Origin of the sequence: Glutamicibacter sp. NPDC087831, assembly GCF_044742845.1 — a bacterium.
Classification (GTDB): domain Bacteria; phylum Actinomycetota; class Actinomycetes; order Actinomycetales; family Micrococcaceae; genus Glutamicibacter.
In genome coordinates this window covers 1-42,492 of sequence record NZ_JBIUVH010000009.1, presented here as the reverse complement: position 1 = coordinate 42,492, position 42,492 = coordinate 1, and the positions used below count along the sequence as shown (strand labels likewise).

General features: G+C 61.4%; 38 protein-coding genes, 1 pseudogene and 1 riboswitch. Of the genes and pseudogenes, 15 read left to right on the top strand and 24 right to left on the bottom strand.

The annotated features are described in order from the left end of the window. The 6 genes and pseudogenes from ACIOJF_RS17790 to ACIOJF_RS17765 form a co-directional block, all read right to left on the bottom strand. Positions 1-458: pseudogene (locus tag ACIOJF_RS17790) on the bottom strand (serine hydroxymethyltransferase); the annotation flags it as partial. Next, positions 458-838 carry a glycine cleavage system protein GcvH gene (gene gcvH, locus ACIOJF_RS17785; protein WP_105659073.1) on the bottom strand — a complete coding sequence of 127 codons (381 nt, stop codon included), beginning with the start codon at positions 836-838 and terminating at the stop codon, positions 458-460. The gene gcvH and the pseudogene ACIOJF_RS17790, both read right to left, overlap by 1 nt. Positions 839-898: 60 nt before the next feature. Continuing rightward, positions 899-2,026, bottom strand: a complete 1,128-nt coding sequence (gene gcvT, locus ACIOJF_RS17780; RefSeq protein ID WP_105659074.1) for a glycine cleavage system aminomethyltransferase GcvT — start codon at positions 2,024-2,026, stop codon at positions 899-901. 13 nt (positions 2,027-2,039) lie between these two features. Further along, the gene (gene gcvP / locus ACIOJF_RS17775; protein ID WP_105659075.1) at positions 2,040-4,886 is read right to left on the bottom strand and encodes an aminomethyl-transferring glycine dehydrogenase; all 2,847 of its coding nucleotides are present in this window, start codon (positions 4,884-4,886) and stop codon (positions 2,040-2,042) included. 164 nt (positions 4,887-5,050) lie between these two features. After that, a riboswitch (glycine riboswitch) is annotated at positions 5,051-5,148 on the bottom strand. A 102-nt stretch (positions 5,149-5,250) separates the two neighbouring features. Further along, positions 5,251-6,039, bottom strand: coding sequence for an SGNH/GDSL hydrolase family protein (locus ACIOJF_RS17770; protein WP_402734675.1), 789 nt, complete (start codon positions 6,037-6,039; stop codon positions 5,251-5,253). A 35-nt stretch (positions 6,040-6,074) separates the two neighbouring features. Continuing rightward, complete coding sequence (locus tag ACIOJF_RS17765) at positions 6,075-7,247, bottom strand: serine hydrolase domain-containing protein (protein WP_105659076.1); 1,173 nt, start codon at positions 7,245-7,247, stop codon at positions 6,075-6,077. 265 nt (positions 7,248-7,512) lie between these two features. Between ACIOJF_RS17765 and ACIOJF_RS17760 the strand changes: the two genes are divergently transcribed. Then, positions 7,513-8,961, top strand: a complete 1,449-nt coding sequence (locus tag ACIOJF_RS17760; protein WP_105659077.1) for an APC family permease — start codon at positions 7,513-7,515, stop codon at positions 8,959-8,961. A gap of 63 nt (positions 8,962-9,024) precedes the next feature. Here the strand turns inward: ACIOJF_RS17760 and ACIOJF_RS17755 are convergent, their stop codons facing one another. After that, a complete protein-coding gene (locus tag ACIOJF_RS17755) occupies positions 9,025-9,954 on the bottom strand; it encodes an RNase H family protein (protein ID WP_105659078.1) in 930 nt (309 codons plus the stop codon). 117 nt (positions 9,955-10,071) lie between these two features. On the opposite strand from ACIOJF_RS17755, the gene ACIOJF_RS17750 reads away from it, so the two are divergent. Further along, positions 10,072-10,380 (top strand): hypothetical protein, encoded by a 309-nt coding sequence (locus ACIOJF_RS17750; RefSeq protein ID WP_105659079.1) that lies wholly within the window; start codon positions 10,072-10,074, stop codon positions 10,378-10,380. Between the two features lie 69 nt (positions 10,381-10,449). On the opposite strand, the gene ACIOJF_RS17745 is transcribed toward ACIOJF_RS17750, so the two are convergent. Together ACIOJF_RS17745 and ACIOJF_RS17740 are read right to left on the bottom strand one after the other, a co-directional pair. After that, the gene (locus ACIOJF_RS17745; protein WP_402741991.1) at positions 10,450-11,559 is read right to left on the bottom strand and encodes a glutathione S-transferase C-terminal domain-containing protein; all 1,110 of its coding nucleotides are present in this window, start codon (positions 11,557-11,559) and stop codon (positions 10,450-10,452) included. 123 nt (positions 11,560-11,682) lie between these two features. Further along, complete coding sequence (locus tag ACIOJF_RS17740; protein ID WP_105659081.1) at positions 11,683-12,258, bottom strand: NADPH-dependent FMN reductase; 576 nt, start codon at positions 12,256-12,258, stop codon at positions 11,683-11,685. A 142-nt stretch (positions 12,259-12,400) separates the two neighbouring features. Here ACIOJF_RS17740 and ACIOJF_RS17735 point away from each other — a divergent pair, with 142 nt between their 5' ends. Further along, on the top strand, positions 12,401-12,886 hold the full coding sequence (locus ACIOJF_RS17735) for a MarR family winged helix-turn-helix transcriptional regulator (protein WP_105659082.1): 486 nt from the start codon (positions 12,401-12,403) through the stop codon (positions 12,884-12,886). Here the strand turns inward: ACIOJF_RS17735 and ACIOJF_RS17730 are convergent. After that, positions 12,883-14,727: an ABC transporter ATP-binding protein gene (locus ACIOJF_RS17730; RefSeq protein ID WP_105659083.1), complete on the bottom strand. Its 1,845-nt coding sequence runs from the start codon at positions 14,725-14,727 to the stop codon at positions 12,883-12,885. The genes ACIOJF_RS17735 and ACIOJF_RS17730 overlap by 4 nt on opposite strands. A 191-nt stretch (positions 14,728-14,918) precedes the next feature. Between ACIOJF_RS17730 and ACIOJF_RS17725 the strand changes: the two genes are divergently transcribed. Further along, positions 14,919-15,311, top strand: a complete 393-nt coding sequence (locus tag ACIOJF_RS17725) for a MarR family winged helix-turn-helix transcriptional regulator (protein WP_181148955.1) — start codon at positions 14,919-14,921, stop codon at positions 15,309-15,311. A gap of 75 nt (positions 15,312-15,386) precedes the next feature. Here the strand turns inward: ACIOJF_RS17725 and ACIOJF_RS17720 are convergent, their stop codons facing one another. From ACIOJF_RS17720 to ACIOJF_RS17710, 3 genes are read right to left on the bottom strand one after another with little or no spacing between them, the layout of a single operon-like run. Beyond that, complete coding sequence (locus ACIOJF_RS17720; protein ID WP_105659085.1) at positions 15,387-17,294, bottom strand: SIP domain-containing protein; 1,908 nt, start codon at positions 17,292-17,294, stop codon at positions 15,387-15,389. 3 nt (positions 17,295-17,297) lie between these two features. After that, positions 17,298-18,404 (bottom strand): iron chelate uptake ABC transporter family permease subunit, encoded by a 1,107-nt coding sequence (locus ACIOJF_RS17715; RefSeq protein ID WP_286134415.1) that lies wholly within the window; start codon positions 18,402-18,404, stop codon positions 17,298-17,300. Further along, positions 18,401-19,450 carry an iron ABC transporter permease gene (locus ACIOJF_RS17710; RefSeq protein WP_105659086.1) on the bottom strand — a complete coding sequence of 350 codons (1,050 nt, stop codon included), beginning with the start codon at positions 19,448-19,450 and terminating at the stop codon, positions 18,401-18,403. Before ACIOJF_RS17710 ends, ACIOJF_RS17715 begins: the two co-directional genes overlap by 4 nt. Positions 19,451-19,470: 20 nt before the next feature. On the opposite strand from ACIOJF_RS17710, the gene ACIOJF_RS17705 reads away from it, so the two are divergent. Further along, the gene (locus tag ACIOJF_RS17705) at positions 19,471-20,271 is read left to right on the top strand and encodes an MBL fold metallo-hydrolase (protein ID WP_105659087.1); all 801 of its coding nucleotides are present in this window, start codon (positions 19,471-19,473) and stop codon (positions 20,269-20,271) included. 6 nt (positions 20,272-20,277) lie between these two features. Here ACIOJF_RS17705 and ACIOJF_RS17700 read toward each other — a convergent pair whose 3' ends face one another. From ACIOJF_RS17700 to ACIOJF_RS17690, 3 genes are all read right to left on the bottom strand, one after another. Continuing rightward, complete coding sequence (locus ACIOJF_RS17700) at positions 20,278-21,336, bottom strand: ABC transporter substrate-binding protein (RefSeq protein ID WP_105659088.1); 1,059 nt, start codon at positions 21,334-21,336, stop codon at positions 20,278-20,280. 190 nt (positions 21,337-21,526) lie between these two features. Continuing rightward, positions 21,527-22,852 (bottom strand): FtsX-like permease family protein, encoded by a 1,326-nt coding sequence (locus tag ACIOJF_RS17695; protein WP_105659089.1) that lies wholly within the window; start codon positions 22,850-22,852, stop codon positions 21,527-21,529. Beyond that, positions 22,849-23,592, bottom strand: a complete 744-nt coding sequence (locus tag ACIOJF_RS17690) for an ABC transporter ATP-binding protein (protein WP_105662723.1) — start codon at positions 23,590-23,592, stop codon at positions 22,849-22,851. Before ACIOJF_RS17690 ends, ACIOJF_RS17695 begins: the two co-directional genes overlap by 4 nt. A gap of 132 nt (positions 23,593-23,724) precedes the next feature. Between ACIOJF_RS17690 and ACIOJF_RS17685 the strand changes: the two genes are divergently transcribed. Together ACIOJF_RS17685 and ACIOJF_RS17680 are read left to right on the top strand one after the other, a co-directional pair. Then, positions 23,725-23,985: a thioredoxin gene (locus ACIOJF_RS17685; RefSeq protein ID WP_105659091.1), complete on the top strand. Its 261-nt coding sequence runs from the start codon at positions 23,725-23,727 to the stop codon at positions 23,983-23,985. Positions 23,986-24,049: 64 nt separating this feature from the next. Then, positions 24,050-24,694, top strand: coding sequence for a YqaJ viral recombinase family protein (locus tag ACIOJF_RS17680; protein ID WP_286134416.1), 645 nt, complete (start codon positions 24,050-24,052; stop codon positions 24,692-24,694). Positions 24,695-24,763: 69 nt separating this feature from the next. Here the strand turns inward: ACIOJF_RS17680 and ACIOJF_RS17675 are convergent, their stop codons facing one another. Continuing rightward, positions 24,764-25,858, bottom strand: coding sequence for a mechanosensitive ion channel family protein (locus ACIOJF_RS17675; RefSeq protein ID WP_105659092.1), 1,095 nt, complete (start codon positions 25,856-25,858; stop codon positions 24,764-24,766). A gap of 382 nt (positions 25,859-26,240) precedes the next feature. On the opposite strand from ACIOJF_RS17675, the gene ACIOJF_RS17670 reads away from it, so the two are divergent. The 3 genes from ACIOJF_RS17670 (at position 26,241) to ACIOJF_RS17660 (ending at position 29,225) form a co-directional block, all read left to right on the top strand. After that, a complete protein-coding gene (locus ACIOJF_RS17670; RefSeq protein WP_402741990.1) occupies positions 26,241-26,615 on the top strand; it encodes a hypothetical protein in 375 nt (124 codons plus the stop codon). 95 nt (positions 26,616-26,710) lie between these two features. Then, positions 26,711-27,709 carry a PhzF family phenazine biosynthesis protein gene (locus ACIOJF_RS17665; RefSeq protein ID WP_286134418.1) on the top strand — a complete coding sequence of 333 codons (999 nt, stop codon included), beginning with the start codon at positions 26,711-26,713 and terminating at the stop codon, positions 27,707-27,709. Between the two features lie 61 nt (positions 27,710-27,770). Further along, positions 27,771-29,225, top strand: coding sequence for a DHA2 family efflux MFS transporter permease subunit (locus tag ACIOJF_RS17660; RefSeq protein ID WP_105659094.1), 1,455 nt, complete (start codon positions 27,771-27,773; stop codon positions 29,223-29,225). Between the two features lie 78 nt (positions 29,226-29,303). Here ACIOJF_RS17660 and ACIOJF_RS17655 read toward each other — a convergent pair whose 3' ends face one another. Next, complete coding sequence (locus tag ACIOJF_RS17655; protein WP_105662724.1) at positions 29,304-29,486, bottom strand: hypothetical protein; 183 nt, start codon at positions 29,484-29,486, stop codon at positions 29,304-29,306. Between the two features lie 104 nt (positions 29,487-29,590). Beyond that, the gene (locus ACIOJF_RS17650; RefSeq protein ID WP_105659096.1) at positions 29,591-30,022 is read right to left on the bottom strand and encodes a DoxX family membrane protein; all 432 of its coding nucleotides are present in this window, start codon (positions 30,020-30,022) and stop codon (positions 29,591-29,593) included. 161 nt (positions 30,023-30,183) lie between these two features. Between ACIOJF_RS17650 and ACIOJF_RS17645 the strand changes: the two genes are divergently transcribed. Both ACIOJF_RS17645 and ACIOJF_RS17640 read left to right on the top strand, forming a co-directional pair. Beyond that, positions 30,184-30,873: a TetR/AcrR family transcriptional regulator gene (locus ACIOJF_RS17645; RefSeq protein ID WP_105659097.1), complete on the top strand. Its 690-nt coding sequence runs from the start codon at positions 30,184-30,186 to the stop codon at positions 30,871-30,873. A 103-nt stretch (positions 30,874-30,976) separates the two neighbouring features. Then, complete coding sequence (locus tag ACIOJF_RS17640; RefSeq protein ID WP_105659098.1) at positions 30,977-32,209, top strand: acyl-CoA dehydrogenase family protein; 1,233 nt, start codon at positions 30,977-30,979, stop codon at positions 32,207-32,209. Between the two features lie 70 nt (positions 32,210-32,279). Here ACIOJF_RS17640 and hrpB read toward each other — a convergent pair whose 3' ends face one another. Together hrpB and ACIOJF_RS17630 are read right to left on the bottom strand one after the other, a co-directional pair. Further along, positions 32,280-34,838 (bottom strand): ATP-dependent helicase HrpB, encoded by a 2,559-nt coding sequence (gene hrpB / locus ACIOJF_RS17635; protein ID WP_402741989.1) that lies wholly within the window; start codon positions 34,836-34,838, stop codon positions 32,280-32,282. After that, positions 34,835-35,626: an alpha/beta fold hydrolase gene (locus ACIOJF_RS17630; RefSeq protein ID WP_402741988.1), complete on the bottom strand. Its 792-nt coding sequence runs from the start codon at positions 35,624-35,626 to the stop codon at positions 34,835-34,837. Before ACIOJF_RS17630 ends, hrpB begins: the two co-directional genes overlap by 4 nt. A 144-nt stretch (positions 35,627-35,770) precedes the next feature. On the opposite strand from ACIOJF_RS17630, the gene ACIOJF_RS17625 reads away from it, so the two are divergent. From ACIOJF_RS17625 to ACIOJF_RS17615, 3 genes are all read left to right on the top strand, one after another. After that, positions 35,771-35,932, top strand: a complete 162-nt coding sequence (locus tag ACIOJF_RS17625; RefSeq protein WP_166650864.1) for a hypothetical protein — start codon at positions 35,771-35,773, stop codon at positions 35,930-35,932. A gap of 296 nt (positions 35,933-36,228) precedes the next feature. After that, on the top strand, positions 36,229-37,290 hold the full coding sequence (gene mgrA / locus ACIOJF_RS17620; RefSeq protein WP_402741987.1) for an L-glyceraldehyde 3-phosphate reductase: 1,062 nt from the start codon (positions 36,229-36,231) through the stop codon (positions 37,288-37,290). Positions 37,291-37,562: 272 nt separating this feature from the next. Next, positions 37,563-38,945, top strand: a complete 1,383-nt coding sequence (locus ACIOJF_RS17615; RefSeq protein WP_402741986.1) for an NAD-dependent succinate-semialdehyde dehydrogenase — start codon at positions 37,563-37,565, stop codon at positions 38,943-38,945. Between the two features lie 101 nt (positions 38,946-39,046). On the opposite strand, the gene ACIOJF_RS17610 is transcribed toward ACIOJF_RS17615, so the two are convergent. The 3 genes from ACIOJF_RS17610 to ACIOJF_RS17600 form a co-directional block, all read right to left on the bottom strand. Further along, positions 39,047-40,120 carry an HTTM domain-containing protein gene (locus tag ACIOJF_RS17610; RefSeq protein WP_105659102.1) on the bottom strand — a complete coding sequence of 358 codons (1,074 nt, stop codon included), beginning with the start codon at positions 40,118-40,120 and terminating at the stop codon, positions 39,047-39,049. Next, the gene (locus tag ACIOJF_RS17605) at positions 40,111-40,866 is read right to left on the bottom strand and encodes a DUF5819 family protein (RefSeq protein ID WP_146112342.1); all 756 of its coding nucleotides are present in this window, start codon (positions 40,864-40,866) and stop codon (positions 40,111-40,113) included. Before ACIOJF_RS17605 ends, ACIOJF_RS17610 begins: the two co-directional genes overlap by 10 nt. 116 nt (positions 40,867-40,982) lie before the next feature. Next, positions 40,983-42,492 (bottom strand): LPXTG cell wall anchor domain-containing protein (locus ACIOJF_RS17600; RefSeq protein WP_402741985.1); only part of this gene is annotated, 1,510 nt, incomplete at its 5' end.

Genomic DNA, 42,492 nt, shown 5'->3' with positions numbered 1-42,492 from the left:
ACGATGTTGAACAAGCGGCCCGAGAAGTTCAGCTTCATCCCGTGGGTCAGGTGGCCACCGTGGTTCAGGTTCAGCCCCAGCACGGTATCGCCCGGACGCACCAGCGCGTGGTACACCGACGCGTTAGCCTGCGCACCGGAATGCGGCTGCACATTAGCGAACTTCGCCCCGAACAACTCCTTGAGCCGCTCAATCGCCAACGTCTCGATGACATCAACTTCCTCGCAACCGCCATAGTAGCGGCGGCCCGGGTAGCCCTCGGCATACTTGTTGGTCAGTACCGAACCCTGCGCCTGCATGATTGCCTGCGCAGTGTGGTTCTCCGAAGCGATCATTTCCAGGCCGCGCTGCTGGCGAGCCAGCTCAGCGTCAATACGCTGCGCGATCTCCGGGTCCAGCGAAGCCAGCGACTGGGTCAACGTTGCAGCGGCAACGGATTCAAAAGTCTGGTTGCTCATTACTCGACGTTTCCACCGTTCGCGCTTGCGTAGTCAGCTGCCGAAAGCAGCGGACCCTCTTCGGCGACCTCAACGGTGAACAGCCAGCCGGCACCGTATGGGTCTTCGTTCAGGATGCCTGGGTTGTCCACTGCCTCGTCGTTGATGGCAACGATGGTGCCGGTCACTGGCGAGTACAGGTCGGAAACCGACTTGGTGGACTCGACTTCGCCACAGGTCTCGCCTGCGGTAACGGAGTCGCCGACCTCTGGCAGGTCGACGTAGACCACGTCGCCCAGGGCGTCGGCGGCAACCTGGGTGATGCCGATCTTTGCTGGGGACGATGCATCGATCCACTCGTGTTCGGCCGAGTAGCGCAATGACGAAAGAACTTTACTCACGGTATTTCCTCTCCCAAGGGAATTAGCGGGCGATTTGCTTAGCCCTACTGATGTTTAACGTTACTTGGCTCGGGTGTAGAACGGCAGTTCGACTACGACAAAAGGCAAAGTCTTACCACGCAGGTCTACCTCCAGCTCGGTTCCCACTGCACCGAATTCGGCGTCGACATAACCCAGTGCAACCGGGTAGCCCAGGGTTGGCGAAGGCTGGCCGGAGGTGATTTCACCGATGGTTGCGCCGTCCTTGACGATGGCGTAGCCGCCGCGGCCGGCGCGCTTGCCCAGGCCCTTGAGGCCGACGAGCTTGCGTGGCGGGGTCGCACCGCGCAACGCTTCCAGGGCTTCGCGGCCCACGAAGTCCTCTTCCTTCTTGAAGGAGACCACCGGGCCGAATCCGGCATCGAACGGGGTGCGTTCCAGGGACAGCTCGTTGCCGTACAGCGGCATGCCGGCTTCAAGGCGCAGCGAGTCGCGGGCGGCCAGGCCGCAAGGAACCAGCTCGTGGTCCTTGCCGGCGTCAACGCTCTTTTCCCAGAGGGCTGCCGCATCCTCGTTTTCGATGATCAGCTCGAAGCCGTCTTCGCCGGTGTAGCCGGTGCGGGCCAGCAGCACGTCGATGCCACCGAGCACCACCTTCACCGCAGCGTAGTACTTCAGTTCGGTGACCGCCTGGGCGGTTGCCTCGTCGGCGGCCAGCTTGCGCACAATTGCCTCGGCGTTCGGTCCCTGGACGGCGATCAGCGACTGGCGGCCCGAAGCGTCGTCCACGACGACGTCGAAGCCGGCGGCGCGGGCAGCCAGCTCGGCGGCAACCACCGGAGCGTTGCCGGCGTTGGGCACGACGAGGAACTTCTCCTCTTCCAGGCGGTAGACGATCAGGTCGTCGATGATCTTGCCCTCGGCGTCAAGGATCAGCGAGTACTTCGCCTTGCCGACCTTCATGATGCTCAGGTTCCCTGCCAGGGCGGTGTTCAGCGCCTTGCCGGCTTCCGGGCCGGAGAGGTAGACCTCGCCCATGTGGGACAGGTCGAACAGGCCAGCGGTGGAGCGCACGGCCTTGTGCTCTGCCAGTTCCGATCCGTACTTCAACGGCATGTCCCAGCCGCCGAAGTCGGTGAAGTTGGCGCCGAGAGCTTCGTGCTGCGCGTGCAGCGCGGTGTGCTTGAGTGCTTGGGTAGTCTCAGTCATCTCTAACTCTTCCTTAGTCTTCGAAGGCTTCGGGAGCCGGGCAGGAGCAGATCAGGTTGCGGTCGCCACCGGCGCCGTCGATGCGGCCCACGGTTGGGAAGTACTTGTCGAACTTCAGCGCCGGGACCGGGAAGGCCGCCTGCTCGACCGAGTACTTGCGGTCCCACTTGCTGTTGACCACAGCGGAGACCGTGTGCGGAGCGTTGCGCAATGGGGACTCCTCGATGCTGTAGGCACCGGAGAGGACCTCGTCCATTTCCTGGCGGATGGTGATCATCGCTTCAATGAAGCGCTCGATCTCGGCCAGGTCCTCGGATTCGGTGGGCTCCACCATCAGGGTGCCTGCCACAGGGAAGGACAGGGTCGGCGCGTGGAAACCGAAGTCGATCAGGCGCTTGGCCACGTCCTCGGCGGTGACCCCGGTCTTGGCGGTCAGTTCGCGCAGGTCCAGGATGCACTCGTGGGCAACCAGGTCCTTGTTGCCGGTGAACAGTACCGGGAAGTGCTCGTTCAGGCGCTTGGCAATGTAGTTCGCGTTCAGGATCGCGTGCTTGGTGGCTTCGGTCAAGCCGTCCCCGCCCATCATCGCGATGTAGGCCCAGGAGATCGGCAGGACGCCGGCCGAGCCGAAAGCGGTCGCCACCACCGGCACGCCATCACGCTCGGAGTAGGTGCCCGAAGCATCGCCTGGCAGGAATGGCAGCAGGTGCTCGCCAACGCCGATTGGGCCTACGCCTGGACCGCCACCGCCGTGCGGGATGCAGAAGGTCTTGTGCAGGTTCAGGTGCGACACGTCGCCGCCGAACTTGCCTGGCTGGGCCAAGCCAACCATGGCGTTCATGTTCGCGCCATCGATGTACACCTGGCCGCCGGCGGCGTGGACCTTGTCGCAGACCTCGCGCACGTCCGCGTCGTAGACGCCGTGGGTGGATGGGTAGGTGATCATGATGGCTGCAAGGACGTCCTTGTTGGCCTCGATCTTGGCATCCAGGTCGTTCGCGTCGATGGTGCCATCGGCTGCGGTCTTCACGACCACCACGCGCATCCCGGCCAGCACTGCCGACGCGGCGTTGGTGCCGTGGGCCGAGGCCGGAATCAGGCACAGATCGCGCTGGCCTTCGCCGCGCGAACGGTGGTAGTCCGAAATGGCCAGCAGGCCCGCGTACTCGCCCTGCGAGCCGGCGTTGGGCTGGATCGAAACGCCAGCGTAGCCGGTGATTGCGGTCAGGCGCCCTTCCAGGTCGGTGATCAGCTCGCGCCAGCCCTCGGTCTGCGCTGCAGGCGCGTAGGGGTGGATCGAGGCGAATTCCGGCCAGGTGATGGATTCCATTTCGGCGGCCGAGTTCAGCTTCATGGTGCACGAACCCAGCGGGATCATGGTGCGGTCCAGGGCCAGGTCGCGGTCCGAGAGCCGGCGCAGGTAGCGCATCATCTGGGTTTCGGAGGAGATGGTGTTGAAGATCGGGTGGGTCATGAAGTCGCTGGTGCGCACCTGCCCTGCCGGGATCTCGAAGCCTTCCGGAGCCGAGAGCTCTGCGCCGAAGACCTCAAGCAGGGTCTTGACTACGCCCGAGGTGGTGGCCTCGTCGGTGGAGATGCCCACCTGGGTCTCGCCCACCTTGCGCAGGTTGATGCCTGCTTCGATGGCCTTGGCAATGATGGCATCGGCGTTCTCGACGTTCACCACAACGGTGTCGAAGAAGGAGTCCGAAGCCAAGGTGTAGCCGCCGGAAACCAGCGAGCTGGCGATCACCCGGGCGTGGTTGTTGGCGCGCGAGGCGATCTGCTTCAGTCCGGCTGGGCCGTGGTAGACCGCGTACATCGAAGCGCAGATGGCCAGCAGGGCCTGTGCGGTGCAGATGTTGGAGGTGGCCTTTTCGCGGCGGATGTGCTGCTCGCGGGTCTGCAGGGCCAAGCGGTAGGCAGGGACTCCGGCGTCATCGGCCGAAACGCCCACCAGGCGTCCTGGCATGGAACGGGTCAGGCCATCGGCCACGGCCATGTAGGCAGCGTGCGGTCCGCCGAAGAACAGCGGCACGCCGAATCGCTGGGTGTTGCCCACGGCGATATCGGCACCCTGCTCGCCCGGAGGGGTGATCATGGTCAGGGCCAGCAGGTCGGCAATCACGGTAACCATGGCGCCGGCTTCCTTGGCGGCGGCGATGATCGAAGCGTGGTCCGCGATCGAGCCGTCGTTGCCAGGCTGCTGCAGGACAATGCCGGAGATCTCGCCCTCTGGCAAGCCTGCGGAAAGGTCGGCAATCTCGACTTCGAAGCCCAGCGCGTCAGCGCGGCCCTGCACGACCTTGAGGGTCTGCGGGAAGATGTTGGAGTCCAGCACGGTCTTGCCCTTGGACTTCTTCTTGTTGGCGCGGCGCATCATCAGCACGGCTTCGGCGGCAGCGGAGGATTCGTCCAGCAGCGACGCGTTGGCGATGGGCAGGCCGGTCAGGTCCATGACCATGGTCTGGAAGTTCAGCAGGGCTTCGAGGCGGCCCTGGGAGATTTCCGGCTGGTACGGGGTGTAAGCGGTGTACCAGGCTGGGTTTTCCACGATGTTGCGGCGGATCACAGCTGGGGTGATGGTGTCGTAGAAGCCCTGGCCGATCATCTGGGTCTTCATGACGTTCTTCGAGGCAAGCGCACGCAGGTGGGCTAGGGCTTCGGTTTCGCTCAGAGCATCAGGGATATCCAGTGCGGAGTCCTGGCGGATGTCTGCCGGAACGGCGGTGTCGATCAGTTCTTCCAGGCTGTCGTAGCCCAGGGTCTGAAGCATGGTGGTGACGTCGGAAGGACGTGGGCCGATATGGCGTGAAACGAATTCAGTATTCGCTCGTGCCGAAGTCTGCGTGATGGTCATGGTGCTGGTATCTCCATGGGATCTGTCTTGGCGCATGCCAAAGGAAGGTCTTTTTACCTCCCCATCCCTGTTGCATAACCTGAGAGTTTTACGCATCCAGCAAACCAAGCCGGGCACTTGCACCTTCGGTGAACCGGAACGGGCCGGTTTCTTTCCAGAGTTGCCTCATGATGGCGGTACGGGTGCCTGAGAGTTTCCTGGGGAGGAATTGCTCCTACGGCGCCCGTCCATGGTGTGAACGGGACTCTCCCGCCATCCGTCTATGGCGCGCGCTGCCGGCCGGAGACCTGCAGCACACCACCATGTTACCTGCCCCGCCCCCAAGGTCAAACAGGAGCGGGGTCCGGAAAAGTCATAAATGCGTTCAGTTGGCGTCGGCAGTTAAACGGATGTAATCAGGATATTTCGCTGACAAGGAATCACCCGACGAGGTGCCGGTGATCCGGCGCTTGACCCACGGAGCCAAATGCTCTCTGGCCCAGCCCAATTCCTGCTTCAGCTTTTCGCCGCGCGAGTTCACGGCCAGTTCCGGCAGGGACGGCTGCTGGATCCTGGAGGACCAGTTTCCCTCGGTGATCCGATGGGTGCCGAACACGTCAAGGACCTTCGAAGCCATCAGCGTGTGGCCCAGCTCGTTCATGTGCAGCCGATCCACCGCCCAGTAGCGCAGATCGGAGAATTCTCGCCACCGCCAGTAATCCGCGATCACCGCACCGTACTCGTCCGCGATTTCGCGAACCTTCTCGTTGTAAATGGCCGTGCGCGGACGGGTCTTGGAGAACAACGGTGATTCCACGGTGTCGAAACCGGTGAACAGCACGACCGCGCTTCCGGCTTCGGCAAAGCGGCTCACCATGCCTTCATAGCCGCGCATCAGCGCATCCAGGTCCGCCTTCGGGCGCAGGATGTCATTGCCGCCGGCATAGATGGTGACCAGGTCCGGGGCCAGTGCGAGCGCCTGGTCCAGCTGCTGGTTGATCACCTGCCCGATCTTCTTGCCGCGCACCGCCAGGTTGGCGTATTCCCATTCGCCTTCGGCGCAGAGCACTTCCGAAACCCGGTCCGCCCAGCCGCGGACCTGGTTGGGCCGGGTCGGATCCACATCGCCAACGCCTTCGGTGAACGAGTCACCTAGTGCCACAAACTTCTTCACTTCGCTCCTGCTTCGTTCCATTCCCGATGGGTTTACTACGCGTTGCTGCCGGCAGCCTGGGCCGACATGTTCTTCTGCATGATCAGCTGGCGGGCCAGCTGGCTGAGCTTGACTCCGGTGGAGATCTCCTTGGCGCCTTCATTGCGCGAGGGAATGAAACCGAAGCCCAGCTGGTGGGCTGGATCGGCGAAGGCCAGCGAGGAATTCGCACCGTCATGGCCGTAGGCGAAAATCGATCCATAGTTGTTGCGCGCGGAGGCCTTCATGAACCCCAGGGCGAAGGCCTGCAGCAGCCCGTTGGTCCGGTCATGGCCGTAGACCAGCTCGGTGGAAACCTGGGACCAGGTGTCGGCGGTGAGGAATCCGCGGGTGGCGCCCAGTGCCGGCACGGCACCGAATGAGGCGGCATAGATTGCGGCCAGGCCTTGGGCATTGGCGACCGCGCCCATGGATGCGGGGCCCAGTTCGCGCACCTGAGGCGCGTTGGCCAGTTCGTGCCAGTTGTAGACCGGGCCGTTTTCCAGCGCGAAACCGGAGGCCGAGTTCACCGAAAGCCCGGCCGGGGAGAACGGATCGAAGAATTCCGGTGCGGCGTCAGCGCCCGGCAGTACATCGCGGTAGCGCGATTCCAGCGCGGGGTCCTGGCCGATGTAGGCTTCGGCTCCCAGCGGCTTGCGGATGCGCTCCTCGAAGACGTCTTTCAGTTCCTTGCCGGTGACCCGGCGTACCAGTTCTTCCATGAGCACGCCCAGGGTGATCGCATGGTAGCCGACAATGTGCTGGCCCAGCGGCCAGACGCTTGGCATGGAAGCGAGCACCTTGGCGTATTCGGCGGAGTTCAGGAGGATCTCGCTGGGAACGCCCCCGGGCACGCCCAGCACTCCCGCTTGGTGGCTGAGCACCTCGCCGACGGTGAGCTGGGATTTCCCGTTGTCCCCGAATTCCGGCCAGTAGGTGGCCATTGGCGCGTTCGGATCAATCAGCCCATCTTGCACGAGCAGTGCCACGACCAGCGCACCCAGGCCCTTGGTGCAGGAGAAGACGCAGGTCAGCGCGTCACCAGAGAGGTGCTCGCCAACGCTGTGGCTGAGCACCAATTCGCCGCGGTGGTACACGGCCAGCTGCGCCGAATAGCCTTCTTCCTCAGCGGCTCGCGCCTCTAGTGCTTCCGCCAGGGGCGCGAACTCTTCAGTGATCACCGATTGCATCTAAATCCTTCAAAGTGCTTGTCTCTCATCAACTAACCCTAACCGCTTCGATCCCATGGCCCGGTAGTTCCACACGCTGACCCGACACCTAGCATATAGGTACGTCAGCTCACAGCATTGGCTTGTTTAAGCCACTAATCGACATTTCACTACCGCTGGACCCCAAGTTCTGTGAGCCAGCCTTGAAGCCGGTTTGCCCACTTCATGCGCTGACCCTAAAGTTGTAATGTTTGCCTACAAAATTGAAGGAGATGATCTCGATCGCATGACTGTGAACAGTGACACGGCCGTTACCGACGGCAAAGAAACAGAACTCCGCAGGGTGATTGGCCCGAAGCTGCTGCTATTCCTCATCATGGGCGATATCATCGGCGCCGGAATTTTCGCCATCACCGGCAAAGTTGCCGGCCAGGTGGGCGGAGCCGCCTGGCTGCCGTTCCTGATCGCTTTCACGATCGCGACCCTCACCGCCTTCAGCTACCTCGAACTGGTGACCAAATACCCGCACGCGGCCGGTGCCGCCTTGTACATCCACAAGGCATTCGGCATCCACTTCGTCACCTTCCTGGTGGCGTTCACCGTGGCTTGCTCGGGCATCACCAGTGCCGCCACCTCGGCCACTTTGGTGGGGCGCAACCTGCTCATTGGCATTGGCCAGTTTGTCGACGGTGTTCCCAACACCCCGGAAGCGGGCATGTGGGCAGCTATTGCAATCATCGTGATCCTCGCCGTGATCAACTTCCGCGGCGTAGGCGAGAGCGTGAAGTTCAACCTCGTGCTGACCATAGTTTCGCTGGCCATCATGGCCGCGATCATCGGCATCGGCTTCGCGGTGATCGCCTCGGGCCAGGGTGACATTTCCCGCCTGGTGGTCTTCGAGACCCCGACCGACCGCAGCGTCTTCGCCGCCGTGACCATGGGTACTGCCATTGCGTTCTTCGCGATGGTGGGCTTCGAGGATTCGGTGAACCTGGTTGAGGAAACCAAGAATCCCAACAAGACCTTCCCGAAGATCATGCTCATCGGCTTGGGCATCTGCGCCTTGATCTACATGCTGGTGGCCGTCACCGTCATCATGGTGATTCCGACCGGCGATCTGCTGAACCCTAAGAACCCGGATGCCGGCATCCTGCTGGATGTTGTGCGCATCGGCCTGCCGAACCTGCCGGTTGACGCGATCTTCCCCTTCTTGACCGTCTTCGCGGTGGTTAACACCGCGCTGATGAACATGCTGATGGCTAGCCGCCTGCTCTACGGCATGGCCCGCCAAGGCGTGCTACCGCAGTTCCTGGGCAAGGTGCATTCGACCCGACGCTCGCCATGGGCTGCGATCCTGTTCAGCACCGGACTGGCCATCGCCTTGGTGGTCTACGTGAACCTGAGCAACGGAAGCAGCATTGTCGGCTCGCTGGGCGGCACGACCGCGCTGCTGCTGTTGTGCGTGTTCGCCGTAGTCAACGTAGCCCTGCTGGTACTGCGCCGCGACAAGCCGGAACCCGATTCGTTCCGCGCTCCAACGATCATCCCGATCCTCGGCGTGTTCTTCTGCTTGTTCCTTGCCGGCCCGTGGGCTCGCGCCCGCGAGGACTGGGTCCAGTACGAGATTGCCGGCCTGCTGCTGGTCATCGGCGTGCTGCTGTGGGCCGTGACCTGGTTGGTCAACCGGATCAACTACAAGAAGGGCGTCATCGAAACCCGCCCGGGACAGTACTGATCCCAGCCCGTTAACGCAGTGATGCCCGCCATTTGGCGGGCATCACTGCTTTAAGCGTGTTTTCTACGCGGTCTGCTCGACCGTTTCCTGGCGGAAACGAAGCTTCAGGCCGCCTTCGGTGCTCTGCCACCAGGAAGATACGACGAGCACCGGGCCCTCTGCAGGCTTCATGCGGTAAGCGAGAAGCACCATTTGCGCATCCACTTCCCGGGCCGCAAGGACCTGCACCGCACCGGTGCTGGGCAGGCTCGCCCCGGATTCCAGCATGGTCCGGACCGTGGCCACATCCAGCAGGCCGCCATGGCGAGTCACTTCCTGGTAGCCCGGATGCAGGAAGTCGTTGAGTTCCGCGAAACTGGTGCGGATCTGCGGGTCGAGGAAACCTTGTTCCAGTTCGAAGACGGTGGCCGCGATGTCCACGCCGGGTTCCGGTGCGGCGGCGGTTTGCCCGCCGGGTGCCAGCACGGCATCTTCAGCCGCTGGAGCATGGGAAGCCGCTGGAGCATTGGAAGCCACGGGGCCGCCGCCGGCAGTGTAGCCCGGTCCGGCCTCTACTGCAGAGCCCTGCTGGTGCGCGGTCGCAGCCGCACGCGCATGGCCGTCAGCAGCTTCATTCAGCTCATGTCCGGCATGGCCCTTGACCCACTCGAAGGTGTACTTGCGCCCGGCAATGGCCCGGTCAAGTTCCTTGAGGATGTCCTGGTTCAAGACCGGTTTGCCGTCGGCCTTTTTCCAGCCCTTCTTCTTCCAACCCGGCATCCACTTGCTGATGCAGTTGATCGCATACTGCGAATCGCACAGGATTCTGAGTTCTTCTTCTGGCAGGTGCTCGGTGGCCCGGAAGAGTTCGAGCACCGCTTGGAGCTCCCCCATGTTGTTGGTTCCGTGGTCCCAACCGCCAGCGGCCCAGTTGTCCTGGTCCACATACCAGGCCCAACCTGCCGGTCCGGGGTTTCCTAGGGCTGATCCATCCGCAGCTGCAATGATCGTCATGCTTTAATCCTGCCACGTTGACGCCCGCACTCGGTTCCATGCATTGGGCCATGTCGCCAGCGAATACTTGCACAATGGATCACAGCATCCAGCCAGGTCCAGGCCTAGGATTGGGATGTGAAGAAAATCCTGCCTGTATTGGCTACCCTGGTTCTGGTCCTGTCCGCATGCGCTGGCCCCTCGGTCGACGAGCTGCGCCAACTCGATCCCCAGGGCCATACCGCCTGCTTGCATTTTGGCGGGGGCCTGGTTGACCCCGAGGGCATCGGCGCAACGAATATGCAGAAAGCCGCTGATCATGGGGCGAAGGCTTCCACCGAACAGATCAGCGCTGCGGTGGCCGCCGATGAATCGGGGGATCCCCGGATTATTGACTTGGCCGCTTTCCAGGAAGCTTGCGAGGGGCAAGGCTTCGATTTCGAATAGGACAGATCGGCCCAGGACCCCTCGAAATAGCGGGCTCCTGAGCCGATCCGCCGTGGATCGCCAGCGCGCCTAGGCGGGGTACAACGGGTTGTGCCCGGCTTGGACTCGCTCGTCAGCCCGGACTTCGCCCGGTGCCGTACCGTTCAGGAACGGACCGTTCTCGGCCAGCTCATCTCGGCCCGGCGCTTCGAGCCAGTTCGCCAACTCCGGCCCCTTCGGGATGATCCGGGTCGGGTTGATGTCCTCATGAACCACGTAGTAGTGCGCCTTGATCTGCTCGAAGTCGATGGTGTCGCCGAAACCCGGGGTCTGGAACAAGTCCCGCGCATAGCCCCAGAGGTTCGGCATGTCGATGAGCTTGTTGCGGTTGGCCTTGAAGTGGCCATGGTAGACCGGGTCGAATCGAACCAGCGTGGTGAACAGCCGGACATCGGCCTCGGTGATGTGATCACCCATCAGGAAGCGGCGGGTGCCCAGCCGGTCTTCGAGGTAGTCCAAGGTGGCGAATAACCGGTCGTAGGCATCGTTGTAGGCCTGCTGGTCCCCGGCGAACCCGCCACGGTAGACGCCGTTGTTGACCTCGGTGAAAATCCGCTTGATCAGCGGAAGCATTTCATCGAGCTGGTCCTGCGCAATGAGGTCCGGGGTGCCTTCCCGGTGGAACTCCTTCCACTGCGTGGACATGTCCCAGGTGATCTGCGGGTAGTCATTGGTGACAACCGCACCGGTGGGGATATCGACGATTGCCGGCACGGTGATGCCGCGTGGATAGTCGGCAAAGCGCTTGAAGTAGTTCTCCTGGACCCGCTCGGTACCCAGGACAGGGTCCTTGCCCCCGGGGTCCAGGTCAAAGGTCCAGCTGCGTGCGTCGTGGGTTGGGCCGGGCAGTCCGACGGACAGCGCGTCTTCCAAGCCCAGCAGGCGGCGAACGATCAGGGTGCGGTTGGCCCAGGGGCACGCGCGGGCTGCGACCAGATGGTAGCGGCCAGCTTCCACCGGCCAAAGCCGGGCCCCGTCCGAAAGCCCCGCGTTGGGATGCCCGATCTTGCTGTGGCTGTTTCCCTCGCCATAGTGCTCGGCGCTGGCATCAGCGACGATGCGGTCCTGGATGTAATTGGTGTCCCGGGTGAATTCTCCGCCGGTGACGTAGGCGCCCTTGGTCGAATATTCCTCGCTCATCGCATTCCTTCCAAAGAATTTTGAAGTCCCGTGCATAAACCATTCACATCGAGACTATGGCAGTTGGGCAGGTATGGAAATGGCACAATGCACTTTTCCACTCCCCGCCGATTTCAACCCGATCTAGGCGTTGACCGTGGCGCCTTCGCGCACGGTGCGCATCGCCTTGCTCCAGGCGAGCACCTGTTCAAGCATGGGCTGCACGCTGTTGGCCGACCGTTCGGTCGGAGCGAAAGCCGAGAAGTTCTCGAAGTCGGAGAATAGCGAGAACATGCCGGTTTTCTGCACGTGGGCGATCTGCAGTTCAGAGAGGATCCCGCGCAGGTGCTCGACGGCACGCGAGCCCATGGCGGAGCCGTATCCGACCATGCCGGCGGCCTTGTTATTCAGCTCTGCATTCAGGTAGCTCAGTGCGTTGGCCAATGCAGGCTGGACGGAGTGGTTGTACTCGCCAACAATGAAAATGTATCCATCGAATTCGCTCATCTTGGCGGCGAAGGTCTTGGTGTGCCCGTTCTGGTAGTTCTGGTAGGCGGCCGGGAACGGCTCGTCGAGCATCGGCAGGTTGAAATCAACGATGTCCACCAGCTCGTAGTCGGCACCACCGAATTCCTGGGCCCTGGCCAGCACCCATTGGGCGACGCCCTGGTTGACACGTCCTGGACGGGTGGAACCGGTAACGATAGCGATCTTCGACAAGTTGCTCTCCTTGGAGTTCTCCGGCCAACAATGTAGTTGACACGTCATCTTCTCTTGCTAAATCCCACTATACAGGAGATGATTGATACGTCAACAATATTTTGAATGCCCCTCCCTGGGGACAACATGGTTAGGAAAGAGAATGAAGAGCGAAGAGACCCGCTGGCTCACCGACAGCGAGCAGGACCTCTGGCGCACCATACGCGAGTTCCTCTGGCAGTTCCCCAGCGGCATGGATCGCCAGCTGCTGCGCGATTCGAACATGCTCTCCGGTGAATACTCGGTGCTGGCTGTGCTTTCGGAAACAACCGAACCAAGTCTACGCCCGGCCGACGTGGCGACCGCATTGCGCTGGGACCGCTCGCGCCTCTCCCACCTGCTGCGCCGCATGGAAGCCAAGGGCCTGGTCAGCCGCTGCTCAGATGAGACCGACCGGCGCGGGCACCAGATTACGCTCACCGCCCAGGGGCGCAAGACCATTGAGGAAGCCGCGCCAACCCACGTGAGCTTCGTGCGTGAAACCATTTTCGATTCCCTGAGCCCTTCCGAACGCACGGCATTGGAATCGGCGCTGCCGAAGATCCTGGCCTCGCTGGAAAAGCAGGGACTGAAAGATGGCCAGTGCTAGCTGGCTCGTTCGGCCAGTTCGCTCTTGGCTACCAGCTGGGCGAATTGCCCGCCAAGCTGGACCAGCTCGTCAAAAGTTCCCGCTTCGGCAATCCGGCCAGCTTCTAGCACGACGATGCGGTCCGCTCGCATCACGGTGCTCAACCGGTGCGCGATCAGCAAGGTGGTTCGCCCCAGTGCGAGCTCGTCCAGCGCCCGCTGCACCAAAGCTTCGGTGACCGTATCCAGGGCACTGGTCGCCTCATCGAGCACCAGGACCTTGGGTTTGCGCAGCATGGTGCGGGCAATGGCCAGCCGCTGCTGCTCGCCACCGGAGAAACGGTGGCCGCGCTGCCCCACCTGGGTTTCCAGGCCCTGCGGCAGGCTGCGGACCAGCTGCGCAATCTGCGCGGCTTCCAGCGCCTGCCAGAGCTCTTCCTCGGTGGCCTGGGGCGCTGCCCACAGGAGGTTCTCCCGAATCGAAGCATGCAGCAGGTAGCTTTCCTGGGCAACGACGGAGACCGCCTGGGCGATGCCTTCAGGATCGAATTCCTTCAGGTCAATGCCGTCGAGCAATACCTGGCCCTCGGTAGGGTCAAGCAGCCGGGGCAGCAAGGACCCCAGGGTGGACTTTCCCGAACCGGTGGAACCGACAACCGCGGTCATTGTTCCCGCCTCCAGGGTCAAATCCAGCTGTTCCAGGGTGGCGCGGTCAGCCTCGGGGTAGCGGAAGCTGACATTGCGCAATTGCACTTCGCCACGCAGCTTCCCGGGTTCGACCGCTCGCGGCCGCTGGGGTACCGGCAGCGCCTGGTCCGTATCCAGGTATTCGAAGACGCGGCTGAACAAGGCCAAGGCCGAGACCCACTGGACCGAAATCTGCATCATGCCCATGACCGGACGGAAGATTCCGGCCTGCAGCCCGGTAAAGGCCACCAAGGTGCCGATGCTCATTCCCTGCCCGGTGGCGGGCAGCCCCGCCACGATGTACAGCACCGCGGGGATGGCCGCGAAAATGATGCTCATCGTGGCCATGCGCCAACGCCCGGCCAAAGCGCTTTTCATTTCCAGGTCGATGAGCTTGTGGCTGGACTCTCCGAAGGCCGCCGCATCAGCGGCTCCGGTGCCCATGATCTTGGCCAGGCGGACCCCGGAGATGCTCAGGCGCTCGTCGATCAGCGAAGCCAGGTTCGACATCTCGCGCTGGCGCTTTCCTGTCACGGCGCGGCGCAGTTTCGCGGTTTGCTTGGCAAGCAGCACCGCTGGCGGCAGCACGACCAATGAGATCAAGCTCAGTTTCCACGAGATCGCCACCATCGCGCAGGCGGTGGCCACAACGGTGGTCAGGTTCGAGGCAATGCTCGTGGCCGAATTGGTAATCACCGATTGCATCTGCCCCACGTCGTTGACCAGGCGCGACTGCACGTCCCCGGAGCGCGAGTTGGTGAAGAATCCCAGGGATTGCTTCTGCAGGTGCGTGAACAGCCCGGTCCGCAGGCCATGCATGACGCGTTGGCCCATCAGGGTTGCCCGCCAGGTCTGGACGACTTCCAGAATCGCGGTAGCCAGGGAGATCAGCACCAGTCCCCCGGCACCCAAGAGCAGCAATCGGATATTGCTGTTGGGAATCGCGTCATCAATGAGTTCGCGGATGATGAACGGCTGGGCCAGGCCGATGACCGACGCTGCCACGATCAGCGCCATGACCGCAATCACCGACCCCAGATGGGGCCGGAAGAGCGCGGCGATGCGCGCCAGGGACACCGGATGCTCGGTGAGCCGCTGCTTGTCCCGGGCGGCGTTGCCGGACCGTCCTTGCCCGCCACCGCCCGGATGCGGCCCCGGCATTCCCATTGCGCTCATGGACTCCCCCTCTACCTCTGGATATCTCAAGTCCAGAATAACAGAGGGAACCTCACTATGTGGTTGCATCTTGAAATTGTTCCCAGAAACACACTATCCTTGAACATATGCAGAACGAAGAGCCCAAGCCTGACTTGGCAGATCTTTTCCTCCACGCTTCAGGCATGCTTCGCGGCAGATGGAGGGACAGCTTGACTCCCCTGGGCATCACTCCGCACCAATCGAGGGTGCTGACCTTGCTGTCCCGGGCCGATAGGATCGGGCTGCGCAACTCGCAGCTCGCAGAACAGCTGCACATCGCCGCGCGCTCGACCACCGAGGTAGTCGACCAGCTGGAAGCCAAGGAGCTTGTCGTGCGCACCCCCGATCCGGCCGATCGCCGCGCCACGTTGATTGCGCTCAGTGCCACGGGCCGCGCCCAGCTCGGCGAGCTCGCCGAATTGCGCCGTTCGAGCATGGACGGCTATTTCGACAAGCTCGGCGACGAGGACCGCGCCGAGCTCACCCGGCTGCTGGCAATCCTGGACCGCGAGAACCCGCGGCCGGTGCGCGGCGCTTGCAAGAACCCGGCGAAAGAAAACTAGCTGCCAGCTAGCGGATAGAACCCGAGGCCCCGGCATATGCGTGCCGGGGCCTCGCGCGCTGGTTGCCGCTGCTGGCTAGTTCTCGGTCTTCCCGCGGCGCCAGTAGCCCATGAAGGCTACCTGCTTGCGGTCCACGCCGGCATCGCGCACCAGATAACGGCGCATTTCCTTGACCGTGCCGGCTTCACCGGCAATCCAGGCGTAGAACGGTGCGGAATTTTCCTGGCCCGTCTCCCACAGGATGTCCGCATCAACATCGATATCTTCCGGCTCGGCGTTGGTATGGACCACGCCGGCTGCTGGAATCGCGACTACCTGGCGCAATGCCGACTGCAGCAATTCGCCGTGCTCATGGCTGCCACGGGTCAGCCACTGCACCGAGACGCCGGAGCGGGTGGAGGCACCGAGGATATCCGTGGTCTCCGGGACCTCGATCAGCGCATGGCCGGTGACGTTGGAGGGCAAGGCTTCGAGGATGGCGCAAATCGCCGGGGCGGCGGTTTCGTCACCGGCCAGCACCACGCGGGTTGCCTCGCCGCGGCGGAACTCGATACCGCCGTAGCTGGAGTCGTTCAGGGTCTTGTTCGGGCCCAGCAGCAACAGCTGGTCGCCCACCTTGGCCCGGTCGCCGAACTCCGTAGCCGGCCCGCCCTGGAGCTGGCCGTCAACCATGTGCCCGTGCATCACGAAGTCGATATCCAGCTCGGCTGTGGCCCCGATATTGTCCCGGTGCCCGGCTTCGCGGAAGGCCCGCACGGTATAGGTGCGCATGTGGCCGCGGGTATCGGGATCAATCGACAACCAGCGCTTGTACCAGCCCTGCTGCTCGGCAGGACTGGTCATCGCCCCGGGTCGCATCGAGGCGATCTCGTCGGTCAACGCAGTACCGCCGGCCGGTGGCAGCAAGAGCTTGATGCGCATATCCAGCGGGTGGCTGTTGGTGCCGAAGTACTCCAGGTCCTCGCCGCTGACGGTCACCCGGCGGAAGGATGGCGCGAGCTGCTGGCTATTGACCACAGTGGTATCAAAGGCCAACGTCGGCACATGCTCATGGGCCGGGCGCTCCGATTGCGGATCAAGCGCGGCGGCTGCTTGGGCAGCTTGCTTCACATTTGCCGCCTGCTTCACCGCAGTTTTCTTCGCAGAAGCTTCGGTACGGAAAATGCCCTGGGAAGCCAGCACCTGCTCGGTGCGCAGCACCCGGTGGCGGCCAATGGGAAGCACCAGCGGAGTGCCGCCCACCGGGTCGGGGATCACGCGGCTGGGCATGCCGAAAACATCCTTGACGGTCTTTTCGGTGACCACATCGTTGGGATGGCCGGCAGCGTAGATCTTGCCGTGGCGCAGCGCCACCAGGTAGTCGGCGTAGCGGGCGGCCAGGTTCAAATCGTGCAGCACGATCACGACGGTGATCCCGCGGCTGCGATTCAGCTCGCTGACCACATCCAGGACTTCGAGCTGGTGCGCCACGTCCAGGAAGGTGGTCGGCTCGTCGAGCAGCAGCAGGTCGGTCTCCTGCGCCAGGGCCATGGCGATCCAGACGCGCTGGCGCTGACCGCCGGAGAGCTCGTCCACCGAGCGGTCGGCCAGCTCGGTGGTGCCGGTCAGCTCCATGGCGCGATTAACCGCTGCCTCGTCCTCGGCAGAGAAGCGCTTGAACAGGCCCTGGTGCGGGTAGCGGCCGCGGCTGATCAGCTCGCGGGCGGTGATGCCGTCCGGCGCGGTGGGCGATTGCGGCAGCAAGCCCAGGGTCTTGGCGACTTCCTTGGCCGGCTTGGAGTGGATGTCCGCGCCGTCCAGGAGCACCTGGCCCCCGGCTGGCTTGAGCAACCGCGACAGTGCGCGCAGCAGGGTGGACTTGCCGCAACCGTTGGCCCCGACGACGATGCTCACCTGCCCGGCAGGGATATCCAGCGACAGCTCGTCGACGATGGTGACCTTGTCATAGGCCAGGGTCAGATCGCTTGCCTGCAAAGTGGCCATGGGTTATGCCCCGCTTCCAGTTGAGTTTGCGCGCACCAGAATCCAAATCAGGAAGGGTGCACCGAATGCGCCGGTGATAACGCCCACCGGCAGCGAAAGATCCGCGAACAGGTTCGCGGCAAAGAAATTGGCAACAGTCACCAGCGTTGCCCCCGTCAGGCCGGAAAGCAGGATGTTGATCGGGCCGCGGGTCAGCGCGGCAGTAATCGGGCCGGCCAGGAAGGCAACGAACGCCATCGGCCCGGTGACCGCAATCGGCAAGGCGCCCATGGCCACCGCAACAAAGACCAAGATCGACCGGGCCCAGCCCACGTGCAGCCCCAGGGCCGCCGCGGTGTCCTCGCCCAGCTCCAGCATTTTCAGTTGGCGAAGCACCAGGGGCAGCAACAGGATGCCGATGGCGCCAAGGGACGCCAAAAGCAGCAGCGCATTCTCCCAGTTGCTCGAGGCCAGTGAACCCGTCAGCCAGTGCATCACATCGCTGGCCGTATTCACCTGCGCCTGGGTCAGCAGGTACTGGATCAGCGCCTGGAGCATCGCGCCGATGGCCAGGCCCGCCAGGATCAGCCGGGGACCGGTCCGCTTGCCCGAGGCCGAGAGCCAGTAGATCAATGCAGCGACCAGCAGCCCGCCGGCCAGTGCGAAGGCGTTGAGCTTCCAGTCGGTATAGCCAAGGGTGATCATCGCGAAAACCGCGGCCGCCGATGCGCCGTAGCCCACGCCGATCACGTCGGGACTGGCCAGCGGGTTGCCCAGCCAGCGCTGGAACAAGGCACCGGAAATGCCCAGGCCGGCACCGGCCAGGGCACCCACCGCGATGCGCGGCAGGCGGTCGGACATGATGATGAAACTGGTGCCCGGCACCTTTTCACCGCTGAGAACCTGGAAGACTTCGGCAGCTGGAAGGCGGTCCCGCCCCCAGAACAGGTAGGCCGCCACGGCGAGCACCAGGGCCAGGGCCATCCACAAGGCGGTGCGGCGCACCCGGGATCTGCGGCGGGCTGCCAGCGCCGGTGCGGCTTTCGAGGCCGGGGCCGTCGCCGGTCCGGCCGTTTCCGTGGTGCTGCGGGGCTGGGTCATGTTCGCTGCTGCCATTTCGCTCGTGCTCACAGGCTCACCGACTTCATGCCGCTGCGCATCATGATGATGAAGATCGGTCCACCCAGCATGGCGCACATGACGCCTACTTGGATCTCGCTGGGCGGGGCGATGATTCGTCCCACCGTATCAGCCAGCAAGAGCAGGATCGGCCCGGCGATCAGGCTCGCTGGCATCAGCCAGCGGTAGTCGGAACCGACCAGCAAGCGCACGGCATGCGGGATCATCAGGCCGACGAAGGCGATGGGCCCGGCCACGGCGGTGGCGGTGCCAGCGAGAATGACCACACCGATGGAGCCGATCAGCCGGGCGCGGTTCAAGTTGAAGCCCAAGGCGATCGCGGTGTCATCGCCCATGGACACGGCATTGGATACCTTGGCGGTGGACAGCACGATCAGTGCGCCGGCGGCCACCACGGGAATGGCCCCGAGGAAGGTGTCGATGCCGCTGCTGGATAACGTGCCGATCTGCCACATGCGGAAACGGTCCATGGTGGCATCGGAAATCATCAGGATCGCATTGGTAATCGCGCCCACGCCCACAGCCATGGCGGCACCGCCCAGCGCAAGCTTAATGGGCGTGGCGCCTTCACGGCCCACGTTGGCCACGAGATAAACCAGGGCCATCACCCCAGCAGCGCCGAGGAAGGCGGCCACCATGATTCCAGCCAGGGAGCTGACGCCCAGGAAGGCGATCGCCAGCACCACGGCCATGGAGGATCCGGCGTTCAAGCCCAGGATCCCGGTATCGGCCAGCGGGTTGCGGGTCAGGCCCTGCAGTCCGGCGCCTGCCAAACCCAGGGCAGCGCCAACCACGATGGCTCCGATGGTGCGGGCGAAGCGGGACGCGACCACGCCCTGGTCGCCATTGGACGGGTCGAAATTCCAGATGGCATCGATCACGGTGCCCATCGAGACGTTTCGCGCGCCCAGCAGCAGCGAAGCGAATAGCGCCAGCCCGAGCAACAGGGCAAGGAGCAGCAAGGCGCCGAGCTTCCGGCCGGCTTTTGGCGACTTGGCCCCCGGTGCTTGGCGCGTAATACTTTCAGTCGCGGTCATTGGTTCCTACACTCATTGCTATGGCTCTTCTTCCCTTGCCCACTATTATCGCTCCAGGCATCGGCCTGCTTCGCGCGCAGAACCCTTCTGAAATGACGTTGGACGGGACTAATTCCTATCTGCTGTTCGACCCTGCTGTGGACGAACTTGTTCCTGGAACTCCGGTCGTCCTGATTGATCCGGGCCCTGGGCTCGAGGACCATCTGCAGGCCTTGGCGGCCTTCGACATCCAGCTGGTGCTCGTTACCCATCGGCATGCCGATCACACGGGAGGCATCGATGCGCTCTACGGGATGACCGGTGCGCCGGTGCGTGCCATGCTGGAGCAGTACTGCCGGGATGCCCCGGTCTTCACCGATGGCGAAACGATCAGCGCCGCCGGGGCCAGCATCCAGGTGGTTTTTACCCCTGGCCACACCTCGGACTCGGTGTGCTTCATCCGCCAGGGCGGGGCTGCCCACTTGTTCACCGGGGATACGGTGCTGGGCCGGGGCACCACCATCTTGGAACACCCGGACGGCACATTGGCCGACTACCTGGATTCCTTGCAGCGGCTGCTCGCGCTGCCCGATATGGCTTTGCATCCGGCGCACGGCGAGCAGCATGATTCCTCGCATCCGCTGCTGCAGATGTACATCAAGCATCGGCATGCGCGGCTGGACCAGGTGCGTGCGGCTTTGCAGAAACTCGGCAAGGCCGGGGTCCACACGCAGCCAGCTGAATTGCTGGAGCATGTCTACCCCGACCTCGATGCGCGCTTGGTGGGCGCAGCTACCCATTCCCTGGAAGCCCAATTGCACTATCTGTCAGTGAATCCCTAGCCGGAGCTACTTCGCGGCAGCTGCGTTTTCAGCAGCCTTGACGATGCCTGGAACTACGTTATCCAGTGCCCATTCGATGGACAGCGGCGAAGCCGCGGAGATCGCCAGTGTTGCTTCATCGGTGCCTGGCAGCGCCACGGCATCGTTCTTCGCGGCAGGGATCTGGCCGTAGAGCGGCTGGCCCTTGACGACATCTTCCATGGTGTTGCCCGCAACAGCCGAAGCGAAGACGATGTCCGAATCCCACTCGTTGACCTTTTCCGGCGACACGGTGAAGAAGAAGGTGTCCTTGGCGGCATTCTTCTGCACGTAGTCGGCCTGGGTCATGCCCAGTGCGCTCAGGAAGCGCGGGCGGGTGTCGCCTTCGGAGTAGATGTAGGCGGTATCCGGCGCCGAGAGGTCAGCTGCGATGAAGGTGGTGTCCTTCAGCGCTGGGTTGTCTTCGCCGACCTTGGCCAGCTTGCCTTCGATCTCTTCGATCAGGGCGTCGGCTTCTTCTTCCTTGCCCAGCATCTGGCCGGCAACTTCGGTGACCTGTTCCCAGCTGGTCAGGTAGTTAGGCTCGATGGGGCCAACGACCGGAGCGATTTCCTGCAGCTTCTCGTACTGTTCCTTCTTCAACCCCGAGTATGGAGCGAAGATGACCTGGGGCTTGCTGGCGGCGATGCCGGTGTAGTCGATGTCATCGCCCACCTTGTACTGCACGGGCGCCTTCTCGGAGCCGATGGAAGCGCCCTGCTCTTCCAGAGCGGCGTCCTTCCATGCGGTGGAGTTGTTCTCGTTCATGCCGTAGGTGTCGGTGTCCATGCCGACCGGCACGGTATCCAGAGCCAGCAGGGTATCTGCGTTGACCCACGAGATGGTCGCAATGCGTTCCGGGACTTTTTCGATCGTGGTTTCACCATAGATGTTCTCGATGGTGACCGGAGTGAAGTCTTCTGCGGCCTTGGCTGAAGTGTCAGCCGACGGATCCGCGGAGTTGCTCGACGCGCCGCAGGCGGTCAGGCCCAAGGCGAGGATGGCAGTTGAAGCGGCGAAAATTCCGGCGCGACGTGAATTTTTCATGGGTCGGTGATTCCAGACTATGCGAGGTTCTGTCAACGTTTTGTTTAGCTAGGTTAGGCAAGCCTATCCGGGCCGTATGCCACGATACGCGTTTCTCTGCGCATTACGCAACACGAAACGTCCCTAATCACCGACCCTGAAGTGACCCTAACCAAATCGGGCGGTTTTTTCGGTGCGCTGACCAGAGACTTTATTCTCTAGTTGCTAGCAGCTTCCGCGGATCAGCCACCAAAATTGCTCCCCGCACCAGCAGCAAGCCGAGTAATACGGAGACAATTACCGTGATGACCGTCAGCGGCTTGAGCAGGATGGCGGCCCCGGCCAGGGGCAGCACGAGCACCGTGGAGGCAATGGCGAAACCGATCGAGGCAGCCAGCGCCGGGATCATGATCGATTTGGTGCGCGCGGCATTCATCGTTTCGTAGGGCATGCCCAACCGGTTCAGCCCGCGATACAGCTCAGCGCGATCCAGGGTACTGGCGCTTTGGGAGATCGCCGCCGAAGCGGCCACGCAGATGAAGCTGATCGCCAAGGTCACCAGCACGCCGGTGGTGACATCGGCCGGCACATGCTCCAGCCAGGTGCCCTGATCGAGTTCGCTTCCGGTCAGCTCCATCAAGGCGGCCCCGCTGCCGCCCACCACCGCGACGAACGAAGCCATGGCAACCCCGGATACCTGGCGCCAGGATTCGGCAGGGCTTTCCAGGATCATGCGGGCCGCCAGCAGCTCTTGCGGAGTTCTGGCCTTGCGCAGCTTGGCCTTGCCCACCTTCGCCACCAGATACGGACCGACCAGGTTCATCACCAGCAGGCCGAAGCCGAAACCGCCAACCACCACTGCGATGATCGCGGCGATGGACTGCACGAACTGGCCCATGTTGGAGAACACCATGTACAGCACCAGAATGCCGGCAAGGGTGATCACCGCGCGCAGCCAGCTGGGGGTGGGCACCGTGCTGCGGGTTGCCACCGCCAACGGGGTGATCACCAATTTGCGCAAGCCGGCAGCCGCACTGCCTGCCGAGAGGAGCACGACAGCGACTACTGCTATCGCCAGCACCCACAGCGGCAAATAGATGGCCGAACCGATCGGCGCACCTTGGAACGGAATCAGCGAAGCCAATGGTGCGGCCAGGAGGTAGAGCACGATTCCGGCGAGTGCGCCGGCCAACGCCGTGCCGGCGGCTTGCAGCACGGCCACGAGGCCGATCTGCGCCCCGGTCGCGCCGAGCAAGCGCAAGGACGACAGGGCGCGGTCATTGGACCGCGCGGAGAGCCGGGCAGCGGCCGATCCCAGCACCAGCAATGGGACTACCAGAAGCACCACGGCGAAGGCTGCCAATGGCAGGTACATCCCCTGGGCCGCGGATTCGAAACTGGTAAAGGAGTAGGCGCCTCCCAGCACGATCAGCAGGATCGCGCTGACCATGGCGTAGGCGCTGGCGGTCAGGACCTGTGGTGCCAGCCGGGACTTCGCCGGCCGGCCAAGCATCCATGACAGGTGCAGGATATTCACTTCTGGGCACCGCCATCCACGGTGGCCGATGGGTGCAGGCTGTCGCTGATCAGCTGGCCGTCCTGCAGCTGCACTACACGGTCGCAGCGCGCGGCGACATTGGGATCATGGGTCACCATCACCAGGGATTTTCCGGCACCGACGGTGCATTGCAGCAAGATCTCCAGCACTTCGAAGCCCGTGGTTGAATCCAGCGCGCCGGTAGGTTCATCGGCAAAGACCATCATCGCCCCGGTGACCTGCGCGCGGGCGATGGCTACTCGTTGCTGCTGCCCGCCGGAGAGCTGGCCGATGCGGCGTTGCTCCATTCCTGCCAGGCCCAGTTCTGCCAGGGCGGCCCCGGCACTGGAAATGGCGGCGTTGCGTGGCACCCCGTTGATCATCAAGGCCATGGCCACGTTCTCTTCGGCAGTGAGCTCGGGAATCAGCAGTCCGGATTGGAAGACGAAGCCGAAGGATTCACGGCGCAGCCTGGTGCGCGCCTTATCCTTGAGCCCTTGGATATCCACCGGTGCTCGGCCCGGGATGTTCAGCATGATGCTGCCGGCGTCGGGAAGTTCAATACCGGCCAAGGCGTGCAGCAGCGTGGATTTTCCGGAACCCGAGGGGCCCATGATGGCAAGGGACTGGCCCAGTGAAATCTGCAGATCGACGCCGTTCAGTGCAGTGGTGGAACCGAAGCTGCGGTAGAGTCCGTGAGCGGCGAGTACGGGAGGTTGGCCAAGGGAATTTTCAAGCATGATCCAATGTTTTCAACAAATGGCACCCGCGCACATCAGCACAGGGTTCCAAGTAGCCTCCGGCCAGGCTCATCCCCCGGTAGGAGCAGCCGGCAGCTAGTTCACGACGACAGCAGGAGCAGTAGGCAACAGATGAAGCTGGAACTGTATACGCAACCATTCTGCGCACCGTGCGTGCGCACGCGGCTGGCTGTCGCCCGCGTGCAGGAACTGCTGCCCGCGTTGGAGGTCGAGGAGATCAATGTCGTGGAGCAGGTGGAGCGCGGCGAGGAAATGGGAATCACCAGCACCCCGGTCATTCGGCTATTGCAGGAAGGCACGGAGAAATTCCGTGCCAGCCAGACACCGACTATCAATCAGCTGTTGAGCGCTATCGCTGAAGCCAGCGACTAGTCTCACGCCAGCTCGAAGCCCAAGGTGCACGGTTCTTGCCCATTCATGGGGAAGAATAGGTCAAGTGATTACTGTGCCCGGCGTCCAACATGAATGCTTCGAACGTGTTCTAGCCGACTCTTCCAACCGCATTGAGTGGCTCCGCGCACGGGCCCAGGGCATCACCGCAACGGACGTGGCCAAGTTGTCCACCGAGAAGTCCATCAAGAACGCCGCATGGGACAAGCTATACGGCAATGGCTTCTCCGGCAATCCCTACACCGATCACGGGCGCAAGCGCGAACCGGTCATCGCTGCCTGGGTCCAAGAGAATTTCAATATTTTCCCCTCCTCCCAGCTCTTCCACTCGCAGCATTCGAGACTCCATCTGGCGACTCCCGATGGCTTGGGTTTCGATGCATCGGGAGTTCCGGTTTTGGCTGAAATCAAGACCACCAACAAGCCCTTCAAGAAGATCCCCAAGAGCTACCTGCGCCAGGTGCTCTGGCAGCAGCATGTGATCGGGGCCGAACGCACGTTGTTCGTTTGGGAAGAGCACGATAATTTCGTGCCGGTGCGCGCGGTTCCCGAATACCTTTGGGTGGAACGCGACGATGATTTGATCCAGGATCTCATTGGCAAGGCCGAGTCGCTCATCTCCGCATTGCGCGAAGCGACGGCCCGCCAGGAGCGCTACAACGACTACGGACCCGCTGCGTTGCGGCTCTAAGTCCCCGGAAACGGCAAAAGCCGCTGATCCCAGTTCACAGTACTGGGATCAGCGGCTTCCGTTATGCCGCTAGACCGGGTTGCTTGGAATCATCCGGGGATCCGGCAGGCAATCAGGGTAGTTTTCCACCAGCTCGGCCAGCAGCTTCTCCCGAAGCATATTGCGCAGGTTCCACAGGTCCCCGGCGTTGCGCGCGGATAAATAAATGGTCACTGTTTGCAAGCCGTTTTGCGCGTCGGTCACGAGCAGCTCATTGTCCCGGCCATCCCACCAGTCGGAGGCTTCAAGCAGTTCGCTGCTGCGCTGGCGCAGGTAGGAAATCGGCGCATTGAGCTTCAGCTGCAGTGCTACGTTTCCGGAGATCTCCGTGCTGCGCCGCGACCAGTTCTCAAACGGCGTCGTGGTGAAGTAGGTCGATGGCAGGATCATCCGGCGCCCGTCGATCAGGTGCACCACGACGTAGGAGAGGGTGATCTCCTCTACCGTGCCGCGTTCCCCCTCGACTACCACCGTGTCGTCCACGCGAATCGAGTCGGTAAAGGCCACTTGCAAGCCGGCAAATACGTTCGCCAAGGTTGACTGCACGGCCAGGCCAACGACCACCGAAGCCAGGCCAGCCGAGGCCAACAGGCCGGCGCCCAGCGCCCTGACTTGCTCGATCGTCAGCAGCACCGCGGCGATTGCAATGATGCAGAGCACCGCAACCAGTACCCGTCGCATCAGGCCGACCTGCGTCTGGACCTTGGCCAGCCTGCGCCCTGGACCGAATCTCACCTCGAAGCGTGCCATCATGCCGGTCTCAATCACGCGCACCAGCTTGATGATGAACCAGGTGAGGAAGAAGACCAGAATGATCAGGATGGCGAACTGCCAGGGGTTGTACCAAGTGCGTTCTCGATAGAAGACCGCGAAGGCCGACTTGGCAATAATCGAGGTAACCAGGCCGAAGAACGGGAATCTGGTGGCTTTCACGTCGGCTTCGTCCACGCCGATCCGGCGCAGCACGCGGCGGGCAACGCCGCTGAAAACAAACGCCAGGATTGCGGCTACGAGCGCACCGATGAGCAGGACAACCCAAAATTGCAACGATTCGGGGAGGAAGCTTGAGGCTGTAATGACTTCCTCGACGGTTTCGCCGATGGGTTCAACGGGGGTAGGTGACATGTTTAAAGCATGTCATATGGCGCTAAATAAATGCTGTGTGGAACCTGCCTTCCGCCCTACGGCCCGGGAGTTCTCCGGCTCCATTGCAGAAGCGTCTCAGAGTGGTTCCAATTCTTTTCTGCCCTTGCGCTTGCCGCATTCCAGGCCTTTAGTTGATTCACTGGCAGTCCGCTCTGCCTGCGGGCGCAAACCAAGAGAGACGGTGATCCATATGCGCCACGGAAAAATTGGAATCGTTCTAGGCACGGTGGCGGCAGCCTTGCTCGTGATGACGCCCGCTTCCGCGGCGGCCCCCGCTCCGGCCGCCCTCGCGTCTGCTTCCTGCCCAACGGTTTATTGGGGATCCTTGGCCAAAACCAGCTCCTTGTCCACGCATTCCGCAGTGGAAAATCTTCGGTCCGGACGGCACCTGTGCTTTGACCGGCTGGTCATCGATCTCGCAGGACCAGCTGCCAGCCATTCAGCCAGGTATGTCAGCGAACTGACCGGAATCGGTTCCGGCCTGCAGGTGGACACCACTGGCGGTGCCAACCTGGAAATCCTGGTGCAGGCCCCGGCAACCGAGGATTTCAAGCCGGGCGCCGAAGTGAAGACTCTGGGCTACACGACGTTCCGCCAATTGGTGTGGCTGGGCAGCTTTGAAGGCCAAACCAAAGTGGGGCTCTCGACCAGGGCACAGCTGCCCATGCGCGTGTTCGCGCTGCCTGGACCTGGCGACGGTTCACGCTTGGTCATCGATGTTGCGCACCATTGGTAAAGAAGGTTCATTTCCTTGATGCGTTCGCAACTTTTTGCGTGACGTACCACGTAACACCGGGTCAACCTGCTGATTAATGTGCCACCATGCTAAGTATGTCGCGCACATTCTCTTATCAGCAGGTTGATGTCTTTGCACCCACTGCTTTCAACGGCAATGGCCTGGGAGTCGTGTTCAATGCCGACAGCCTGAGCGATGACCAGATGCAGCACTTTGCGCAGTGGATGAATCTTGCGGAAACTGTATTCTTCGTCGAGCCCACTGATGAGGAAGCGGACTACGCCATTCGCATTTTCACCCCGAGCACCGAGCTGCCCTTTGCTGGCCATCCGACGCTGGGCGCGGCTCATGCTTGGCTGGAGTCCGGTGGCGAGGCTGGTCCCGCAGGCCATCTGATCCAGCAATGCGGTGCCGGGCTGATTCCGGTGCGTGTGGAACGGGAAAGCAGCGACCGCCACTCGCGGCGCTTGGCCTTCCTCGCACCCCCGCTGACCAGGTCGGGCCCTTTGGAACCAGATGTCCTGCAATGGGCGATTGCCGGGCTGGGCATTCGCGAAGAAGACGTGGTGGACCACCAGTGGCTGGTCAACGGTCCGCATCCTGCGGGCCTGGTGCTGCGTGACGCCGATATCGTGCTGGGCATCGAACCTGACTATGAGGCGCTGCAGGGATTGGAAGTAGGCGTCATCGGCCCCTACACCGCAGCCAGCGTTTCGCAGAGCGTGTGGCAACCGCGCGGATCGGTCATGCCGCGCGTTTCCGGTACCCGCGAAGAGCTGCGTCCGCTGGACTTCTCTGATTTTGAGCGTTCCGAAGAGCGCTTCCGCAATGTGGTGCTGCAGCCTCCGGCGGACTATGAGGTCCGTGCCTTCATTCCCGGCGAGGCTGTTCCGGAAGACCCTGCCACCGGTTCGCTGAATGCTGCGTTCGGCATCTGGCTGACGCAGACCGGTTATGCACCCCAGCGCTATACCGTGCGCCAGGGCACGCGTTTGGGCCGCGAAGCGATCTTGCATATTGAAGCTACCGAAAAAGGCGTCTGGGTCAGTGGCGATGTCGCCACCCGCATCTCGGGCGATGTGAGTTTCGACTGATTTCCTATGCATAGTTTCGCTATCCGTTCCGCACAGGGCTGATAGGGACTAGCCTTGACAAGTGCCTGAAACTGCGAATCCCGAAACACACTTCGACAAGAAAGCCGCCTGGCGTGCCCTCTGGGCACTGGTCATCGGCTTCTTCATGATCCTGCTGGACACCACGATCGTGTCCACCGCAATGCCCTCCATCATGACGTCGCTGGACGCCGATATCTCCAGCATCTTGTGGGTCAACAGCGCGTACCTGCTCACCTTCGCGGTGCCGCTGCTGGTCACCGGGCGCCTCGGTGACCGCTTCGGTCCGCGCAATATCTACCTCATCGGCATGGTGGTCTTCTCGCTGGCCTCGCTGTGGTGCGGCTTGTCCGATTCCCTCGGCTCGCTGGTGGCGGCGCGCGCCGTCCAGGGCCTTGGCGCTTCGATGATTTCCCCTCAGGCGATGACGCTCATTACCCGCCTCTTCCCTTATCAGCACCGCGGTGCAGCCATGGGCCTATGGGGTGCAGTGGCGGGCATCGCTTCGCTGATCGGTCCGATTGCCGGCGGTCTGCTGGTGGACTCCATCGGCTGGGAATGGATCTTCTTCATCAACTTGCCCATCGCGGTAGTCAGCTTGACCATGGTCTTCAAATTCGTGCCAGCCCTTGAATCCCAAGCGCATTCCTTCGACTGGTTCGGCGTCATCCTTTCGGCGTTGGCCATGTTCTGCTTGGTCTTCGGCATCCAGGAAGGCGATGCCACCAATTGGGAACCATTCATTGGCCCGCTGAATTCGTGGCATCTGATTATCATCGGCGCGGTGCTGATGGGAGCCTTCATCTGGTGGCAGTCCAAGACCACGTCTGAACCGCTGGTTCCGCTGCGATTGTTCAAGGTCCGCAATTTCTCCTTGGCCAATGTCGCGATCACCTTCATGGGCCTGACCATCGCGACCATCGCCTTGCCGATGGTGTTCTTCTTGCAGAATGTCCGAGGCCTGACTCCCACCGAATCCGCGTTGATGATTTCTCCGATGGCTTTCGTGGCGATCTTCCTCGCGCCGCAGCTGGGAAAGAAGGTCAATCAGCTCAGCCCGCGGATCTTGGCCGTGCCCGGGTTCTTCCTGTTTGGCGGTGCCACGGTGGTCTACGCCTTCATGATGCACGCCGATATCCCGCTGTGGATGCTGCTGATTCCTTCAGCGGTTCAAGGCATCGGTTCAGCCATGATCTGGCCATCGCTGTCGCTGGCAGCCACCAAGGACTTGACCGCGCGTGATGCGGGTGCCGGTTCAGGGATTTACAACACCACCCGGCAAATCGGTTCAGTGCTTGGTTCTGCGCTGATCGCGGTGATGATGGATGCCCGCATTTCGGCACAGATCGCGCAGGCAGATTCCAAGGATCCTGCGGTGATCATGGAAGCCACGTCTGTTGGCCTGGGACAGGCACTGATGCTGCCAGGCTTCATCGGCGTGGCTGCTGTGCTCGTTGTAGCGTTCCTCAGCGACGGCAAGAAGGCGCAGCGCCACTAGCCAGAGGCAGCTCTTAACGGAGCCAGCGCCTGGTCCGGGACTCGAAAGTCGCTGGATCAGGCGCTGGCTTCGTGGTCGCTAGACCTTGTCTTCAGGTTCTTCGTTGCTATCGCCGTTCTTGAATTCATCGACCTTCTCGCCGATTTTTTCTTGGGCGTCCGCTGCGAAGTTCTTCACGTTCTCGGTAGCGTCGCCTGCGAAATCCTTCGCGTTTTCGACTGCCTCGCCCAGCTTCTTCTTTGCATCATCTAAGAAACCCATTGGTTCTCCTCTTAGCTTGTAGTTCAAATGTGGCCGCTGAAAACCGCAGTCTCCAAGATCAACTTACGGCTTGCCGAACGTTTTGCTCAAGCGATTCCGTCCGCTTATTTTGCTTTCTTGATCTTCTTGGCGCCCTTGCGGCCAAGAATCAATGCCACAGCGATACCTGCCAGCCATACGTCCTTGGCCAGGGCGGTGCCATCCGCGGTTGGGCGGATGCCGTCGGATTCTGTCATGCCCGGAGTGCGCAGGTAGGAAGCCAGCAGCACACCGGAGAATGCGCCCAGGCCCAAGCCGGCCAGCCGCGATGGGATCAGCGGCAGCAGCAAGGCGCTACCCAGCGAGATCTCGCCGATGGATACGGCCTTGCCGAAAACTGCCGGTTCCAGCTCGGCCAGCTGAGGCACGCCGTTGGCTGCCATCTGCTGCAGGCCTGCGGCGCTGGCTTCATCGATGCGCAACTTGTTGATGCCGCTGTTGAGAATGAACGCACCACTGACCAAACGTAGCGCGGCGTTTGCAATCGAGATTCCCATGGGCCCTCACTTCTCTTTCATTTCGTCCAAGAATGGCGTTCCTGCATGGAACGCCCTGATGTTCAGCGTAGTCATGGGCGCAGTAGTTCACAATCATTTGCGCGGCGCGCATAGCTGAACCCAAGAATTTCCCAGCTTGAATCGTGCTAAATTCGTGAATCATGATCGCTTCTTCCGCAGTACCCCCAGCAGCCCTTGATCTACTCATTACCCAGGGCTTCGATGCCACCAGCGTCGACGAGCTGGCAGCTGCCGCTGGCATTTCCCGTTCCACTTTCTTCCGCCGTTTCGGGTCGAAAGAGAATATGGTCTTCGCCGACCAGGAAATGATCATTACACACGTCGAGACCACGCTGGCCGCCTCGTCGGTTGATGCAATCACTACGCTCATCGATGCCGCACATGTGGTTTTCGACCAGTACACGGTCAACCCCGAAGGAGCCCAGCTGCGCCACAAGCTGCTCTCCTCGGTGCCGTCGCTGCGAGAGCGCGAGCTGGTCTCCACTCACCGCTACGAACGGGCGTTTTACGGGTTCCTGAACCGTCGCGATTTGGCAAAGAGCGCCACGGAGAAGTCGCTGTGCCTGGGCGTTAGCGCTGGCCTGGTTGCGATCCACAACGATCATTTGCGCAGCTGGCTGAAAGACGCGCAAAGCACGGACCGCACCAAGCTGGCCAACGATGTGCGCCAGTTCCTGAACCGCTTCGCAGATCTGCTCGACCCCGGACAGGCAGCGACTGCCACCAAGCCGGCGGCCCCCAGCGTGGTGGTTTCCGTCTTGGATACCGGCGCCGATGAGCAGGCGATTCTCCAGGCCGTCTCCCGCGCGCTCAAAGAGCACGGAAAATAATCGATTCCACCCAACTTCTGAAACCAAGTTTCTTGACATGGCACTGCGTTCCACTAGTCTAGGAGTGAAGCTTTTTTCACCGTAGCTATTAGGAGCATCTGAAATGTCCCAGCTGGAGACCGGTTTTGAATTTCCCGCCGGCGTTGTCGAACCCGAATACGACCTGTGGTCCGGAGACGTCAATATCGATCCGACCGGAATCTTCGCCGAAGTAGGCGAAGCGGACAACGCGTGGCGAGCCAAGGCCCGCGCATTCATCCTCGACGAGGTCAAGGACGACATCCACGAGTACTGGGACAAGGCCGACTACCCGCTGCATCTGCTCAAGAAGCTCGGCGATGCGGATCTGCTGCGCGATGGCCTGAACCTGGAAGGCTACGAGGAAATGAGCCCGCTGGCTGCCGGCTTGGTCAACATGGAAATGGCCCGTGGCGACGGTTCGGTCTCCACCATTGTTGGCGTCCAGGGCGGTCTGGCTCTGCGCTCCGTGCTGTACTGCGGCAATGCCCAGCAGATCAAGAAGTACGCCATCCCCATGCTGCGCGGCGAACTTCCAGGCGCCTTCGCGCTGACTGAACCAACTCATGGTTCCGACTCGGTTTCGCTGGAAACCCGTGCCACCAAGGTCGAGGGCGGATACCGCCTGAGCGGTGAAAAGAAATGGATCGGCAACGGCTCGGTCGGCGGCGTGAGCATCGTTTGGGCCCGCGACGACGAAGGCAAGGTCCGCGGATTCATCGTGCACCAGGATGCCGAAGGCTACAAGGCCACCACCATCGAAAACAAGCTCTCCCTGCGCGCTATCTGGCAGGCGCATATCCGCATGGAGAACGTCTTCGTTCCGGACCACGATGTGATGCCCGAAGCCAAGAGCTTCAAGGACACCTCGCGCGTCCTGTTCGCCACCCGGCTGGGTGTCGCCTGGTCTGCCGTGGGCCACGCGACCGCTTGCTACGAGTCGGCCGTGAGCTACGCCAAGCAGCGCGTGCAGTTCGGGCGTCCGCTGGCCGCCAGCCAGATCGTCCAGGAGCGCCTGGCCCGCATGCAGTCCGAACTGGCTACTATCCAGGTTCTGGTCATGCAGGCGACCAAGCGCGAAACTTCCGGTGAGCTGACCGGCCCGCAGGCGTCGCTGGCCAAGTACACCGCTACCCGCACCGCACGCGCCATCGCAGCGAACGCCCGCGACCTGCTCGGCGGCAACGGCATCCTGACCAGCAACCGCGTGGCCCGCCATTTCGCTGATGTGGAAGCAATCCACACCTATGAAGGCACCGAAACCGTGCAGGCCTTGATCATGGGCCGCGACATCACCGGCTTCTCAGCGTTCGCCTAGAACCTGGGCGCCGGAAAGCACGCCGGGACCTGGCTCGTTCTTCCGGGCCTCGGCCCCGGCGTGCTTTTGCCTACTGCCGGCCCAATCGGTTCTTGGTCTTTGCCGTTGCCACGTGGTCCCATGGATTCTCCGGCCAAGGATGCTTCGGGTAGCGCCCGCGCATTTCAGAACGCACCTGGGCGTAGGGCCCATTGAAGAAGCTAACCAGGTCATCGGTCACCGCCAGCGGCCGGCCACCGGGCGAAAGCAAGTGGAACTGGACGGCAAGCTTGCCCTTGACCAGCCGCGGCGACTCATCGAGCCCGAAGCATTCTTGCAATTTCACGGCGACGACCGCTGGACCGGTTTCACCGACCTCGGGATAGGCCACGGAAATCCTTGATCCCGAAGGCACCTGGAGCCGTTCGGGCACCAGCGAATCAAAATCATGGGCATGCTCCCACGGCAGCAAGGTCCGCAATGCCGAATACAGGTCAACCTTGGCCGCGTTCTTGCCGGCGGCTACCTGCCGCAAGACCGGCTGCAGCCAGTTGCCCGCCGAGGCAATCAGGGCCTGGTCATCCACCGCGGCAAAGGGTTCGCCCAGCAGGCGATGGGCCACGGCCATTCGCCGGCGCAAGGCATCAAACTTTTCATGGGTGCCGAAGAAGGCTATCCCCTGCGTAGCTATGGCGCTGGCAACAGCCTGCATGCCCAGCTCTGCGGTGGCCTTGACCGGATGGGCCGCCAGCTCGATCTCGCCGAAGCTCTCGATCTGGCGAGCGGTGATCCTGCCGTCAACCAGCTCCGCCATTTCGCGCTTCTGGTGCATCTGCGGCAACAGGTCGACGGCAGTGCCAAGTTCGATGCCAACGGCCCGTCGGATCACCGCTTTGGATCCGGCACGGGAGACCTCGGCGACCGCAAGGAATTCCTCATGCATCAGCTGGCTGCCGCGCGGCAAGGTTGCCCGGGTCCCCGAAGCCAACAGGTATTCCTCCGGGCCGACCTTGCGCGCAATCCATTGCGGGTAGGCCAAAGCGCACACGCCTGCCAGGGCCGCAGCTGCCGGTGCAGGCTGCCGCCCGGTGCGGTTTTCCGCACTGCCCAGGAGCTTTTCCAGGCGCTGCGCTTCATGCTTCCAGGCACGATGCGCCGGATGCGAACTCCGGCGCACCGCGGCAAGCAATTCATTCAGGTCCGCACTGGCAATGCGTTCCGAGCTGGCCAGCAATGCGACAGCATCCGAGGCAGCCCGGGTGCCGAAAATCCGGCTGCCTTCGAGCAACGCGCGGGCGGCACGCGGGTCTGCTGGAACCTTCATCATCTGCTCGCCCAGGGCGGTGATCTGCCCGGTCCCGTCAACCGCGTCCAGGCTGCGCAGGATCTGCTCATCGCTGGCCATGGCGCTAGCCGGCGGCGCTTCCCACATGGCCAGCCCCTCGCCGCGCGGGGTCCCCCATGCCGCGAGCGACAAGCCGGCGGCGACCAGGTCGCCGGTGCGGATTTCCGGTGTGGAGTGCGCCGGGGCGGCGGCAAAGGACTTGGGGTCCAAGGTCCGCACCACCTTGCCCGGCCCGAGTCGTCCTGCCCGGCCCGCCCGCTGGGTGGCCGCGGAACGGCTGGCCACCACGGTCATCAACCCCGAGAAACCACGCGAGCTGTCTCGGCGCGGCTCGCGGGCGTAGCCGGCGTCCACCACCAGATGCACGCGCGGCACGGTCACCGACGATTCGGCAATGGAGGTGGAGACGATGATCCGCGGGGCGCTGCCAGCCTCCGGCTCGCTGAGGATCCGGTCTTGTTCCTTGGAAGAGATCTGCGAGTGCAAGGCCAGGACTTGCACTCCGGAGGCAGAAATCTGCGAGCAGACGCGGTCGACTTCCCGTACCCCGGGGACGAACACCAAGGTGTCCACCGGGGTTGCGCTTGCTGCGTTGGCTGCCGCGCTGTGGCGTACCGCGACGGCGGCAACGTGGCGCAGGTAGTCATCGTTCAGCCCGCGTTCGGTGTTCCGGATTCCGGCGAAGCTGTCGAAAGCTTCTTGCACGGCAAACTGCGCGGTGTGGGCGCTGAGCACTGGAGCGGCCTGGCCACGGGCCAGCAGCGCCGAGAGTTCCCCGGCGTGCAAGGTGGCACTCATCAGGATCAGCGACAGGTCATCACGCAATTCGCTGACCTGGTTGGCCATCGCCAGCAACAAATCCGTATCGATCGACCGCTCGTGGACCTCATCAATGATCACCGCGCTCACACCGGCAAGATCCGGATCGGCCAGCAACCTGCGCAGCATCAGGCCTGCGGTCACGAATTCCACGCGGGTCTGCGCCGAAGCTTGCCGTTCCCCGCGCACGGCGAAGCCAACACGCTGGCCCAGAACCGATCCATCAAGCTGGGCGAGGCGACGGGCAGCAGCCCGGGCAGCGACACGGCGTGGCTGGGTCACGATGATCTTGCCAGCCAGTCCTGCCTGGTCCAGGGCGTTGGCTACCGTGGGTGGAACTATCGTCGTCTTGCCGGATCCCGGTGGCGCCTGGATCACCAGCGGCTGGGCAGGATTAGCCACCAAGGATTCATGGAGTTCTTCCCTGCTGGGACCGAAAGCCAGCCCTGAAGCAATCCTGTTCAGGTCGAAGCGGGCCGAACTCATGCCTGGCGTCCAGCCCAGAAGGACTCGATGGCCTTGACCACAGGCTCAATCGGGAACAGGGTGCTGCCGTGGGTTCGCCCCGGCAAGGCCACCATGCGCGCATTGGGCAAGGTGCGGACCATGATCTTGTTCTGGTCGAAGCGCGGCTGGTCCCGGGTGCCGATCAGCAGCAAGGTCGGGATTCTGATCTTCGCCAACTCGGACAGGTTGATGTTCTGCAGGGTCTCGGCGGCCTCGTAGTAGGCAGCCAGGGCCAGCGGGTCGTTGGACTTGAAGGCCATGCGGGTTGCTGGATCCAGGCGTCCATTCTTTTCTTGCCCGGTGACGAATCCTTCGATGTCGCCATTGCGCAGGACCTCGAGGTAGCCGGGGAAGAAGAGCTTCCCGATTTCGCCGGGGGTAATTTCGTAGGTGCCGCCGAGCATGATCAGCGAGATCACCTGCTCTGGGTGGTGCATGGCCATGTGCAGCCCGGTGCGTGCGCCAAAAGAGTAGCCGACAATGTGAATACGTCCGATGCCCAGGTGATCCATCACCGCGCGGATATCGCCGGCCACCTTGTCCATGGTGTAGTCGGCTACGTCATGGGATTTGGCTGACTTGCCATGCCCGCGCAGGTCCATGCGGATGGTGCGGTGCCCCTGGCCCAACGCCTTGGTGTAGCCGAGCCCTCTCCAGATGGACCGGGACAGGGCGGAGCCATGGAGGAAGAGAATCGGCTCCCCGGCAGCCCCGTCATCGTCAAAGAAGATTTCGGAACCATCTGCGGGATTATTGATCATCGGCATGCCTTCGATTAAATCCTGTATTGACGGTGAAGGCGAAATCAGTGTTGGCCGCCGCCCTCGACATCCGCGGCTAATAGGTGAACACTGAAGACACAGGGTCCAGTCATCCGCAGGGGGTGGCCCACGGAAGTTGGGAGGAAGATCATGCCTGAACAATCAGCTGCTGGGCAGCCCGGTGGCGCTGAAGAGGAAAAGCTGCGACTGGCCGCAGAAGAAAAGAAGCGCCATGACGAGCACGATGAAGCTCTCGTCGAAGAGTGGGAAGACGAGTCATTCCCGGCTTCGGATCCGCCCTCGAATTATTAGCAAAAGCCTTTTCCCAAGAGACCGCACACCTCGCATTCAGCTACTTTCAAGTTTCAGCTCCTAGTGTGGTTATTACCTTCTCAAGGTGCGAGTGATCTAGATGAACCGATCCGCACAGGCGTTACCTCCTTGGCCTGGCGGGTCGGTTCATCATTTAATCCAAACCCACGAAACCTTTACGCACACAGCGGATTCACCTTTGCGCTATTTATTTAGTTCAGGCTCTGGCCTATTGTGGAAACTGACGTCAAATCGATTTCCGCTCGCCAGCGCTTGACCTGGCAGAAAGGTGCCTCGTGGAATACGAACGCCTCCCGTCCATCCCGGAACTGCACCGTCCCTACACTGCTGCCGCAGACCGCTATGAGCACTTCGGCTACCGCCGCGTTGGCGATTCCGGCCTGCGCTTGCCCCCGCTATCCCTGGGACTGTGGTGGAATTTCGGCGATAACCGTCCATTCGATTCCCAGCGCGAGATCCTGCGCCACGCTTTCGATAACGGCATCAACCACTTCGATCTGGCCAACAATTACGGTCCTCCGGCAGGTTCAGCCGAAGAGAACTTCGGCCGCATGATGGAAAAAGACTTCAAGCCCTACCGCAACGAGCTGGTCATCTCCTCCAAGGCCGGCTACGACATGTGGCCAGGCCCGCACGGCACCTTCGGCTCGCGCAAGTACCTGCTGGCCTCCTGCGAAGCCTCGCTGAAGAAGATGAATCTGGACTACGTGGACATCTTCTATTCGCACCGTTTCGATCCGAAGACTCCCCTGGAAGAAACCATCGGCGCTTTGGATACCCTGGTTCGCCAGGGCAAGGCCACCTACGTGGGCATCTCCTCGTACTCGGCAGAACGCACCGCCGAGGCTGCCGCTATCGCCAAGGACCTGGGAACCCCGCTGGTAATCCATCAGCCTTCCTACAACATCCTGAACCCGTGGGTAGAGCACGGCCTGCTGCAAACCCTGGAAAAGGAACGCATGGGCACCATTGCTTTCACCCCGCTGGCCCAGGGCCTGCTCACCGATAAGTACCTGGAAACCACTGATGTGGTCCGCCAAGGCGGACGCCGTTCGCTCGAAGCCCAGCTGACCGATCAGAACCTGGCCAAGGTCCGCAGCCTGAACGAGGTTGCGCAGACGCGCGGGCAGTCGCTGGCGCAGATGGCCCTGGCCTGGTTGCTGCGCGATGGCGCGGCAACCTCGGTATTGATCGGCGCCTCGTCCACCAAGCAGCTCGACGAGAACTTGGGCGCGCTGGACAACCTTGAGTTCTCCGACGCGGAATTGGCCCAGATTGCCAAGATCGCCCAGGGCGATGCCGGAATCGACTGGTGGCGTTCTTCCGCTATCGGCTAGTAATCCACTGATCACACAGGTAATACCTGTGTTCTTGAGCCGCGGTTTCCGAGACAAGTCTTGGAAACCGCGGCTTTTTCATTCGCTTCCGTCTGCAACTTCCACTCAAGCCAAATACCTGCTGTTCCTTGGTGGCTGAATGTTGTTTCTGCGGATAAGCTCGGAGTAGACGCAATATGAAGTGAATTACATTCATTTATTGCGTGGAGTCCGCTAGCGTTAGATCCACACGGCTTACGCTGACCACTTTTGTGCATACGACAGGAGCATTGATGAGCGCCCCAACCTACAAGGTCTCGAACCCGGCAACCGGTGAAGTCGTCGAGGAATTCGCCGCGGCCACCGATGAGCAAGTCGAACAGGCGCTGGCTGCCGCGCAGAGCGCCTACGAATCATGGCAGGACGTTGACATCAACGAACGCGCCAAGATTGTTTCCAAGGTAGGCACGCTCTTCGCCGAGCGCGCAGCAGAACTCGGCAGGATCATGACCACCGAAATGGGCAAGCCATTGTCCGAGGCCGTGGGCGAAGCTGAATTCTGCCAGGAGATCTTCGAGTACTTCGCCACCGAGGGACCAGCCTTGGCAGCGGACCAGGAGATCAAGTCCTTCTCCGGCGGCAAGGCCGTCGTTCAGAAGCGCCCGGTTGGCCCGCTGCTGGGCATCATGCCGTGGAACTTCCCGCTGTACCAGGTAGCGCGCTTCGCGGCACCTAACCTGATGCTGGGCAACACCATCATCTTGAAGCATGCCGAGTCCTGCCCGCGTTCAGCACTGGCCATCCAGGAAATCATGGATGAGGCTGGAGTACCGGCCGGCGTCTACAACAACCTCTTCGCCACCCACGACCAGATCTCCACCATCATCGCCGATTCCAGGATCCAGGGTGTTTCCTTGACCGGCTCGGAGCGCGCTGGCGCCATTATCGGAGAGCAGGCCGGCCGCAACCTGAAGAAGGCCGTACTGGAGCTGGGCGGCTCGGATCCATTTGTTGTCCTGGACTCCGATGACGTACCGGGCATCGTGGATACCGCTTGGGGCTACCGCATCGACAACACCGGCCAGGCCTGCAACTCGAACAAGCGCATGATCGTCATGGAAGACATCTATGACGAGTTCGTTTCCGAACTGACCAAGCGTGCCGAAGGCCTGCAGCCTGGCGACCCGATGGCGGAAGCCGAAGGCACCTTCGCTCCGCTGTCCTCCCGCAAGGCGGCAGAGTCCCTGCACGAGCAGGTCCAGGACGCCGTGGCCAAGGGCGCTACCCTGCACGCCGGCGGCGTGCTGCACGACGGCCCTTCGGCCTACTACTCCCCTGCGGTGCTCACCGGCATCACCAAGGAGATGCGTGCCTACTACGAGGAGCTCTTCGGCCCGGTAGCAGTGGTCTACAAGGTATCCAGCGACGAGGAAGCCACTGAGCTGGCCAACGACACCATTTACGGCTTGGGCGGTTCGGTGCACTCCACCGACGTCGAGCGTGCCTCCAGGGTGGCTCAGAAGCTGCAGTCCGGCATGACCAACGTGAATGCAGCCAGCGCAGAGGGTGCAGAAATGCCGTTTGGCGGCGTGAAGCGTTCGGGCTTCGGCCGCGAGCTTGGCCCGCTGGGCATGGACGAATTCGTGAACAAGCGCCTGTTCTACGTAGGCGAATAATCTGGATAGGCCCGCAACGGCTGCCTGAACTAAGAGATACATAAATTTAGGGGCGAACCAAAACGGTTCGCCCCTAAGTTTATTTTCTAGTGCTTCTTCTCCTAGGCGTTGGAAGAGACTTTCTCGCCTGATCCCACGCCAACTTCGTTCTGTTCGGAGACCGTCAGCGACGGCTTCTTCGCACGGAACCGACCCCTCCACAACGCTGAGAACCAGCGCTGAATCGTCAACCAGGTCGCGCTAGACACCAGCACGGCGTCTGCGGAAGCCATAATTCCTGAGAAGAAAGGCAGGCCCATAACAACTGCGATGCCGATATGCATCCCAAGAATAGTAATCAGCGCAATTCTCCGGCTGATCTTATGGAACAGCATGAATGGGAATGCAATTTGAGCAAGCACTGTCACATAGGTGATCAAGGCAACGATCCACGAATTCGTAGTGATCAAATCACTAAGCCAAGGGAAGACACCATACGCCTCGGAACTAACCGGGTAGTACATAGCTGTACCGTTTTGCCAAAGAGTGCCTTGAACCTTGTACAGCCCAGCTTCAAGATAGACAATACAAAGTTGGGCTACGACCAGGCATAACGCAAGGTTGTGCAGCACCGTAACGGCTTCGAATTCTTTCTTCGTTTTCCTCGCGCGTTTACGTAGCCAAGAATCGACAGACCAGTGCTTGGACAAGTCAGCAAAAATCAGATAGATCAGCATGATACGGATGAAATAATTTCCGCCATCCGAAACCGGCGTATTCTGTGCGTTAATCGCCGTATAAAAAATGAAGAAGAGCGGCGTGACGAATCTAGTTTGCCAACCAACTACAAATGCGATTGCCAACACGATGGCCATCACGTACCAAAAGACGAAGAACCCGAGTCCCGCGTCACGCAGAATATCCAAAGGCCACTGGTACCCAAGTACAGAACGGTAGGGTTCAAGGTACTCGGAACCAGGTCCCCAGATCTTAGCTGCGACTGGTATGTTGGCAATTAACCAACCCAGAATGAAGAGTCCCGACGACATGCGCATGACTGCAAGACCGTATGGTGCATGCCGGTTTTCGGTAAACCACCCGTAGACCCAGTTCAGTGCTTTGGGGACGAAATCGCGATTCTTAGAAATCCATTCGCTGATCGAAGGAGCACTGCTTGTTTCACGTTTCAGCTCCATACCGACACCGCCGCTTGACTAAATTCCTTGGTATCTCGCCATCCGATGTAGGTTTCGCGAGGTTTTGTTGTTGCGTTCTCATCGCTCCGCTGAGCAAACGGAACAATTGGTTCACGTCGGAGCTTAATTTCCACCATTGATGCTCCGCCCCACTGTTCTATTGCGTAGAGTGACGCGAATCCGACGGCCGTATCTTCCATACGTTTATAGGCTCGAAGATTGCTCAATTCTGTTGCAGAATACTTCTCGCGGGCCTCCGCTGAGTTGAGTTCCACACCAAAAACGGGCGTTCCCTGAATAAAGGGTCTAGAGATTTCCGCTCGAGAATCCGCAGTCAAATCCGAAGCCGCACTCCATAGCCGTCCGTGAATAGATTTAGATTGTTTTGTCTCACGATTGGCAAACATGTTGCCGGCACGGCTTTCCATTTCTTCGGCCGTAACGTCGCGCCACTCTGAGAATTTCGCACCATGTTGGCTACCCTTGGCACAAATTTCCGCGCTAGAAAGACATACACGCATTGTGAAATATTCATCTTGCGAATAGGGCCCAGGAGCAAAAAGGCTCCAGCCTTGATCTAACGGCCCTAGAAAATACTTGTTCAATTCGGGCTGTAATGATGACTTGATGGGTGTTGAAGGACCCGTGAACGCCAATGTGGCTCCGATATGCCCTAACGCGGCTACACTCGCAATTAAAAGCACCAACACTGTAAACAGCTTGGGCTTGGTTTTCTGTTGCCTCATCAGGCTATTGTCTCCAAATTCTTCGACACCCGTGAATTGTTGCAAAGACTACTTGAAAGCGAAATGGGAGGGGCACCGTTTAGATGCCCCTCCTATTTCAAATTACTGCAGTTCGACTATGCTGAACGCTTTCGCGCGAAGACAGCCACACCAGCTCCGAGCAGTACAAGTGCTAGTGCACCTGCACTGATCCAGAGGGCTCCGTTAGAACCGGTATCCGCAAGGCGATCCTTCTTGGAGTCATCTTTCTGGGATCCCTTAGAGTCATCCGACTTAGAGTCCGAGTTATCTGAGGTGTTTGCATCCGTGTTGGCACCGGCGTTCGCATCAGCGTTATCCGCAGTGTTCGCATCGGTGTTCGCATCGGTGTTCGCATCGGTGTTCGCATCGGTGTTCGCATCAGCGTTATCCGCAGTGTTCACATCGGTGTTCGCATCGGTGTTCGCATCAGCGTTATCCGCAGTGTTCACATCGGTGTTCGCATCGGTGTTCGCATCAGCGTTATCCGCAGTGTTCACATCGGTGTTCGCATCGGTGTTCGCATCAGCGTTATCCGCAGTGTTCGCATCCGTGTTGGCATCAACGTTATCCGCAGTGTTCGCATCCGTGTTGGCATCAGCGTTATCCGCAGTGTTCGCATCCGTGTTGGCATCAACGTTATCCGCAGTGTTCGCATCCGTGTTGGCATCGGTGTTCGCATCAACGTTATCCGCGGTGTTGTCTGCCGTGTTCACATCCGTCGAGTCGTCAGCCACAACGGTGAAGGTTGTGAACCCGTATGCGTCGCTTTCAACATCAGTTGCAACGATCAAGTAGCTACCAAGTGCCAAATCAGTCGAATCGACCTCGAAGCTAATGTCGCCCTTGTCGTCAGCGGTAACGGTTTCAGGCATGGCAGCAGCAGCGATCTTGGCTACGGCCGAGCTGGTGTCGCCCAGCTGGCTCTGCTCGATCTTGACTTCGCCATTTGCGGTGAACTCTTTACCGGTTACGATTCCCGATTCACCCTTGATCAAACGGTTAGGGGTGATATCGATGTGAACTTCGTTCTCAGCGGCATCGTCCGGAGTTACCTGGAAGTACTCAGTGTAAGTCTTTCCGGTTTCTTCGTCCGTCACTTCAACGGTGTAGATACCCTCAGGCAAGCCATCGGTATCGTACTTGTACTCGAATCGACCATCTTCATCAACGATGACATCGCCCTCATGTACTGGGGTTTCTTCACCATTTGAGTTTCGGATGATTACCTTGACGTTGCCTTCCGGAGTGAACTTGTCACCAATTACGGTAACTTCGTCGCCTTCCGTAACGGAATCAGGTACAACGCTGACGATCGGGTGCTCCGTGTTGTCCGCAGTGTTGTCGCCAGTGTTCTCAGCCGAGTTATCCGCCGTGTTGGCATCGGTGTTCGCATCAGCGTTATCCGCAGTGTTCACATCGGTGTTCGCGTCAGTATTCGCATCCGTGTTGGCATCAGCGTTATCCGCAGTGTTCACATCGGTGTTCGCGTCAGCGTTATCCGCAGTGTTCACATCGGTGTTCGCATCAGCGTTATCCGCAGTGTTCACATCGGTGTTCGCATCGGTGTTCGCGTCAGTATTCGCATCCGTGTTGGCATCGGTGTTC

Bases quoted from the DNA above. Each gene is read 5' to 3' on its own strand.
- gcvT (WP_105659074.1), bottom strand. From the start codon at position 2,026: ATGACTGAGACTACCCAAGCACTCAAGCACACCGCGCTGCACGCGCAG.
- gcvP (WP_105659075.1), bottom strand. From the start codon at position 4,886: ATGACCATCACGCAGACTTCGGCACGAGCGAATACTGAATTCGTTTCA.
- ACIOJF_RS17765 (WP_105659076.1), bottom strand. From the start codon at position 7,247: ATGCAATCGGTGATCACTGAAGAGTTCGCGCCCCTGGCGGAAGCACTA.
- ACIOJF_RS17760 (WP_105659077.1), top strand. From the start codon at position 7,513: ATGACTGTGAACAGTGACACGGCCGTTACCGACGGCAAAGAAACAGAA.
- ACIOJF_RS17755 (WP_105659078.1), bottom strand. From the start codon at position 9,954: ATGACGATCATTGCAGCTGCGGATGGATCAGCCCTAGGAAACCCCGGA.
- ACIOJF_RS17745 (WP_402741991.1), bottom strand. From the start codon at position 11,559: ATGAGCGAGGAATATTCGACCAAGGGCGCCTACGTCACCGGCGGAGAA.
- ACIOJF_RS17735 (WP_105659082.1), top strand. From the start codon at position 12,401: ATGAAGAGCGAAGAGACCCGCTGGCTCACCGACAGCGAGCAGGACCTC.
- ACIOJF_RS17730 (WP_105659083.1), bottom strand. From the start codon at position 14,727: ATGAGCGCAATGGGAATGCCGGGGCCGCATCCGGGCGGTGGCGGGCAA.
- ACIOJF_RS17720 (WP_105659085.1), bottom strand. From the start codon at position 17,294: ATGGCCACTTTGCAGGCAAGCGATCTGACCCTGGCCTATGACAAGGTC.
- ACIOJF_RS17710 (WP_105659086.1), bottom strand. From the start codon at position 19,450: ATGACCGCGACTGAAAGTATTACGCGCCAAGCACCGGGGGCCAAGTCG.
- ACIOJF_RS17705 (WP_105659087.1), top strand. From the start codon at position 19,471: ATGGCTCTTCTTCCCTTGCCCACTATTATCGCTCCAGGCATCGGCCTG.
- ACIOJF_RS17700 (WP_105659088.1), bottom strand. From the start codon at position 21,336: ATGAAAAATTCACGTCGCGCCGGAATTTTCGCCGCTTCAACTGCCATC.
- ACIOJF_RS17690 (WP_105662723.1), bottom strand. From the start codon at position 23,592: ATGCTTGAAAATTCCCTTGGCCAACCTCCCGTACTCGCCGCTCACGGA.
- ACIOJF_RS17685 (WP_105659091.1), top strand. From the start codon at position 23,725: ATGAAGCTGGAACTGTATACGCAACCATTCTGCGCACCGTGCGTGCGC.
- ACIOJF_RS17675 (WP_105659092.1), bottom strand. From the start codon at position 25,858: ATGTCACCTACCCCCGTTGAACCCATCGGCGAAACCGTCGAGGAAGTC.
- ACIOJF_RS17665 (WP_286134418.1), top strand. From the start codon at position 26,711: ATGTCGCGCACATTCTCTTATCAGCAGGTTGATGTCTTTGCACCCACT.
- ACIOJF_RS17655 (WP_105662724.1), bottom strand. From the start codon at position 29,486: ATGGGTTTCTTAGATGATGCAAAGAAGAAGCTGGGCGAGGCAGTCGAA.
- ACIOJF_RS17650 (WP_105659096.1), bottom strand. From the start codon at position 30,022: ATGGGAATCTCGATTGCAAACGCCGCGCTACGTTTGGTCAGTGGTGCG.
- ACIOJF_RS17645 (WP_105659097.1), top strand. From the start codon at position 30,184: ATGATCGCTTCTTCCGCAGTACCCCCAGCAGCCCTTGATCTACTCATT.
- ACIOJF_RS17640 (WP_105659098.1), top strand. From the start codon at position 30,977: ATGTCCCAGCTGGAGACCGGTTTTGAATTTCCCGCCGGCGTTGTCGAA.
- hrpB (WP_402741989.1), bottom strand. From the start codon at position 34,838: ATGAGTTCGGCCCGCTTCGACCTGAACAGGATTGCTTCAGGGCTGGCT.
- ACIOJF_RS17630 (WP_402741988.1), bottom strand. From the start codon at position 35,626: ATGCCGATGATCAATAATCCCGCAGATGGTTCCGAAATCTTCTTTGAC.
- ACIOJF_RS17625 (WP_166650864.1), top strand. From the start codon at position 35,771: ATGCCTGAACAATCAGCTGCTGGGCAGCCCGGTGGCGCTGAAGAGGAA.
- ACIOJF_RS17615 (WP_402741986.1), top strand. From the start codon at position 37,563: ATGAGCGCCCCAACCTACAAGGTCTCGAACCCGGCAACCGGTGAAGTC.
- ACIOJF_RS17610 (WP_105659102.1), bottom strand. From the start codon at position 40,120: ATGGAGCTGAAACGTGAAACAAGCAGTGCTCCTTCGATCAGCGAATGG.
- ACIOJF_RS17605 (WP_146112342.1), bottom strand. From the start codon at position 40,866: ATGAGGCAACAGAAAACCAAGCCCAAGCTGTTTACAGTGTTGGTGCTT.